The organism is Salegentibacter echinorum (assembly GCF_900129445.1).
GTDB classification, from domain to species: Bacteria; Bacteroidota; Bacteroidia; order Flavobacteriales; family Flavobacteriaceae; genus Salegentibacter; species Salegentibacter echinorum.
On the sequence record NZ_FQVT01000006.1, the window covers coordinates 1 to 57671 of the forward strand.

Here is a 57671-nt window from a genome sequence, read left to right on the forward strand (position 1 = left end):
TTTGAATTTTAGACACTTAAATATACTAATTTTCCGCTTTTCTATTGCCTAAAAATTCAAGAAAAATCCCACTTTCTTACATCGAACTCAGGTTACTCAGTTTTTATGGTCATTACCCATTAATTTTATCAACTTTAGGTGTTTAATTAATTAACCAAAAAAAGATGAATTATGAAAGATGAAGCAATGAAATGGATAAAGCGGGCAGTAATTTTAAAAGTGGGAAATGCTATACTTAAAAAACCCGCGAGTGCTTTAGGCATTGGTGTATTAGCTGCCGGCGCCGGTTATGTAACCTATAACTTAATAACGAAGCAGTGCAAAAAGTCACCAAATAAAATTGAGGATATTGAAAACAATAATCCAGAGATTGCAGGTGAGAAAAAGATTGTTGTATAAATTAATGCTTATAACTTTTACTGCTTATTATCTTATTGTAAAAGTTAGATGATTTTTTTAACTAAATACTAAATACTAAATGCCACGTATTCCCGACTTTAAATTATCGGTGAAAATACGTGGCATTATTTGATTATTGCATCAACGCTATTTGATATTAGTTAAGAAAATAAAGCCTTCGATAGATTTATACTGAGGTTACCAAAGTGCTCTGGCTAACGAAAATATCACCACACTTCAAATTTTCAAATTATCTCATTTTCAAATTACCACATCAACACATCAACACATCATCAAATCATCCATTTTAAGGAAACGGAAATATTTCTTCCAATATTGGAAATACCATCGGGCTTTAAACGAGATAGATGGGAAATATAGTTTTTATCCAGGATATTATTAGCGCTCACAGCCAGCTTAAATTTTAAAGCGCCCAGGGATAAATTTCCTCCCAGGCCAGCGCCTAATAAGCCATAGCCTCCGGTTCGGGTTTCAAAATCACTGGTGTGGTTTTGGTCAAAAACATTCTTCAGTCTTAGAAACATATATTTTCCTGTAACTGCCTGTTTCTGGTCATTTAATTCTATACGTAAAGTATTGGTCATGGAATTTGCGGGGATTAAAGGTAGATAAGCGCCGCCATCACGTTTGCCGGTAACCGTTTCAAAACTACTTTCTATATGTAACCAATCTAAAGGATGCGGATGAATATGCACCCCAACTTCTCCACCATAAAGCCTGGCATCGTCTTGAGTGTAGGCATACACGGGACTTCCTTCCTTAACTCCTCCGGTAGGCTGTAAATAAATATAATTGTTTATGGTATTATGAAAACCATTAATAAAAGCTTCAAAATGTTTATTACGCCACTCTAAAGAAAGATCGAGCTGAAAGTTTTGTTCGTGTTCTATATCTTCATTTCCAATTTCATATCTGTTGGTGCCGTGATGAGCTCCATTAGAAGTTAGTTCAGATAAATTTGGCGCTCTAAATCCGGTTGCGAGATTTAATCTTGCACTCAGTTTTTCGGTAACATTGTATTTTGCTCCCAGGGCACCGTTTATACTTTCAAAAGATTGGTCTATGGCAGGAATGGCTGAACTCTCGTGCCCATGATTATCGTGTGTATCATCTTCACCCTTTTCGTGATCGTGTGCTTTTACTTCTTCACTATCAATACTACGGGTGTCAAATCTTAAACCGCCCTGAAAATCCCATGCTTCTAAATGTAAATGGGTGGTTGCATAAACACCAAAATCTATGGTAGTCGCATCTGGAATTAAAATTTCCTCTCCAAAATTAGTATTGGTTTGATGCATACCCTGCACCCCAAAAATTGTTTCAAATTTACCGGTTTTTGGGAGGTTATATTTTAAATTGTAATTAAGGGTTTCCAGGTGCATTTCTAAAGCAGGATGTGTTGTGGCATCTTCTTCGTGCATCTCTTCCTCTTCGTCTTCAGCTTCACCATGCTGGTGATTTTCAAATTCCTTTCGGTTATTGAATTGATATCCTATTTTAAGATCTAAACTGGAGTTTTTGAAATAGAGTTTGTTTTCTAAACTAAGAATATGATTATCAATTTCCTGATAGGGAAGTAGTGGGTCCTTATCTGTAGATTGCTTGCCAATTTCTTCTGGGATTCCAATTTTAGACCTATTAAAATTATATCTTAAATCGGCTTTATATTTAGAGTCCTGATAGCCTATACCAGCCTTAAAATCGGTTTCATTAAAGCGGGTGTTGGTGACCCTTTTTCCATCACCGGTTTTATAATCACTATGGGTGGCATAACTTCCACGTCCCAAAATTTTAAAATGCTCTCCTGAAGTTTTAACCATTGCACTTCCCTGGTAGGCCCGGGTGTTGCTAAAATAATCGGTATCAACTGCAGCGTTGGTTTCATTTTGCCTGGCATACTTCTCAGGATTTAAATAGAGTACTCCGCCAATGGCATCGCTACCGTAAAGTAGGGAAGCAGGGCCTTTTATCACCTCAACACTTCCTATGCCTTTAGAACTAATTCCTAAACCATGTTCATCGCCGTACTGCTGATTTTCCATTCTTACTCCCTGGGTGTAAACCAAAACCCGGTTAGAACTTAATCCCCTAATTACTGGCTTACCAATTCCCACACCGGTAGTTAAACTTTCTACTCCGGCCATTTGAGAAATACCATCGCTTAATGTTACTGCGCCTTTTCGGTTTAATTCTGCAACATTTTCACGTTCTACCCGCATCACATTTTCACTTTGTAATTGATGGAATGGGGTTGATATAATAACTTCTTCCATTTCTATAGCCGAAGGGGAAATGGCAAAGTTCATATTAATATTTTCCTGAAAATCAATTTCGGTGGAATATGTTGTAAACCCTATGGATGAGATTAACATTTTATAATTTCCATTGGGAATATTTTTTATAATAAATTTTCCGTTCTCGTCACTCATTGAACCTTTACCGAGTTCCGGTATATAAATATTGGCACTAAAAACCGTCTCTCCGGTTTCTGCATTTGTAATTTGACCAGAGAAATCGTTTTGGGCATAGATAATTGAACTAACCGCGATTAGCAGCAGCGTTAGAAATAAATTTTTCATAAAAATTCTTTAGATAATTATTAGACTAATGGGCGTTTCTCTAACATTCAACAGTATTTTATAGGCTTAAAGCCAACAATTGATGTTGAAAGAGTTACGGGATTAGCTTAGTGTTTTTTTAACAAGCGTAGATCCTATACCAAAAAGTATCATTAAGCTGAAGAAATCTTCAGCATTTCCCATATCCTATGTGCTTCCGAATTCCGGAATAATAGTTTGAGAAAAATTCAAATTATAAGTTTTGGTATTAGGCCGAAAGTGGTGGGCCGCGAAGCTCGTAAGGTAGTTTTTGATAATCGCTTAAAAACTGATAAAAATCGAAAAATATTAAAGTAGGCGTCTGGGCTAAAACAGGTTCAAACTTAATAAAGTTTACAACTACTGCGGGATTTTTATGAAAAGAGTGTAGCTCACAATCCAGATTTTTGGCGTGAAAATGATTTTCTGCGTAATTAATACAAAGTTCGTGGGTATGACCACTAAAGATATGAGCAAAATTAACAGCGCTAGGAAATAAAAGCATCCCAGCCATCATTAAAATTAATACGTTTCTTAGAAAATTCAATTTTTAATTCTGAAATAATTTAGATAAACCCAATCGTCCCAAAGTCTTTTTTTGGAAAGCCCAGAAAAATTTAAATTGTCCAAATACCCATCCAAAGCTTACTAGTAATACCTGATAAAGTGGAAATATCAATAGAATTCTAACGCTCCAATACAGTGCCCAATGGGAGGTTTCTTGATGAATTCCGAGAAAATTACACACTGGCGCCGCAAGTTTAGCAGCCGTAGAACCTGTAATGGCAAAGACCAAAATGATGATGAAAATCTGAAAATTAGATTTAATTCCCCAGCGTTTTTTCAATTTCTCCATAAAGCAAAAGTACTAAAAGCTAACTATAATTAAAATTTTAGTTGTTAAATGCGGGTAGGAACAGAAAATCGCTGTTCATAATGCCGACTGAAATACACAAAATAATTATATAAAAGATAATTTACTTCATAGCCGTAATCTATCCTCGGTTCATAATTAATTTCCTGCAAATATAAGTTGGGATCGTAAGCCTGCGGTTGCCGTACACGAGAATTATACTCTGAAACCAAAACCCTGTTTTTACTTTCAAGATACTGCTGGGAATAATAACCTTCTGGTTTTGCCACCGAATTAATGAAGAGGTTAAAGCCCGGTTCAATAATTATGATTTCATATTCCAGACTATCATTAGCGATGCGCACGGTATCATTTCCCAGTTTGGAATCTTTAAGATTTCGATCCCGGCTGGAGCCACAGCTGTAAATAAACAAGCCTAATAATAGTACGTAAATAAAATTTTTCATTGTTTTTAAAAAAATAGTGCAATTACCGTGCAGTTAATTTTATTTGATGTGTAAAGAGTAGAAAAGCAATTGAGTTTTCATTCTTAATCATTAATGTTTGATAGAAAAAGTACCTCCCAGGTCAGTCTTTCTTTGTATCAAAGCCAAAGAGCGATTTCAGAAATCCCCATTTTTATTGACTTAGATTAATTGAAAAACCTTATTAGTGAAAAAGCGGGATTCTATTTTAGTTAGACTGTAATATTTTCTCTTTATTCTAACAGTAAAGCGTCACAATGGCTATAGGGGTTGTTTCCTTTATTGGAAAAATTGATTTTTATTTTCCACCCAGCATACCTCCCAGTAAGCTGCCACCTTTTTTACCCTTTTTACCCATAAGCATTCCGCCAATATCATCCATTACGTTCCCATCGCCATTGGAGTCTAACATGCTCTCAATTAAAGATTGATCGTGTGAGGAGTTAGCGCCCATAACCGAACTTAATAAACCTGAAAGTCCCGAGGTTCCCACATTGTCTTTTCTTTTTTGCTTCCCCAAAAGACCCATAACTACGGGTGCTGCCATTTGCAAAATATTACCTACCGAATTTTCATCTAAATTCAGCGCAGTGGCAATAGTTTTTATAATGCCGCCTTGTTTGTTCCCTAATACATGATTAAGTATTTTACTGCCCTCGCCGCTAAGATCTTCTGCGTCTTTGTTATCCAGGTTATTCAGTAATTCACCATCGTGTTTGTCGCTTTGTAAAGCCTTATTTAAATTTTCTGCGCCCTGTGGTTCTTTGGTGTTCTTTTTCATAGCGCCGAGAATTAAAGGCAGCGCCATTCCTAAAACAGAACTCACTTTGTCCTTGTCTGCTGAAGTTTTAGCACTAGCCTTATTTATAAGTTGCTCCCCGGTTTGAGTATTTAAAAGATCTAATATTGATGCCATAGTTATCTGTGATTTATCGCCTAAATATGAGGCGTATATTTAATAAGTGTAAATTGTTTTAATGATTTAGTCTGAAATTTTATTATTCATTGTCAAAACGACTTATATGATTTAAAAATAACAATTTTAATTATTTCTATTTCAGTATAGTTTCTTAAAAATTAGTATGGGTTAGTAAATGTCTGCAAGTAGTAATAGCTTATACAATACCATTTCATTTTGAAAAAATATGCCATAAGTCCCTGATGCGAGAGACCTCACAGGTTTTAGAAACTTGTGAGGTCTCAATACGGCCTAATTGCATTAATCCCAATTTTACTTCTTAAAATAAGAGATAATCCCATCAGCAAGTTCTAAACCTATGCGTTCCTGGGCTTCTAAGGTAGAGGCTCCAATATGCGGACTCAAAGATAGTTGCTCGTTCATTAATAGTTTTATGGCCGGTCTTGGTTCGGCTTCATAAGTATCTAAACCTGCAAAAGCTACCTTGCCATTATCAATTGCTTCCAAAAGAGCAACTTCATCTATTACGCCACCACGGGCAGTATTTATAATGCCTACTCCGGTTTTCATTGCTTGAAATTCCTTCTTGCTTAGTATAGGTGTTTCCTGGGCCGGAACGTGGATACTAATAAAATCAGCATGTTTTATAAGTTCTTCTACCGGCTCGGTTTCAATAGGGATTTCTATACTTTGGTGGTTGTAAAATTCTAGAGTAATAAGTTCTTTTCCAACTGTTTTATCGCTGGCAATCACTTTCATACCTAAGCCCAAAGCAATTTTTGCTACTTTTTTTCCAATTCTTCCAAATCCAATAATTCCTAAAGTTTTTCTTCTTAACTCAGTTCCCGCCGAATAGGCTTTTTTTAATTCCCTGAACCGGGATTCTCCTTCCAGAGGCATATTTCTATTGGAATCAAAGAGTTTTCTAACGCCGCTAAAAAGATGGGCAAAAACCAGTTCGGCTACAGAATCTGAAGCCGCATTTGGTGTATTGATCACTTTTATATTCTTACTTTCGGCGTAATCTAAAGCGATATTGTCTAATCCCACTCCGGCGCGACCAATTAGTTTTAATCCTGGACAGGAGTCTATTATTTCTTTATCTACTGCTGTCGCACTGCGCACCAACAAAACCTGTATGTCCTTATCATTTATATAATTAGACAATTGTGGCTGTGCAACTTTGGTAGTGATAACCTCAAAACCTGCTTTTTCCAAAGCTTGCAAACCAGATAGCGCAAGACCATCATTAGCTAATATTTTAATTTTATTAGTTTCTACTGGACTTTTGGGTTTGTTAAAGAAATCTTCTGGCTTCATATTTTATCGTTTAATGACGTCTCCCATAATTAAATTAATGATTTCTAAATATAAGTATAGAGACTAAAATCCTATTCAGTTTTTTAATTTTGCTCTTCTAGTTTTTGCATACAGGAAACAAGGACTTCAACGCTTTCAAGTCTTAGCGCATTATACATAGATGCGCGATAGCCTCCTACACTTCTGTGGCCGTTTAAACCATTAATTCCTGCATTTTTCCAAAGCTCGTCAAAAGCTTCTTTCCTACTTTCGTCTGTGAGATTAAAAGTAACATTCATAGGTGAACGATCTTCAGGAGCAGCAAAACCTTTAAATAGAGGATTTCTGTCTATCTCCTTATATAATAAATCGGCTTTAGCGTTGTTGTTTTGCTCCATCGCTTTTATTCCGCCGTTATTTTTAATCCATCGCAATGTTAATAGTGAGACATAAACCGCATAAACTGCAGGGGTGTTAAACATGCTGTCTTTTTCCAGGTGCACTTTATAATTTAGCATAGAAGGCACTTCGCGTTCAACTTTTTTAATGAGATCATTTTTAATCACAACCAAAGTAGTGCCTGCGGGACCCATATTTTTTTGCGCTCCTGCATAGATAAGGTCAAATTTCGAAAAATCCATCTCCCTGGAAAAAATATCACTACTCATATCACAGAACAATGGCGCGTCTATATTTGGGAAATCTTTTATTTGAGTACCGTAAATAGTATTATTACTGGTACAGTGTAAGTAATCCAGCCCGGAAGGAATTTTATAGTCTTTTGGAATATAATTGAAATTTTTGTCTTTTGATGATCCAACTTCTACAACTTCGCCAAAGAGTTTAGCTTCTTTTATCGCTTTAGAAGACCAGGTACCGGTATTGAGATATCCGGCTTTTTTATTTAAAAAATTGTAGGCAGTCATTAAAAATTGTGTGCTTGCTCCACCGTGTAAAAAAAGTGCTGAATATCCTTTATTCTCCAATCCTAAAAGCTGAAGCGCCAAACTCCTGGCTTCCTCAATGACCGACACAAAGGCCTCACTGCGGTGTGAGATTTCTAAAATAGACAAACCTGAATTTTGAAAATCTAAAATTCCCTGTGATGCTTCTTCAAAAACTTCTTGTGGTAATATACAGGGACCAGCGCTAAAATTATGTTTTTTCATTTTAAATATTATTTGTCATTGTAGTTTTGAGCTACAACCTATTTATCAAAATTTCCAGCCTTTATAGTTCCTCCAGGAACTTTAAAGTATCTACTCCGTCGGCATAATCCCAAAGTTTTGGAGTTTGCGTTTCCCCAAAATCCACTTCAAAAGATTGGCCTACCACGCATTGCAATTTATCTTCCTGCCTCTTTAATATTTCCTGAAGTTTCTCCTTATTTTCATATTCTTCATAAAATAAGCTGGCAATAGGAGAACCAAAGCCTTCGTCTTTTTTAAGCACAAGAAAGCCATTGTCTAATAATTTAAAATCACTCATTAAATACACCGCCTTGTTATAGTCATAATTATTAGCATATTTGGCAGAATTCAATAAGTCTTTCCAGGGAAAAATTGCTTCAAAAAAAGCTTTAAAATCATAGTTTTTTGGAACATAAAGTTTGGAAACATTTCTACAGCCCAGGCCAAAATATCTAAAAATATCCTTGCCAAGGGCTTCTAATTCTTTCTTATTCTCGTCACCCGAAAGCACCGCCACCGAATTTCGGTTTTTTCTAATAATACTCGGTTTTTTAGAAAAATAATATTCAAAATACCGGGCTGTATTATCACTTCCGGTAGCGATTACTGCGTCGAAATTTTCCAATTTTTCTTCGGAAAAATGAATGCGATCTTCAAATTCAGGGGCGATATCCATAAGATATGCTGCGATAACCGGTAATAATTGCTTATCGTTAGAAGATTGTTTTACCAAAACATGATGACCTGAAATTAATACGGAGAGAAAATCGTGAAATCCAACTAAGGGGATATTTCCCGCCATAATTACCGCGACCGTTTTTGGGGTTTTGGGAGCTAAACTGTAATCTTTTAACCACTTATCTAAATTGGGCTTGGTTAGAGCTTCACTCCATTGCTGGAGAGAGAAAATCACATTATCTCTGGTAAACCATCCGTTATAGTGAACTGCCTGACTTATTTTATGATTTAATTCATTATAAAAAACATTATTCCGGGTGTCCTTTTTTGCTGAATCTTTATTTATTAGGGTGAATTCTCCAAGAAATTCCCCAAGTTTTATAAAATGTAATTTTCTTTCTTCGATTGTCATTTCCATATTTGGTTATGATAGCCAATGGCTTTAAATTTGTACGCGAAATTAAAACTTAAGCTGGCAAACTCCTAAAAAACATAGGAAAACCCCAATAAGTTTTTGATTTAATTAACCTGAGGCTTGTTTGAAGAAATTTTAGCATAGATTTTCAAGGTTTCTGAATGTGTTCCTGGCATTACCGGAGACATTAAAAATAGGATAACAGAAGTTTCAATTAATATTGGAAAATATCTAAGAAATGAAAAACTATTTTTTCAGAATAAATGATAAAAAATCTACAAGTAAGTAATTTAAACCAGCTCGTATAAAGATAAAAATATGGCTATAGTTATAACCGATGAATGTATAAATTGCGGGGCTTGTGAACCCGAATGTCCAAATACAGCAATCTATGAAGGTGCCGATGATTGGCGTTATGCCGATGGAACAGACCTGGAAGGTAATGTAGTACTGCCTAACGGAAAAGAAGCTGATGCCGATGAGTCGCAGGAGCCGGTTAGCGATGAAATTTATTATATCGTTCCAGATAAATGCACCGAGTGTAAAGGCTTTCACGATGAACCACAATGTGCAGCGGTATGTCCTGTGGATTGTTGCGTGCCAGATGATGAACACGTGGAAAGTGAAGAGGTACTATTGGAAAAACAACGCTTTATGCATAAAGACGCGTAAGTCTTGTTGACTAATTATTTCTGAACAGTTTAGAAGGAATGCTGTTTCTAAAACCCAGCGTTTTATTTAAAAGTTTAAAAATCCTGTTTCTTCTGAAGCGGGATTTTGTATATCATTTAGATTCATTGACGTTTGGTAAAAGCAGATTAACCCAAATTTCAATTGGATCAAAGCTAACATAATATTCAGAAGAGGTCCTGGTTTGGCTTCTTCTCTTAATTCTTTTTTCTTGCAGCGCAGCGATCTTGAATCATTATTCCGGCAATAATCATAATTAACATTTCTCGTGAAGTCTTTGTTAATTAAAATTCGCTAAAGCGGTTTAAACTGTTTAGTAGATACCTTATATTAGCAGCACAACTCCATAAACCACATATGAGCCAGGAAACAAAGTACACCGAAGATAATATACGGTCTTTAGATTGGAAAGAACACATTAGGATGCGTCCCGGGATGTATATTGGAAAGCTGGGTGATGGTTCCAGCGCCGATGACGGGATTTATATTTTACTTAAAGAAGTACTGGATAACAGTATTGACGAGTTTGTCATGGGCTCGGGTAGAACTATTGAAATTTCCGTACAGAATCAACGGGTGATTGTGCGCGATTACGGGCGCGGTATTCCATTGGGAAAAGTGGTAGATGTAGTTTCAAAAATGAATACGGGTGGAAAATATGATACCCGTGCTTTCAAAAAATCTGTAGGTCTAAACGGGGTTGGTACTAAAGCAGTAAATGCCCTTTCTTCTTATTTTAGGGTGGAATCATCGCGGGATAGTAAATCTCATGCAGCCGAGTTTGAACAAGGTGTGCTAAAAGATGAGGAACACCTGGAAGAAACTTCCCGTCGTCGTGGTACTAAGATTACTTTTATTCCAGATGAAGAGATTTTTAAAAATTTTAAATTCAGAAATGAATACATTGAGAAAATGCTTAAAAACTATGTCTATCTAAATCCCGGATTGACCATAGTTTTTAATGGAGAAAAATTTTATTCAGAAAATGGGCTTAAAGATCTCTTAAAAGATAGTATTAACGAAGAGGAGCGTCTATATCCCATCATTCATATGCGTGGTGATGATATTGAGGTTGCGCTAACCCACAGTAAAACGCAATACAGTGAGGAATACCATTCTTTTGTAAATGGCCAGAACACTTCGCAGGGCGGTACGCATCTTTCTGCCTTTCGGGAAGCAATTGTCAAAACAGTGCGGGAGTTCTACGGAAAAAATTATGACGCCAGCGATATACGAAAATCTATAGTTTCGGCCATTAGTATTAAAGTGATGGAACCCGTTTTTGAAAGTCAAACGAAAACCAAACTCGGTTCTACAGATATGGGCGGGGAAATGCCCACGGTGCGAACTTATATTAATGATTTTGTAAAAACGCAATTAGATAATTACTTGCATAGAAACCCGGAAACTGCCGAGAGTTTACATCGCAAGATATTACAGGCCGAGCGAGAGCGAAAAGACCTTTCTGGCATAAGAAAATTAGCGAAAGACCGGGCTAAAAAAGCCAGTTTACACAATAAAAAACTTCGGGATTGTAGAATTCATTTAGGCGATAGCAAAAAAGAGCGTTACCTGGAATCTACCCTGTTTATTACCGAGGGGGATTCGGCGAGTGGTTCCATTACCAAATCCCGTGATGTAAACACCCAGGCCGTTTTTAGTTTAAAAGGAAAACCATTAAATAGTTATGGCTTAAGTAAGAAAATTGTTTACGAAAATGAAGAATTTAATCTACTGCAGGCCGCTTTAAATATTGAAGAATCCCTGGAAGATCTAAGGTATAATAATATTGTAATCGCTACCGATGCCGATGTAGATGGAATGCATATTAGGTTATTGCTCATTACTTTTTTCCTTCAGTTTTTTCCTGAAGTGATTAAAGAAAATCATTTATACATTTTACAAACACCGCTATTTAGGGTGCGTAATAAAAAAGAAACTATTTATTGTTATAGTGAGAAAGAACGCAGGGATGCCGTAGATAAGCTCACCGGAAAAGCAGAAATAACCCGATTTAAAGGACTTGGTGAAATTTCGCCCGATGAGTTTAAGCACTTTATTGGAGATAATATTAGATTAGACCCGGTAATGCTAGATAAAGAGAAGTCTATAGATGAAATGCTTAGTTTCTATATGGGAAAAAACACCCCAGATAGACAGGAATTTATTATTGATAATTTAAAAGTGGAGCTGGACCTTATCGAAGAATTAGGAATATGAAATGCTCCAATAAAAAAGAGGTTAAAATAGTGCCCTCTATTTACATTGTATTATTGGCTATTTTTGTAACCAATATTTTTGTGAATATAGAATTAATAGGCAGTGAAGAACCTATTCATTTTAGTCATTTCCTGCCCAATATTGTGGTACTTTTACTTGCTTTTTATGTACATAAAATAGGAGTGTCTTTTGAATTTGATAACGATGGGGAAACCTTAAATTTAAAAAATAATGGTGTATTCTTTTCTAAATTCATGGAATACAGAGTGAAGAAAGCAGAATTTCCGAAGCGAAAATTGGCGAAATTTAAGTTTCAGGACTACTTTTTTTATTCTGCAGTAAAAATTTATATCAGTTCACGCCGAAGACGGGGTTTTAAAACATACTCATTTAATACTACCTTTCTCAATAAAAAAAAGAAGCGTAAAATGCTTGCGTCTTTAGAGAAAATAGTGGAAAATAACGAATTACAGAAAGAACAGTTGCCCAAACGAAAGCTCGAAAACGAGTTTCAAGATGTAACTAAGAATAATTTAAAGAATCCAGGCAGGCCTGCATAAATTAAATACTTTGCAGCGGGTCATCCTGAACTCATTTGGGAAGAAAAAATTACAGCTTAATGGAAGAGAACCAGGAGGGAGCTAACCAGGAACAAAATAATCAGCCAAAAGAAGAATTAATAAGGGTAACCGGGATGTACAAAGACTGGTTTCTCGATTATGCTTCTTATGTGATTTTGGAGCGTGCGGTACCGGCCATGGAAGACGGTTTTAAACCTGTGCAACGCCGCATTATGCATTCTATGAAAGATTTGGATGATGGTCGTTACAATAAAGTGGCCAACATTGTGGGACATACAATGCAGTACCACCCACACGGCGATGCCAGTATTGGTGATGCCATGGTGCAAATGGGGCAAAAAGACCTGCTTATCGATACGCAGGGAAACTGGGGTAATATCCTCACGGGAGACCGCTCTGCCGCGCCCCGGTATATTGAAGCACGTATTTCTAAGTTTGGCCTGGAAGTGCTTTACAACCCAAAATTGACCGAATGGCAACTCTCTTATGATGGCAGAAAAAAAGAACCGGTAAACCTGCCGGTTAAATTTCCATTGCTTTTGGCACAAGGAGCCGAGGGTATTGCAGTGGGGTTAAGTACCCGCGTACTTCCGCATAATTTTAATGAACTAATAGATGCTTCTATTAAGCATTTAAGAGGGAAGCGGTTTAAACTTTTCCCCGATTTCCCTACCGGTGGGATTGCAGATATTTCCAATTATAACGATGGGAAACGTGGCGGGAGAGTGCGGGTGCGCGCTAAGATTAGCCAGTATGATAAAAATATCCTGGCAATTACCGAAATTCCTTTTGGAACCACCACAAGTAGTCTTATAGATTCTATTCTAAAAGCGAATGATAAAGGGAAAATAAAAATCAAAAAAATTGAGGATAATACTGCTGCCGAGGTAGAAATCTTAATTCACCTTCCCAATAATATTTCTCCAGATAAGACTATTGATGCCTTATATGCTTTTACGTATTGTGAAAATTCCATTGCACCGTTGGGTTGTGTAATTATAGATAACAAACCTGTGTTCCTGGGAGTTTCAGAGATTTTAAGAAGCTCTACAGACCATACCTTGCATTTGCTGAAGCGGGAATTGGAGATCACACTCGATGAATTAGAAGAACAATGGCATTTTTCTTCCTTAGAAAGAATTTTTATAGAAAAAAGAATTTATAGGGATATTGAGGAAGAGGAAACCTGGGATGGGGTGATAAATGCCATAGACAAAGGGTTAAAACCACATATAAAACATTTAAAAAGAGCGGTAACCCGGGATGATATTACAAGGCTTACAGAAATAAGGATTAAGAGAATTTCAAAATTTGACCTCGATAAAGCACAGCAAAAAATTGATGCTTTAGAAGATGAGATTGCCAAAGTAAAACACCATTTAGACCATTTGGTGGATTATGCTGTAGCTTATTTTGAAAAATTAAAAAAAGACTACGGGAAAGAAAAAGACCGTAAAACCGAACTTCATATTTTTGACGATATCGAGGCCTCTAAAGTGGTGATTAGAAATTCTAAGCTTTACGTAAACCGTAAGGAAGGTTTTATTGGTACAGCGCTTAAAAAGAATGAATACGTAGCCGATTGTAGTGATATAGACGATATAATTTGTTTTACTGCCAGTGGAAAGATGATGGTAACCAAAGTAGATACCAAAACTTTTATAGGTAAGGATATTATACATGTCGCGATTTTTAAGAAAAAAGACAAGCGCACTATTTATAATATGATTTACTGCAATGGTAAAGGAGGTGCATCTTATATAAAACGTTTTGCGGTGACCTCTGTGACCCGAGATAGGGAATATGACCTAACCCAGGGCAAAAAAGGGTCTAAGGTGCATTATTTTTCTGCAAACCCTAATGGGGAGGCCGAAGTTGTAACGGTGTTTTTGAGACAGGTAGGCAGCATTAAAAAATTGAAATTTGATGTCGATTTTGCCGATATGCTTATTAAAGGTAGAAACGTAAAAGGAAATATTGTTACCAAATATGCGGTAAAACGAATAGAGTTAAAAGAAGAAGGAGTATCAACTTTAAAGCCTCGTAGAATTTGGTTTGACGAAACGGTAAAACGTCTTAATGTAGATGAGCGCGGTGAGCTTTTAGGTGAATTTAGGGGTGAAGATCGCATTTTAATCGTTACTCAAGATGCGGTAGCAAAAACCATTGTGCCAGAGTTAACTACACGTTTTGATGAGGAGATGGTTGTGTTGGAAAAATGGATGCCAAAAAAACCAATTTCTGCTATTTATTGGGAAGCAGAAAAAGAACGATTTTACGTAAAACGTTTCCTTATTGAAAATCCAGATAAGGAAGAAAAATTCATTAGCGAACACGAAAATTCTTATTTGGAATTTATTTCTACCGATTTTTATCCGCAAGCGGAAATTGTTTTTTCTAAATTACGTGGAAAAGAACAGCGGGAAAATGAAATAATAAACCTTGAAGAGTTTATTGCAATAAAAGGTGTTAAGGCACTTGGAAATCAGTTAACAACAGATAAGGTGAAACAGATTAATCCGCTGGAGCCGTTACCTTATGAAGCGGAAGAAGAAGTTGCTACCGAAGATATTGAAGTTGTCGATGAAGATGATGTTTCTGATAGAAAAAATAAAATTAACATTGTGAGGAAAAAGGAAGATTCGGGATCTTCAGAAAGTCAAACTAAATTATTTGATGAATAGATAGATGAGTATAATAAAGGAATTTAAAGAATTTGCGATTAAAGGCAACATGGTCGATATGGCCGTGGGTATTATCATTGGTACTGCTTTTAACGCAGTGGTGAACACCCTGGTTAAAGAAGTGGTGAGTCCGCCGCTAAGTTTAATGACCGAGGGCATTAAATTCGCCGATAAAAAATGGGTTTTACGAGAAGGAGTGGCCGAAGCCGAAGGCGTTAATGAAATCCACGAAGTGGCCATTGGATATGGAGCTTTGCTTGAGTCGTTTATTGACTTTTTAATTGTAGGCTTTACTATTTTTATAGTGATTAAGTTAATGAACCGTTTTAGGAAGAAAGCCCAGGATCCTGAAGATAAACGCGAAGTTACCCCAAAAGATATTGAGCTTTTAGCAAAGATGAACAAACTTATGGAAGAGCAAAATCAATTGCTGAAAGATAATATTCCGAAGAAATAAGTGATAAGATTTATAGGATTTAATTTACACTGCGTTGATAATATCCTTTATAAGAACCGTTTGTATTGAGCTGTTAAACTACCACTAAAAACGCGCGTTACGAGTCTTTATCTAAAACAAGAGATTCCTCCTTCGTCGGAATGACAGCCCCATTACAACAAAAAAGATTTGTTAGACTACTACAGCCAATCTGCATTATAGGTCAAGTTTTCGACTTTTGAATTAACAATTCCCGAATATTCGAATCACGAACTAACGTATAATCTACTTACTCAATAATCTCAATGTCTATTTGCACATTATCCCTTGGCCATTCCGATTGACCGGTTTCTACTTTGGCGATTTTCTCAGCGACATCCATACCTTTTGTGACCTGGCCAAAAACAGTATGATCGTTATTAAGATGCGGAGTTCCGTTTTTATCCATTACAATAAAGAATTCAAATGGAGAAGAAGCTTTACTCACATTCTGTTCACTATATTTTGCGGCAGAAAAGGCACCATAGGTATGTTTATGCCCGGCGTCAAACTCACTTGGGATTAAGTAACCACCTATTTCGGCTCTCTTTCTGGGTGTTGCTTCATTATCTGAATTCCCACCCTGAATCACAAATCCCGGTGCGACACGATGGAAAAAAGTAGAGTTGAAATAATTGTTTTTTACCAGCATAATAAAATTAGCACGATGCAAAGGAGTGTCTTTAAAAAGTTTAACTTCAATATTTCCAAAGCTGGTTATAATACGCACTCGCGTTTCGGGATTTTCTTTCCCGTATTGTGTTAAAAATGGGATGAGTTCTTCCTGCGGGATGGGGAAGCGATCATCTTTGGCAGCATAGGTTTCATCTACCGTTTCTTTTTTCTCTCCATACTTCGCTTTCAAAGAATCCAATTCTGCTTTACTTGCTTTAAGAGGAGCTTCTTGAGTATCTGGGACTTTCTTTTTAGAAGATTCCTTATCTTCACAACTTGCAAAAAAAAGAATACAGAAAAAGAATATTACAGCAGTTCTCATGGATTTTCAGGATTTTAAAAATAAGGTACCAAAATTAAAAAAAATAGTGCTTCCGGGGGAAAAGGCGCATCATAAATTAATTCCGGGAAGCAGGCGAGAAGAGATGAAGAATCTTAAAATTGAAGATTTAAGTCCGAACAAAGCCGGGGTGATGGCCGTTTTTTATCCAAATACTTTTGGGAATACCTCTATGGTCCTTATTTTAAGAAGAACGTATAAAGGAGTGCATTCCAATCAAATTGGTTTTCCCGGGGGTAGGGAAGAACCTGAAGATGAAAATTTACAGGATACCGCTTTACGCGAAACAGAAGAAGAAGTTGGTATTCCCCGGGATAAAATTCAGGTGATTAGAGAACTTACCAAATTATATATTCCGCCCAGTAATTTTTGGGTACAGCCTTATTTAGGCTTGCTGGATCACACTCCTAATTTAATTAAACAGGAAAGTGAAGTTGCCCAAATATTAGAGGTAGATTTAGATCATTTTTTAGATCATTCTAATTTTGTAAATGAAGAATTGAGTACCAGTTATTCAAAAAAAATGCTTGTTCCTGCTTTTAAACTCAACAACCAGATAGTTTGGGGCGCTACGGGGATGATGCTTAGCGAAATAAGGGAACTTTTTAGGAAAGGTTTATAAAGGCCTAATTAAGAATCATTACGCTATTTATATACTTTAAAACTTCAGACTATCATATTTTGTGCCTGCTCAGGGAGATTTTACTATATTTACCCGGTCTAATTTTTCGGAGTTATTCAGGGAAGTTTCTATGCCGATATTTTTAAGAGGAACTAAATTAAAACTATGGGATTGTTTAAGAGAAATCCATTTGGACATATTTTATTTTTAAAAAAATGGCTTATCAGGATTTTTGGTTTGCTTACACATAGGCGTTATCGCGGCTTTAATGAGTTAAGTATTGAAGGCTCACATATCATTAAGGATTTACCAGATACCAACGTACTATTCGTCTCCAACCATCAAACTTATTTTGCCGATGTTACGGCAATGTTCCACGTGTTTAATGCAAGTTTAAGCGGAAGGATTGATTCTATAAAGAATATTGGCTATATCTGGCAGCCCAAATTAAACATTTATTACGTAGCCGCTAAAGAGACCATGAGATCTGGTTTATTATCCAGAATTATGGCTTATGGTGGTTCAGTGAGTATAGAGCGTACCTGGCGCTCTAAGGGAGAAGAGGTGACTCGCAAAGTTAATCCCAATGACACAAAAAATATAGGAATGGCTTTAAAAGACGGTTGGGTAATTACTTTTCCGCAGGGTACTACCACGCCTTTTAAACCTATTCGAAAAGGCACCGCCCACATTATTAAACAATACAAACCCATAGTAATCCCTATTGTGATTGATGGCTTTAGACGTTCTTTCGATAAAAAAGGCATCAGGATTAAAAAACGAGGGATTTTACAAAGCATGCAGATTAAAGAACCGCTTGAAATAGATTATGAAAATGAATCTATAGAAGAAATAGTAAGTAAGCTGGAGTATGCCATAGAGCAACATTCTTCCTTCTTAAAAGTGATTCCTTCTGAAGAAATTGAAGCGATGGAAGAACTTAATAAAGAACGTAAGTTTTAATCGCTGGGCACGAGCCAGGGATTTAATATTCCAAGGCTTGTTTCGAAATTAAAGGACTTTTTTCAGAAGCATACCTCTCAACCCTGGGTAGAGGTTTAATCAATTTCCCAGAATAGACCAATAACATTTAGAAAAATATATAGACTTGCAACGCAAAAGATATTTTTACCTTATAAAAATTCAATATTTAGGTTATCGCCTGCACGGTTGGCAAAGACAACCAGATGTGAAAACGGTAGAAGGCCTTATTGTGAAAACGCTGGGTTACGCGCTGCCCGATGCAAAATTTAAAATTTTGGGTACCAGCCGAACAGATGCCATGGTATCTGCACAGGAATCTGCCTTCGAGCTTTTTTTAGATCACGAACCTTTGGAGGATTTAGATGAATTTCTCGATCTATTTAACCTCAATTTACCGCAGGATATTCGGGCTGTTGCGATTACCGAAGTAGATGCTAAATTTAATATTATCCAGCATCCAAAGTTAAAGGAGTATGCTTATTTGTTTAGCTATGGCACAAAGAACCACCCTTTTTGCGCTTCCTTAATGGCCAATTTTCAATTTGACCTGGATATTGAAATGATGAAAAAGGGAGCGAAGCTCTTTGAAGGGAAACATCACTTTAGAAATTACTGCGTGAGGGTTTCTGAAAACAGCATTTTTGATCGGGAGATTTTAAAATCTGAGTTAGTAGAAAACACCGAAATCACGGCAAGTTTTTTTCCGGAGAAATCTTATATCTTTCATATTCACAGTGCCGGATTTCTAAGACACCAGGTGCGTTTAATGATGGGAACCTTGCTTTTATTAGGAAAAGGAGAGCTAAGTTTAACAGATATCGAAAATAGCTTAAAACCGGGCGTAGCGATGCAAATGGATTATATTGTACCGGCTTCAGGCTTAATGCTCAATAAAATTGGTTTGGAGGATTTTTAAAACTCAAGTTCGGGAATATTCAGCGCCACTAAGGCACAAAAACACTAAGGTGCACCAAGATGCTCTTAGTGTTTTTCTTGGAGTTTTGGAGTCTTTGTGGCCTTTTTATTGTTTTTGAACAAAAAGTTGCATTAATTACCCTGGGTAAACCTTAGAATTCACGAATATTTATAGTTTCAAAGAATTTAGACTTAGAAAACCTTATTTTTTTGATCTGATAAACTTAATATAAAAGGCTTGCCTGCAAAATTTGGGTAGGACTGGATGCGTAAAAAACATCGTTTACGTTTTTGCTTCTTCTTTTTCCAAAACCGCCAGGGCTAATCGAATAACCCCATAGTCAATAGCTTCTTCAAAATGATCGAAATAAGGTTTTAAGGCTTCGGTTTGCTCTAATTCCTGTTTAGCCTTTGCTACAGCTTTTAGATCTGCTTTAGAAATATACTTTTTTGGTTCAACGGCTTCATTATCATTGTAAAGTTTTGCCAGGTGGGAATAAATTGTGGTGAGGGCCAGGCCGCGCTCTTTTGCAATTTCCTCTAAACTTAAATCTTGCTGTAATAATGCTAAGGTGGTTTTGTAGGTATCGCCCTTTTTATTTTTTTTGCCGGTTCTTTTTTCTTTACTGAAAGCGATGATTTCCTTGATAAAATCATAACCGTAATCCTGCATTTTCTGTCTTCCCACCCCGTTAATTTGAAGAAATTCATCGTCGGTCATCGGTCTGGCTTTCTCCATTTCTTTAAGCGTAGCGTCATTAAAAATAAGATAAGCCGGGATTTCCTCTTCGCGGGCAATCTTTAAGCGCAATTGCCTCAATTTTTCAAAAAGGGAATTGTCGACAGTTTTTTCTGAAGCTTCGCTCACTTCAGGACGCTTTATTTTTTTACGATCCGGTACCTCGGCGAGTTGAACTTTTTCGCTTTCAAAAAGCACCTTTCTTGCCAGGGACGTGAGCTGCAAATTATTTTTTCGATGGAAAGCAATTTCCAGCAACCCTAAATTTATAAGCTGAATAATATATTGCTGCCAATGATGCCAGGAAATATCTTTTCCAATCCCAAAGGTTTTTATTTGCTGATAATTCTTACTAAAAACCGCTTCATTTTGTGAGCCGCGCAGCACATCTATCACTACGGTAATAGGTTCACTTTCTTTTAACCTGAATATACACGAAAGTGCTTTTTGAGCGATAATGGTACCGTCAAAAAATTGCGGCGGATTCTTACAAATATCACAATTTCCGCAGTCTTCCTGTTTTAATTCTCCAAAGTAACTTAGCAATATCTTTCTGCGACAGCTTAAAGCTTCAGCATATTGCTTCATACGGTCTAATTTTGCCAATTGTACCTCTTCATTTTTTGCATTTGAAGCAAACTTTTGAAGCTGTACAACATCGGCATAACTGTGAAATAGCATGGTGTCCGATGGTAATCCATCCCTCCCCGCACGCCCAATTTCCTGGTAATAGCCTTCCAGGTTTTTAGGCATGTTATAGTGAATTACCCAACGAATATTAGATTTATCGATCCCCATCCCGAAAGCGATGGTGGCACAAATAATTTTAGAACGATCGTTAATAAAATCTTCTTGAATTTGAATGCGTTTATCGGCAGCAAGGCCGGCGTGATAAGCTTCAGCTTCAAAACCTTTGCGTTGTAATTTTTCTGCGAGTTCTTCGGTGTTTTTTCGGCTTAAACAATAAATAATCCCGCTTTCTTTTTTTCGGTTTTTAACGAAATTACTAATCTGTTCAAAACGTTTTATACCGGGTCGCACCTCCAGGCTAAGGTTTTTACGATCAAAAGAAGCGATATGTTTTTCGGCGTTGGGAATATTGAGCTGTCGGCAAATATCATGGCGTGTAGCTTTATCTGCAGTAGCGGTAAGTGCCATCATTGGGGTAGTGGGGAAGCGGTTTTTTAAATAGCCCAATTGGGTGTAGGCAGGACGAAAATCGTGCCCCCAGCTGGAGATGCAGTGAGCTTCATCTACCGCAATTAAACTCACTTTGCCATCACTCATAAACTTATCTACAAATTGCAGACTTTCCGGTGCTACATATAATAGTTTAAGCTCTTTCGCATCTATCTTTTTAAAAATTTCCTGCTGTTCATTCTCTGTTTGGCTACTATTTAGAAAAGCAGCCGGTACGCCGTTGGCGGTGAGGCCGTCAACCTGGTCTTTCATCAAGGCGATAAGCGGGGAAATTACCAGGGTGATTTCCGGTAATAAAATAGCGGGCAGCTGATAGCAAATAGACTTTCCGCCACCGGTAGGCATAATCACCAGGTTATCTTTACCTTCAAAAGCTGCATTTATAATTTTCTCTTGCAGTGGTCTAAAACTGTCATATCCAAAATATTCTTTAAGCGTTTGTAGCACCCGGTTTTTTTCCATAATTGCAAAGTTAGTACAAACTGCCAATTCGCAAACCCGCTTAGATTGAAAATACTAAGAAGATGAAATTTTGTGTTTTAATTTATTGATGTCCGATAAAAATATAACAAATTATCATGTTCTTTTTTATAGTAAAACTTAAAAGCGATTTCTTATTTATCCTCATTCGTATTTGAAACCTTCAGGAAAAAGAATTAGATGAAAAATATTACTTATATAAAATCAGGATTATCAGTTAGTTAGAGTTTAGTTTATTCTCTTTTTTCTTGCAGCGAAGCGATCTTGTTTCTCTACCGGACAATAGTTAAAACACTTAATGATTGTACCTAAAAGAAATTAGTCGCTACCGCATAAAATATGTACATTTGCACCCGCAAAAAATAATAGAATATGAAAGCCGGAATCGTAGGATTACCAAACGTAGGAAAATCGACACTTTTTAATTGTCTTTCCAATGCCAAGGCGCAGAGCGCAAACTTTCCTTTTTGTACCATAGAACCTAATATTGGGGTAGTGAATGTTCCAGACCCACGCCTGGAAAGATTGGAAAGTTTGGTAGTTCCTGAAAGAGTACAACCGGCAACCGTAGAGATTGTAGATATTGCAGGTTTGGTTAAAGGAGCGAGTAAAGGAGAGGGCCTTGGAAACCAATTTTTGGGAAATGTTAGGGAAACCGATGCCATTCTTCACGTTTTACGCTGCTTTGATAATGATAATATTGTGCACGTAGATGGTTCCATAGATCCAATTAGAGATAAAGAAACCATAGATATGGAACTTCAGCTTAAAGATCTTGAAACAGCAGAAAAGAAGCTGGAAAAGGTGAAAAGAGCGGCAAGAACCGGTAATAAAGAAGCCCAAAAGGAAGAAGCCGCTTTGCTAAAAGTAAAAGAGGGTTTGGAAGCAGGGAAATCGGTAAGAGCATTAGATTTAACCGAAGATGAACGCAAAGATTTTATAAGACCGTTACAATTTATAACCGATAAACCGGTGATGTATGTGTGCAATGTGAATGAAGATGCTGCGGTATCTGGTAACGAGCACGTAGAACGCGTAAGGGAAGCGGTAAAAGAAGAGAATGCAGAAGTTTTGGTACTTGCGGTGGGAACAGAAGCAGATATTACCGAATTAGACGATTATGAGGAACGCCAAATGTTTTTGCAGGATATTGGCCTGGAAGAACCGGGTGCTGCGAAATTAATTAGAGGAGCTTATAAATTACTGGATCTGCAAACTTATTTTACCGCCGGGGTTAAAGAAGTGCGCGCCTGGACAGTGCCGGTGGGTGCGACAGCCCCACAAGCTGCGGGAGTAATTCACACCGATTTTGAGAAAGGTTTTATTCGTGCTGAAGTTATCTCTTACAAGGATTTTGATTATTACGAAAGCGAAGCCAAAGTTAAAGATGCCGGTAAAATGCGGGTTGAAGGAAAAGAGTATGTTGTACAGGACGGAGATGTGATGCATTTTAGGTTCAACGTTTAATCAAAAGCATTTAAAATCTCATTAATTGATTTGCTTTAAATCCTTGAGATTCTGGTGATCTAAAAGTTTTTTTACATTAGAGATTTTAATCCTGATCGAAGTAAAATCTGTCTTTTTAATATATTTTAAAGCTGGATCTCGGGCTGTTAATGGATGAATATTAACGAGGTAGTTGATAGTCTATTAACTACTTTTCGATGCTATAATTTAATAGTTCGCACCGCTCTAAATACAGGCAATATTAATCTGTATAATTCCCTGATTTTAATAAAATTTCACTTTTTCCTCATAATTAAGTGAGCTTTTAACGTGCTATTAGTTAATTAGCTTAAGTTTTTATAATAGTTTATCATTTATTGTGAATCCTGACTTTGTTTTTTGCCTAATTTTATCCTAACCAAAAAACAAAGCGTAATGAATTTGATAAAGAACAGTTTTTCGAATATTACAACTCCAGGTTTTATAAAAAATGCCGGGCTTATTTTATTGGCAACAGGAGTATTGTCTTCCTGTAATAATGCTAATAAAAAAGAAGAGGAAAATCTCGATATAGAAGAAACTCTGGAAGTTGAAAAAGACAGTCTTGGTGACAATGAATACAACAAGACGAATGCAGTGGCCGATTATCTTATCTACATGGATAAAGAAGGTAAGTATGAGGATATGGAGACTAAGCCAGAAAAAGCCATTCAGAAATTTGCAGCAGCAGTTTCAGAACGTTCCAGGGAATTTGGAATGCAAGTAAATGAGGAAGTGGAAACCCTGGGGGATTCTTTAAAAGAACCTGCGGGTAACATGAAAGCTCAACTGGAAAATGCAGTTATGGCTTTAGAGAAACTTCAGAAAAACTCGTATAACGAATTATCTGCTGAAGTAGAAGATCTAAAAGCAGATTTAAAAGATATTGATGTAAAAGCTGAAGATTCTAAAGAGCAATTACGTGCTTTTTTTGCTAAAGCTGCCGATGTTATTGACGATATGGACGCGCCAAATACAGAGTCTAATACGATGAGCAGGAATCCGGGAGCTGCTATAGATCAAGATACAGATACGATAGAAGTTCAGAAATAAGGAATAAAAATTTAGTTTATATTTAAACCGTTCGCTAAAAAATTAGTGAACGGTTTTTTTATACCCTAGAATTATGAAAGATAATTTTTCTACAAAGTCGGCAGATTATGCTAAATTCAGGCCTACTTACCCAAAAGAGTTATATGAATTTATAAAAAGGAATTTAGAGGTCACTAATTCAGCCTGGGATTGTGGTACAGGAAACGGACAGGTTGCGCGGGAATTGGCCGAATTCTTTAGCAGGGTGGAAGCAACAGATATAAGTGTGCAGCAATTGAAAAATGCAATTAAAAAACCAAATATTACCTACTCAAGGCAACCGGCCGAAAAGACAAATTTCCCCGATAATTCTTTTAATTTAGTTACTGTGGCACAGGCTATTCATTGGTTTGATTTTGATTCGTTTTATACCGAAGTAAATAGGGTGTTAAAACCCGGCGGATTTATCACGATAATTGGTTATTCGCTTTTTAAAAGTACCGCTCAAACCGATGCGGTAATCGCTTCTTTTTACAAAGATATTATTGGTCCCTGGTGGGATGAAGAACGGCGCTATCTGGATGAACATTATAAAAATTTGACTTTCCCGTTTAATGAATTGGAAGCGCCAGGTTTTCAAAAGGAATATGAATGGTCTTTCGAGCAGCTTATTGGATATTTAAAAACCTGGAGCGCAGTAAAACATTATGAGAATGCCAAAGGAATTAACCCTGTAGAACTTATTAAAACTGAACTTAAAACCGCTTTTGGAGAAAAAAATAAGGTGGTATTTCCTATTTTATTTAGAATGGGGAGGAAAAAGCACTAATAGCTCTGGTATAATCGTGAAGCTTGAACTTTGAATCTTAAACCATAAATTGATCGAAATCCAATTTTCAGCTAAGAAAATTAGATGTATTTTTTCAAATTTTAAGATCCTGTTTAAAGTGGCATAAAATATGTTTATCTTCAGCCCGTTATTTAACTAATTAATAACTGATTAAAATCATTGAATATGAATAAATTAGGTCTTGTTTTTCTTGTAATTTCAGGCTTCTTGTTTCAGGATATTTCTGCTCAGAGTTTTGTTGGGGATCAATCTGTAACGCAACAGGTACTTCAGGAATTAAATAAAGAGCGCAGTTTGTTGAGTCAGAATTTAGAGTATCGCATTAAAGAGATAGACTCTAAAATTAGCAATCTTGATGAAAGCATTAAAAACACCAATTCTTCCGCAGAAAAAGTAGATAAATTGCTCGAGCGCGTGCGTTATTTGGAAGAACGCCAGGAGGAGTTGGACAAAAATACCATTAGCGTTTATAAATATAATTACAGCTCGGCGGTTTTGAATTTAGCATCTATGGAGCGTGAGATTAAACCGCTAAACCTTTTTAACGCTTCCCGGGAATTTTATGCAACTCTAGACCAGGTGAGCAATCCTATGCATTATAATGGTTATAAAGAATGGTTTGGAGAGTTTAAGAAATTTGTGGAAGAGGAGAAAAAAGGTGACGCCCGGTTATCTGCGGTGAGCCATATTTTAAATGTAACCGGCGATCTTGCCAAGGGCACGCCTTTTACCGGGATGTTTGCCGGCACTTTGTTCGATGGGATTGGTAGTTTTATTAATTCCCTGGGTTGGGGCGATAAAAAGTTAAAAAAGCAAAGTACCGAAATGCTGAAACTTACCACAACTGTGGCTCAATTTACCCACGATAAGGACTTGATTGAGACTGAATGGGAATCTATCAATAAAAATTTAGACGAATTAAAAGAGTTGCAGGTAAAAGCGATGGAAGAGAATTTTGTGCGTTTGCTCGATTTAGATCTTAAAGAATTTAAACGCAATTTCACTAATGAGACCGATGCCAAAAAACGCACCCAGTATATCCTGGATATTTCTAAAATTGCCGAAAACAAAATCGTAAAGGAAAAAGCCAAAAACCCGGAAAACTGGAAACAAGATTATCATGACCAGATGGTAGCTGTGCAAAACCTAAAAATTAGGTTTGGGACTATTACCTTTAGAATCCTGGAAAATCTGAAGAAATATGAAGGTTTAATTGAAAAATATAAGGACGACGAATACTTAAAGCCTAAGATTGCCAAACTAAAATCGAAGTTAGATTTAGTGCGTAATAGTTTTGAATCTACATTTAATCCGCAAGAATATATCAAAGCCTCCAACGAGATGTATGTAGTAGAGTAGTGGGAGAGCAAAAAGTTTATATTCTATCGTAGAATGCAATATGGTGATGCACTCCACACAAGCCTATTGAACCTCGTTGAAGTAACAGTTTTCACAAATCTTTCCCGAAAAAAACGGGAAAGATTTATTAGCTATAGCAAGTCAGTTATTTACACTTATATAAAATTTTGGTAAAAGGATAATTTGGAAGTAAAGTTTCCAATGACGGGTAAGAATTATGGGATATTGGTATATTTATCTTGATATAATACGTTGTGCCTAATTAAAAACTGAAATTAAGAGTTTGAATTGTACTGAAATAGATTGGAAATTGATTTTTGATATTTTAAAAAGTATATCAATTATAACTGCATCCTGTGTTGCTATATATGGAATAAATTCTTGGAGAAGAGAAGCTAGATGGAAAAGAAAATATGAATTAGCAGAAGAAGTTTTATCAAGTATGTATGAAGCTCATCAAGCTATAAAGATTATTAGAAGTCCCATTGGATTTGGGAACGAAGGTTCTAGTAGAGAAAAAAGTAAAAATGAAACCAAAGAACAAACTGAAATATACAATCAGGCATACGTAACTCGCGAAAGGTTTCAGCGAAATAAAAAATCTTTAGAGAAGCTCCGACGTTTAAAATATAGATTCATTACACTTTATGGAAAGGATTATGAAAAATATTTTGATAAATTTTCGCAAACAATAAATAGGATATTTTCTGCCTCTGACCTAATAGCGAGGGTAAAACTTGGACAGTTTGATCACGATAAAGAATTCAAACTTCAAATAATGAAAGAAAATAGTAAAATATTATACAATGTTTTTAAAGGCGAAGATGAAATTGAAGAAGAATTGAAAACTGCAATTACAGCAATCGAAGAAAAATGCAGAGCAATTATAGGAAAAAATAACTAGGCACAATAACTAAGCATTCGTGGGGCCGGTACGGCCTAACATGAATGCAGTGTTGACTAAACCGGCTGTTCGTCGATTGGCCACTATGGGGATTGGTTTGTTTGTGTTGAGTGTTTTTAGGGAGTGATAACTTTTTTTCGTTCTATTTGGCATCTAAACCTAAAATTAGAAAATAGCAAGTTTCACTATTTTGGGTATTGAAGGGTTTTTTTATCACTACTTTTTATCGTTTCACTGATTATAGGATAAAATTTATTTTTAAGAGAATTAATTGGTAGTTTTGAGTCAGACTGCCGTTGGGTATAATTTGAGCAAAATCCTGCAAATTTAAATATTTTACCAAAATTTGGTATATTTGAATTCAAATTAAAACGAAATGAAAAACACATCAATATCGCTCGGAAATTATTTTGACCAATTCGTACAAACCCAGGTTTCTGCTGGACGTTACAAAAACGTTAGCGAAGTAATTAGAGCTGGACTTCGACTTTTGGAAAATGAGGAAAGTAAAACAATTGCCTTAAGAAATGCAATTCAAGAAGGAATTGATAGCGGAATTGCTCACGATTTCGATCCCCAAAAAAACCTTGAGGAATTAAAAGCCAAACGCAGAAAGAATGGCTAAATACGAATTGACCAATAGGGCTGTAGCTGATTTAAACGGAATCTGGGAATATACAATCGAGAACTGGTCTGAAAACCAAGCCGACAGATATTATGATATGCTTTTGTGTATTTGCCAAGACATTGCTGACAATCCGGAACTTGGAAAAAATTATGACGGAATCAAATCTGATCTTTTCGGACTAAAGGCAAATCAACACGTAATATTTTATCGAAAATCACAAGTAAATCCAATAGAAATAACGAGAATTTTACACGAACGAATGGATTTGAAAAATAGAATAACCGAATAATAAAAACTACACCCAATAACTAAGCATTCCCCGAGAAAAAATCGGGACAGGCTGTGTGGCCGGTACAGCTCGTCCCGATTTTTCGGGAGCCTAACATAAATGTCCCACGTGCGGGATTGATTAAACCGGCTGTTCGTCGATTAGCCACTATGGGGATTGGTCTATTTGCCTTGAGTGATTGCCTTCTTTCTTTTTAATTGATGGCTATCCCTAAACTTAGAAAATAGCAAGTTTCACTATTTTGTATTGAAGTTTTTTTTATCACTACTTTTTATTGTTTTCACTGGTTTTAAGATAGAATATTCCAAAAGAAAAAAACATTATTTTAAGAGAATTAATTGGTAATTATAAGACAGACTGCCGTTATTCTTTCTTTTAGAGCAACTTCAGGATTGAACAAAAATCAGTTTCATATATCCATATAAAACGCCTAATTTGGTATCCACACGGATAATAAATAGTTGTCAGGGAAAAAATGATCTGAATTTGATAAGTGGATTAGAAAGCTGAAATAAATCTACTCAACAAAAAACATAGAGAAAGCGAAAAAAATCTGGAACAGAAAAAAGGATAATTGATATGGTAACTTCTAAATTTGCTATAGCAGAATACCTGGACAGCGAGGAAATGATTGCTGAATATTTAAATACTGTTCTGGAAGATGGAGAAAGTTCTAATTTAGTTGTAGCAATTGGGCATATTGCAAAAGCAATTGGAATGACAAAAATTGCAGAAAAAACTGGAATGAGTAGACCTAGTCTTTACAAGGCGCTATCTGACGGAGCGAAACCGCAATTCGAAACAATAATGAAAATGCTAAAAGCTATTGGAGGACAAATTAATGTAAAACCCATGTCAGCTTAAAAATTTCGCTAAGCCTCTATAGATTAAAAACAGCAAAGAAATCGACTTTAAGGGAAAATAAAAAAGCTTACTTTTGCAGTAGAACTTCTTTCTTTGCTATTTAATTATGGGTCAAAAAATATTATTAAATGCCGTTGAAATAGATGTAATTCTACACCGCCTGGCCTGTCAGTTAATCGAAAAACATACCGACTTTAAAAATACCGTACTCATTGGGATTCAACCCCGGGGAGTGTTCTTTGCCGATCGAATTATTAAAGTTCTCAAAGAAGAATATCACGTAAAAGACCTGGATTATGGTCGTTTGGATATTACCTTTTATCGCGACGATTTTAGAAGAGGTGAAAAACCCCTGGCCGCCAATAAAACCAAAATAGATTTTATAGTTGAGGATAAAAAAGTAGTTTTTATTGATGATGTATTGTACACCGGCCGCAGTATTAGGGCCGCGCTAACTGCCGTGCAATCTTTTGGCAGGCCGGCAGAAATCGAATTGTTAAGTTTTATTGATAGGCGTTTTAGCAGGCATTTGCCCATTCAGCCAGATTATAATGGCCGGCAGGTAGATGCGATAAATGAAGAAAAAGTGATTGTAAACTGGAAGGAAAACGATGGAGAAGATGTGGTTTATCTGGTTTCTAAATAGGTTATAGCAAACATTAAATTATTAAATGTATGAGCGAATTAAGTGTGAACCACTTACTGGGGATTAAATATCTTCAAAAAGAAGATGTGGAGCTTATTTTTAAAACCGCCGATCATTTTAAGGAGGTAATTAATCGTCCTATTAAGAAAGTTCCTTCGCTTCAGGATATTACTATTGCCAATTTATTCTTTGAAAACTCTACCCGTACCAGGCTTTCTTTTGAATTGGCAGAAAAACGCTTAAGTGCCGATGTTGTTAACTTTTCCGCAGCCTCTTCTTCAGTAAAAAAAGGAGAAACACTTATTGACACCGTAAACAACATCCTTTCTATGAAAGTAGATATGGTGGTGATGCGGCATCCCAATCCCGGTGCCGGGATATTTCTCTCCCGTCATGTAAACTCCAGTATAATTAATGCAGGAGATGGCGCTCACGAACATCCTACGCAAGCTTTGTTAGACAGTTATTCCATTAGGGAGCGACTGGGGGAAGTTGCGGGAAAAAAGGTGGTGATTGTGGGAGATATTTTGCATAGCAGGGTAGCTTTGTCTAACATCTTTGCTTTAAAACTGCAAGGCGCCGAAGTAAAAGTTTGTGGTCCTAAAACTCTTTTACCCAAACATATAGAATCCCTGGGGGTGACCGTAGAAACAGATTTAACCAAAGCTTTACAATGGTGTGACGTTGCAAATATGCTTAGGGTACAAAATGAACGTATGGACATAAGTTATTTTCCCAGTACCCGGGAATATGCCCAACAGTTTCAGCTAAATAAAAAGAAACTGGAACAATTGGACAGGGAAATTGTAATTATGCATCCCGGGCCAATAAATAGGGGAGTAGAGCTTACCAGTGATGTGGCAGATGCCGAAAATGCCATAATATTAGATCAGGTGCAAAATGGTGTAGCGGTGAGAATGGCAGTTATTTATTTATTAGCTTCCGGGATATCCCGCTAAAAGATTTTTGTTGCTTAACTTTGAAGAAAAATTACGCTATGAAGATTTCTAAAAAAGAGAATTACACCTTGATCGAGCCGGAAGATAAGCCGGTTGTAGATTTTGTATCTTCCCTTACTAAAAATCATAAAGAATTTGCAGAAGAAAATGTAGTGGTAAACCTTTTAGCTTACCAAAATCTAAAAAAAGAGGAAATACTGGGCTTTTTGGAAATCTCTAATGTTCAACACGAAAATGAGAAATCTTTTGTGTTGGTTAGTGAGGCAATTGCCATAGATGAACTTCCCGAAGAAATCATTCTCGTTCCCTCTATAAAGGAAGCCGAAGATCTTATTCAAATGGACGAAATTCAAAGGGATTTGCTGTAAAATTATTTTCATGACACTTAATATTCTTGGTTGCTATGCTGCAACTCCCAGAAGTTTTACCAATCCCAGTTCCCAGGTTTTGGAAATCAATAACCATTTATTTTTAATTGATTGTGGCGAAGGTACCCAGGTGCAATTAAGAAGAAATAAAATAAAGTTTTCCAGGATAAAACACGTTTTTATCTCTCATCTTCACGGCGATCATTGCTACGGATTGGTAGGTCTTATTTCCACATTTAGATTATTAAATCGCGAATCTGAACTGCACGTTTATGGCCCAAAAGGAATTAAGGAAATTATTACTTTACAGCTTAAACTTTCTAATTCCTGGACCAATTATCCGCTATATTTTCACGAGTTAACCAGCAAGGAGCCGCAAATGTTGTTTGAAGATGAAAGAGTTAGTGTAGAAACTATCCCTTTAGACCACCGCATTTACACCAATGGGTTTTTATTTAAAGAGAAGCCGGGAGACAGGAAATTACTGGTACATAAAGCCCGGGAATACAATATAGATGTATCTCTTTTTAATAGTTTAAAGAAAGGAAAAGATGTAACTTCTGAAACAGGTGAATTAATCCCTAATAAATTGGTTACAGCAAATCCTGTTCCTCCCAAAAGTTATGCATATTGTAGCGACACTGCTTTTTATCCACAAATTTTACCACAAATTAAGGGCACGACGATTTTATATCACGAATCTACTTTTTTAGAAGATCGCGCTAACCTGGCTGCTCCAACTAAACACAGTACAGCAAAACAGGCCGCAACAATTGCTAAAGAAGCACATGTGGAAAAACTTATTTTGGGACACTATTCTACCCGATATAATGACTTGAATTTATTTAAAGAAGAAGCCACCGAAATATTTCCAGATATAGAATTAGCCGATGATGGCAAGGTTTTTCAATTTGACTAAACTAAAGTTTTACCAGCTATTACTTTTTGTTTTTTCTGAAATTTTAATGCTGAAGTTTTCCTCCATAGCATAGGTCTCCTGCATCACCAAGCCCGGGAACGATATAACCGCGTTCGTCTAATTCTTCATCTATAGTTCCTACCCATAAGGTACTGTCTTCTGGAAATTCTTTAGCTACTTTTTCTATTCCTTCCCGGGCTGCAATAACCGAAACCAAATGGACTTTTTTAGGTTTGCCCATTTTTTCAAGAGCTTTCATCACATTAACAAAAGAACCCCCGGTAGCCATCATTGGATCGGCCAGAATTAGCGTTTTTCCTTCTAAGCTGGGAGAAGCCAGATACTCCACCACAATTTCAAAGTGTTCATCTTGATTGGGGTGATGACGATAGGCCGAAATAAAGGAATTCTCGGCGTCGTCAAAATAGTTTAGTAAGCCGTTGTGCAATGGTAAGCCTGCGCGAAGAATAGAACAAATTACCACTTCGTCCTGGGGAATTTGAAGCTCGGAATGTCCCAGGGGAGTTTTAATTTTTTCAGCAGAAAAATTCAAGGTTTTACTAAGTTCGTAGCCAAGGATTTCCCCAACCCGCTCTATATTTCTTCGAAAACGCATTCTATCGGTTTGCACACCGGTATCTCTTAACTCTCCTATGAATTTTCCCGCAATAGAATTTTCATCCAAAAGATGGTTTAGCTTCATATTATGTTTAATTTTTATCAAAGGTAAGTAATACCAATTTAATCATATAATGACGCAATCAAACTCGTTCATTTTTCCATGCTATTTTTCTTGCATGAGGCCAGGCAGGTTGCTCGTAATTTCCATAGTTATGCTTTATTTTAAAGACTAAATATGTTTATAATTTCTGAAAAAGCAAGTAGTATATTGATAATTTTAACTTTAGAAATAATGGCTATTATTTAACGAATCTCCCTTATTATTAGAGGCTTAGTGGTTTTATTTCAATTGAAGGTTTAAAGAGCATTAAATCAATCTCTTAAAAATTTCAAACTTGAGAACATTTCAACAAACGTAGTAGCATTAACCTATTTAGGAATTGAATAAATAATCTGGGCCAAATCTAATAAACATTTTTGTTTCAGCTAATTTGGCTGTATTTTTGATTATAGATTAGTGAAAATCGGCCTTTATGAAACTTATACTCAGCATGCTATTCTTTTGTTTCTCGCTTTCGGGAATTGCGCAGATTGAAATTCCCAGAACGAACAATACCGGCGGCATTTTAAAACTTGAACCGGAAGAAAAAGGCTCCGGGTTCCCAATACTTCGCAGGGAAGAATCTTCAGAAGAAAATAAATATTTACGAGAAAAACCTAAAAAGTTGGATTTTAGGGAAACACCTCATAATATGAAAACTGCCGGCGATGCTATAAAAGAAAAATGGACTGCTGATAAAGAGGCGAAGAATATTTCTAAAGAGGATCAATATTTAGGGGATTTTAAAACCAAAGGAAAGTTTGTAGAGCTTTATGCCCGGGACCATCAATTTGTTGATGGGGACCAGGTAAATGTTTATGTGAACGGAAAATTTATTGAACGGGTAGTACTGGGAGGGAGCTTCCACCCGATTTTAGTCACCCTTGAAAGCGGATTCAACAATATTGAATTTGAAGCTATAAACCAAGGATCTTCCGGGCCTAATACTGCCCAATTAAAAGTTATTGAGGAAAACGGAAACCTTGTCGTTGCTAAAGAATGGAACCTATTAACCGGCGCAAGAGCAAGTCTTATTGTGGTTAAAGAGTAAAACTTTAGGTTTTGTATTCGTTACAAAAAAAGCGAATTGCTATAACGCAAATCTCTTTAAAATTCGAGATAAAATTTCCGGTTAGGCTCATATATAATATGCTTAATGTTTAATTTTATAATTACTGAATAACGCTAAACCTTAGCTTATTAGACATATTCTAAAAACTTTTATAACTTGTAAGAGCAAGCATTTTTTATTAAAAGTATCTTTAGATTCTAACTAATTTCAAATAATTAATATTATGAAACGTATATTAATTGCTATAGATTACCATCCAGTATCAGAAAAAGTGGTTAAAGCCGGGTATAAACTGGCGCAGCAAATGGGCGCAGAAGTTTGTTTGCTGCACGTGTTGGCCAATGTAAATTATTACAATGTAGATTATCCTACTTTTATGGGGTATTCCGGTTATAATGAAATGGCAGTAAATTTAGAAATTGCTTCAGAAATGCGGGAAGTGGTAGAAAGTTTTCTTAAAACTGCCGCCGCACATTTAGATGATGACTCGGTAGAAACCCATCTTTCAGAAGGTGATGCGGCACCGGCTATCCTTGAGTATTCTAAAACCTGGAATGCAGATCTCCTGGTTATGGGTACGCATAGCCACTCGGTTTGGGAAAAACTGCTTATGGGAACCGTAGCGTCTTCAGTGCTTGAAAAAACTGAGATTCCTATCTATATGGTACCGGTGAAGAAATAGGCTTTATACGTAAAAGAAAATAGAGAATAGACGAGAGAACAAAGAGAAGAGAAACAAGACTTAGGAATTTTCGAGTTCTATAATTGTTTCCAGGACTTTCGCATTAAATTTTGAACCTAAGTTTAATATGCCTACCTAATTAACAAAACATTATCCTGTAATTTTAAGCTTATAAATTTCTTCGTTTTAATTTTGAGTTCCTAAAGCCTGAGATTTTATTCATCTGGCGATAGGAAAATTAATCAAAAAATCTGAAGTAAATAGTTGGTTTAATGCATCTACTCGCCTTAGCATTTCTTGCACAAAATGTATCACCAGAAGCTTATTCGGTAGGTCCCTGGATTTGGGGAGGTTTTATTTTATTCATCTTAATTTTGCTTGTGGTAGATCTAAAATTAGTGATGCGAAAACCTCATAAAGTGTCCACAAAGGAGGCGGCTATTTATAGTGCTGGCTGGATAAGTTTAGGTCTGCTTTTTACCTTTGTTATTTGGATTTGGCAGGATGGCACCGCTGCTACAGAATATATTACCGGCTATCTCATAGAAAAATCCCTTTCTATGGATAATGTTTTTCTTTGGGCGGTCTTATTTAGTTATTTTAAGGTACCGGCAAAATATCAACATAAAGTTTTATTTTGGGGGATTTTTGGCGCTTTGGTATTGCGCGCTGCGTTTATCTTTGGAGGCATTGCCTTGTTAAACTCTATCCACTGGATTATCTATATCTTTGGGGTTTTACTATTATTTACTGCTTATAAAATTTTTAAAAGCGATAATGCAGGGATAGAGCCAGCAAATAATAGGATTATTCAATTGGTGGATAAAATACTGCCACAAACTAAAGATTTTGAAGCCGATAATTTTTTCGTTCGCAAAAATGGTAAAAAGATGGTTACCCCCCTTTTTACCGTTCTTATTATTATTGAACTCACCGATATTATTTTTGCTATAGATTCAATTCCGGCGATCCTATCCATTACGCGCGAGCAGTTTTTGGTTTTTAGTTCTAATGCATTTGCTTTGTTAGGATTAAGGGCTCTATACTTTTTGCTGGCAGATATGAAAGACCGTTTTATTTATCTAAATGAAGGTCTGGCTGTAATTTTAGCTTTTGTTGGCATAAAATTTTTAATAAGTGAATGGGTAGATATTCCAATATGGATTTCGCTTGTGTTTATAGTAGTGGTGCTCACCTTAGCCATTGTACTATCGCTCAAAAAAACAGGAGAATAGAAAAAACATGAATTTAAGTGTTTTTTAAAATCTTGATAATAAATAAATCAAGACGTTTTTATTTTTTTGCATTATCTTTATAAAGTATCTGCTGAATCAATAAGATTAGGGATATACTTTTTAATCGCAGGGCGATAGCCAGATGTTTAATTGCTTCTAATTTAAAGAGTTTTTTTGAAAAGCATACCTCGTACCTTTAGGCCGAGGTTGTTGATTTAACCCGAATAATTCTTGATAGTGATGAAAAGTATTTTTAATTGTAGTAGAGTATTAAGCTTAATCTTGTGAATATTCTGGCTTATATTTTATTTCCCAAACCTACCTAAAACATCGCCAATCAATTTGGAAAGCTACCTTATGGGTTTTAGCTAAAATCCCCTCCAGCATTAAATTGATATGAGAATGCGAAGTTTACTTTATCTTTAGTATTTGTCAAAACGAGAAGTAAAAAGTTTGGCAACTTTAATCACAGAGCGATGTCCAGGGGTTTAATGCCCCGGGGCTTGTCTTGAACTAAAAGAGTTTTTTTCGGAAGCATACCTCGCACCTTGGTTCGAGATTGTTAATTCTTTAATTAAAAAACTATTTGATCATAGCATGGATTATCCTGTAAAAATATTGATTGTAGAAGATGAAATGATTATCGCTGCCAATATTTCATTGCAACTATCCAAGCTTGGTTATAAAGTGACGGGAATAGTTTCATGGGGTGAGGAAGTATTGCCTCACGTTAAGCAAAATAAACCAGATATTGTATTATTGGATGTGCAACTTAAAGGTAAACTAGATGGGATTGAAACCGCCCGGGTCATGCAAAACGAGTTTGATATTCCTATTATTTACCTCACCGCTAATGCTGATGAGTCTAACTTTAACAGAGCAAAAACTACAAACCCGTTTGCATTTATTTCTAAACCCTTTAAGAAACTAGACCTTCAACGTGCTATTGAGCTGACGGTAAATAGGTTGGAATGCAGTTTAGATTCTGGTAGTTCTGCCACACTTGCCAATAATTCCCCGTTTATACTAAGTGATTGTATCTTTGTGCGTCATCGTGAAAAAATGGTAAAAGTAGCCATTCAGGATATTTTATATATAGAAGCTGAACGTAATTATTGCAGGATTTACTCTAAAACCAAAGAATATTTACTGGTTATAACGCTAAAAGGCCTGGATGAAAAACTCCCGGATAAGTACTTCTTGCGTATTCATCGTTCCTTTGTGGTTAATATATCCCATATAGATGAAATTGCTACGAGCTACGTGGTCATTGCAAGAAAAGCCATTCCACTAAGTAAGAGTCTTAAAGAAGAATTGCTAAAAAGATTACAGACTATTTAATTTGCAGGGTAGGGGGTGAATTCAATAGTAATGCGCGTACCTTTCACACGGGAATAGGTGCTTATTTTTCCATTAAGCTGTTTAGAGAGCAGGCCAATAAGTTGTGTGCCAAAGCCTTTATTTATTTCTGATTCTCTTTCCAGGCCAACTCCATTATCTTCCACACTAAGTTTCAAAACATTTTTTGAAATTCGCTTTAAAGCTATATTTATTCTTCCCTTATTATAATGAGGGAAAGCATATTTTAATGCATTGGTAAGAAGTTCATTTACTATTAAGCCCAGCGGGGTAGCAATATCTACCTCCAATTTTAGCGGTTTCATGGTATAAAAGATTTCAATGCGGTCTTCCATGCCAAAAGCGTTTATTATATATTGACCCAAATTGATAAAATAAGCTCTCATTTCTATAGTTCCCAGGTTTTCCTCCTTGTACAGGCGTTGATGTATCATTCCCATAGAATGAACCCTGTTTTGACTCTCCTGCATGGCTTCTATAGCCAATGGATCCTGAAGTCGCGAGGAGTGCAAAGCCAAAAGACTGGAGATGATTTCCAGGTTGTTTTTTACACGATGGTGAATTTCTTTAAGCAAAAAGACTTTTTCCTGATTTTGTTTATACAGTAATTTATTCTTCTTCTTATTACTGCTGAAAGATGTATAAAGCACGCCAAGAAACAAAAGTAACAACCCGGTTAATATCAATATTAAGGTTTGCCGGGTTTGTTGTTGGCTAATTTTTTCCTGTTGAAGGTTAATGGTTTCCTCTTTTAAGGCTACATCAAATTCTGTTTGCAAAAGAGAGATACGTTGGTCTGCTTGCTTGGTGAAGATGATATCCTTCAATCTTTCATGTTTCTTTAATGCAGCAAGAGCATTTTTAAAGTCCCCCAGGTTCTCATAAGCCAGGGCCAGTTCCCCGTAAGTTTGATTTAAGTAATATTCGTCTCCAAAATCTTTAGTTGCTACTTCAATACTATTATTTAAGCTTATTACCGCGGCATTATAATCGGCTCTTAAATTCTGCAGTTTACCCAGGGACAACCAGGAACGCATCATCATAAAATTATTATCCAGTAATTCGGCGTATTTCAAAGCATTTTCTCCCGCTATCTGTGCTTTTTCATACTTTCCTAAGTAGGCAAAAAGATCGGTTTGGGAAATATAAATATCGCTTAGGTTATTGTAAAATCCATAATGTTTTCCAATTTTTTCTGCTTGCTTAAAATAATTTAATGCTTTTTTGAAATTCTTTAATTCCAAATAATTATTAGCAACTACGTAAAGTGTAAAGTCATAATCCAGGTCTTTTAATCCCCATTCTTCGAATAATTTCAATGATTTTAATCCGAATTCCACGCCTTTTGCAAATTTGGACTGTTTCCAGAAAAGGTTGCTCAAATCACTGTAAGCCATGACCTGCGCTTTTTTATCGTCCAATCTTCTACCCAGTTCGAGCGATTTTATAGCATAGTCGGCCGCCTTGTCCAATTGTCCTTTACGCTCAAAAACATACCCTAACTGCGTGTTTAAATTAGCCAAATCTTTTGAATTCACTTTGTGTGCGGCTTCTTTTAAAATTGTAAATGCAGAATCCAACTTTTCCTGTCGTAATAAAATAGCCGCCTGGGTTATTTGAAACCTACCATACCATAAAGCATCATTCTTTTTTTGAGTTAATACGAGTCCCTCTCTCGTATAACTCATAGCCGTGGTCAAATTTCGGGTATGCCAATAATAAGCCAGATCATTAAGCATAGAGAATTTAATGGAATCTGGCTGTGCTTCAGGATAATATTGTTGTAAAGTCTTTAAATAAGAAGCATCAAATTGATCAGTTTCCACAAAAACTTTTTTGTAAGCGCCTGTTGCCTTATCGAAAATATCCTTTTGGGCGCTTAGGCTTGTTGTTCCTCCCAATAAGAGCATCAAGCTCAAAATAAATATTCTGCCTGCTATTTTCATGGAATTGCGAATTCTGGGAGGTATTACCTAAAGTACGAAATTGTTACAAAAATGCTGCGATAATTAAAAGCATTCCTTCGGACAGGAAAAAGTAGCGCTCATCCTATATTGTTTTCTAATTATTTTGATTGTCAGTTACTTAGTTGTTGTTGAAATAAAAATATTATTTCAGAAACCTTTAAAACAATGTATAATGAAAACACTACAACAAAAATTAATGTTTATGCTACTGGTAATAGCGCCAATTTTTATGAACGCCCAAAATCAGGCTTATTGGGTACACGAAGACCAGGTTAAACCAGCTAAAGTGATGGAATACGAACAGGTGACAAAAGATTTTATTGATGCCTGTAAAGAACACAACTTACAAAATGGCGATTGGGCTGCGGCCCAGGTAAATGATGGTAAGTATTTGACCATTTCGCCTATTCAAAAGATGGCAGATTTCGATAAAAACCCGCTGGCACCATTAGCAGAAAAGATGGGAGAAGAAGAATTTAGAAGAATCTTTGATCGTTTTAACCAGTGTTATGACAAACACCGGGATTATATAGTTATTCTAAATAGCGACCTATCTTATATGCCAGAAGGGCTGGATGTGAATACCCCTGGACAGGATTACAGAAAATGGCATTTCTTACATGTAGTTCCCAGTAATATTTCAAAACTCCGGGCTAAAATGAAAGAAATTAAGGCGCTGTATAGTGAGAAAGACTCTAAAGAATATTATCGCGTTTATCGCAGCGCGTTTGGAACTAATGGAGATTATTATCTTGTTACGATTTCAGCAAAAGATGCCCTGTCTTACGCGCAGGTAAGTGCCGAAAATGATAAATTTTTGGGAGAGGAAGGTGAGAAAATGATGAGAGAGTTATATGGACTTCTAGAAAGTTATGAAGTGAAAACCGGTAGAATGAGACCAGATTTGGGATATGCCGCTGTAATAGAATAACCACGAATTAAGCAAGTTTGTGGGCAAAACCTGTATCGTTCTAAATCTCAATGTATTTGAATAATTCAGGTTAACACTTTTGGATAATTTACGAGAGTTGTCTCCATTCTTGAATATAGAAAATCTGGTAAAGCTTATGTGTAGAAGATTATTGCTGTGAATCACGTGAATATTCCGGTTAAATCCCTCCAAAGGTTTGCTTCGCTCAGGTTGTGAGTTTTAATCGCTGGTCGATAGCCAGGAATTTAATTCCCTGTAGGTTTGCCCCGAGATAAAAGTATTATTTAGGAAACATAAGTTGCACCCTTGGGGCGAGGTAGTTTACTGAAAGAATAAACTAATCAAATTCCTGCAAGGCTCTAAAACCTTGCAGGTTTAAATAAAACATTATGAAAAAGATAGGTATCATAGGTGGTTGTGGTTTTATTGGGAGCTATATCACCCGGGAATTTCTCGACAATAATTTTGAGGTAAAGGTTTCGACAACCAATATTTCGAATAAGAAAAAGTACCAACATTTAATGAATTTGGCGCATTTTGATAATTTACATATTTGTGAATTAAATGTATTAAATAAAAAAGCCTTACAGGAGTTTGTTACAGATTGCGATATAATTATTCACGGGGGCACCCCATTTCAATTAGAATTAGAAAATACGCAAAGCGAACTTATTGAACCCACCATCACAGGAACAGAAAACTTATTGCAGGTTATTGATAAAACCCCGGGTATAGAAAAGGTTGTTTTTATCGCTTCGGTTGCGGCCTGGAACACCAATTTCCCCTATCCGGCTGGATCCAGGAATGCAAATGAAAGTTTTGATGAAAAATCGCATAGGTTTACCAGTTTAGAAAGTCACCCCTATTGTAAAGCTAAATTTATCGCCAACCAAACAGTAGAGAAGTATATAAAAGATCATCCTAACCTGGAGTTTGAAATTACCACCGTCTCACCGGTTATGGTAATGGGCAAATCCCTTTCCAATCGTGAGGATTCCACCTCTTGTGGATTTCAGTTTTTAATAAAGAACAAAATTATTCCAGACGAGTTTCTTAAAGACTTGTTTGAAAATGATGTAGATTTAGCGCTCGTTGATGTAGAAGATGTGTCTCACGCCATCTTTAAAGCTGCAACCACAAAAGGGTTACACGCAAAAGATTTCCTGCTTAGCAGTGAAAGTTATAAAGTCTCAGACGTGCATGCGATGCTTAATCATAAAAAGCCCAAAGAAGAAGCAAATATTGTATATCAAAATAATCTGGCTCAAAAGGATCTTGGTGTTCAATTTAGACCTGTTGAGTTGACCTTAAATAATTATAGAGCTTAAGCCTTAAGTATAGAATGTACAAATTTCACTCTTTTGTGAATGGGTTGAACTTGCCAAAACCTAAAAAAGCTGAGGATTCTAGACATACTCCAACACAACTTTGCTCATCTTTAATGTATTGTATTATAAAAAAAAATCCCCCTGTTTTCTTTTATCCCTACAATAAAACTTTCTAAAAGAGCTTCCCCCAAAGCCGAAAACAGAAGGAATATTTTAATCTTAATTTCTTAAAAATCGATCATTTCATATTTTAAATTTCATCATTCACTTTAATATTAAACTTACCATCATTAACGATTATTTTTTTACCTTTTTTAGAGTAAAGTACACCAGAGAATGTTCCTTTAATCTTATGGTTTTCCATATTGGTAATTATTAATTCGCTATATCCCTGATTACTAAATTCATCTTTCTGATAGTTTTGAGAATTATAAGTTTCAGATATTAAACTCGGGTTGTCAATTGGTTTTATCACGATATACCCTTTGTGAATGCCGGGTGCTAAGGTTTCATTTGAACTTAGCATTAAATAAATCATAATTCCGTCTAAAGAATTAGAAAGCCCAACTTCTAGTTTTTTATCACTCGCTGAAATATTAGTAGTAAACGTAGTTTTAAAATCTATTTTCTCATCATTACTTAATGTAATTGTGGCCGTTCCGTTTAACTCATTAATTTCTTCTTTTACCTCCTTCTTGCACGAAAGCAGTAAGGACAAACAAATTGTGCCTAAAATCAGTATGTTTGTTCTTAGCTTCATCATTCTGTTGAAGATGCAGGGTTTTTTAAATAATGGCGAATCCCAATTGTTGCTGCTTTCAGTTTAAAGATGGCACTTTTATACCTATTAAAAAGCAACTAATGAAGTAACAGTGCGTATAAATTAGTTAAACTAACATTTGCTTTAGGTTATTGAGTTATTCAGAATTTATAATTTACATACACTATCTTAATTCAGAAGCTGGGTTCACTCAGTGAGAATAACTTTTAAATAACCTTTAATTGTTCAGTTTGTTAAAAAAAAGCTATTTTTAGAAGTAATCTTTTATCCAGGTTTTAAGAATTTAATTATGAGAGTAGCTATTGTAGATGATGAAGTGCATTGTATAGAAGGTCTTGTATTGCATTTAAAAAGTTTATTTCCCGACACCGAAATTGTTTACAAAGCAACCAATCCAGAGGAAGCATTGGAAGCTTTACCAGCAGCAAAACCAGATTTATTGTTTTTGGATGTTGAGATGCCCAATATGAATGGATTTGAATTACTGGATCAACTTTCCAGTTATTCTTTTGATGTGATTTTTATCACCGCTTATAGCCAATATGCAATTAAAGCTTTTAAAGCCAAAGCAATAAATTACCTGCTAAAGCCAATAGATGATGAGGAATTGCAAAACGCAATTGAGGAGTGGAAAGCAGCACGAGAGACTAAAAATGAAATTTCTGCAGAAAAATTAGATGCGCTCTTAAACTATTTAAAAAGAGAAGGGATTTTAAAAAATAAAATTGCAGTAGCGGTGACCGATGGATCTGAATTTATTGAAACCAATGATATTCTATATTGCCAGGGACAAAATAATTACACTTTCCTTTATTTAAACGATAATAGGAAGCTGGTGATTAGTAAAACCCTAAAAGATTTTGAAAAATTGCTGGATAAATATTTCTTTTTACGTATTCACAAATCATTTCTTATTAACCCTAACCATATAAAAAAATACATAAAAAGAGACGGAGGATATTTAGTCATGCAAAATGAAAAATCTATCCCGGTAAGTAAAAATAAAAAAGACCTTATTACGGGACTATTCGATGCTATAAACAAGTCTAATTAATAAACCCTATCCATCCTTCTGTCCCTATGTTCATCTTAAAAAGACACCTCAAAAAGATATTTTTATTATGCCTGCCCGGTGTGATGTGTCTTTTCCCGTTATTAATGCACTCTCAATCTAAAATCGACAGCCTTAAAACATTGTTGCAAAAAGAGCAGGTCGATTCATTAAAAGTTTTTACGGCTATAGATCTTTCCCGGCAAATTCATCGCGAAGCTCATCAAATAGATGAAGAATATAAGTACGCTAATGAGGCGATAGATATAGCTTTAGGAATTAATGATACGCTACTTTATGCGCGTGCCCTGGATAATTTAGGATTGCTAAGACGGTTTCACCAGGAATATGCTGAGGCCCTGGTTATGCATGCCAAAGCTTTTAATCTTATAAAAGACAAACCGGTAAAACCTATATACAAAATGATAATTGGTAATAACGCCGGTGTCGCAGGCAGGTATAACCAACAATATGACAGGGCCATTGCTTTTTATATGGAGACGCTAAAAATAGCAGAAGCCGAAGAAGACATCAAGAATATTGCCATTTCCAGCAATGGTATTGGTAATGCGCTGGGACATATTGCGGGTAGGGAAGAAGAGTCTTTAAAGTACTATAAGCGTTCATTGAAAGCTGAAAAAGAACGAGGAAACAGCTTAGGAATTGCAATGAACCTCCTATCTATTGGTGATCATTACACCGATAAAGGTAATTTTGATGAAGCCAGAAAACACCTGGATCAATTGATGAAAATTAATAGGGAAAGAAACGATAAATATGGTCTGGCGATTACTCATCAATTCTACGGAAAAAATTATTTTAAAGAAGGAAAAGATTTAAAAAAAGCCAGCTTCTATTTTCAAAATGCCCTGGAGAGATTTACAGAGATGGGCGATAAACATAAGGAAGCAGAGTTGCTTTACAGTTTGGGGGAGATACAAACGGAACAAAATCAACCAAAAAAAGCTAAAGTCTCCTTTTTAAACTCCTTAGCCCTGGCAGAAGCGCTTAGACACCACGGTTTAATCATGAATAATTCCTATAAATTATCTCAAATTTATGAGGAAGAAAATAATGCATCCCAGGCTTTAGATTATGTTAAACAAGCTAAAATATATGAAGACAGCATAAAGTTTACCGATCAACAAGTTGAGATTGCCGCCCTGGTGCGAAAATATGATCTTGAAAAAAAGGAGAATTTTATACAATTGTTGGAAAAAGATAAAGCGCTGCAACAAACATTATTGAAGAACCAGGAACAAAAATTAGAGCGCCGTAGAATTTTTATTTTTCTCCTGGCGTTAATTATTGTGGCTATCGTAGTTATTGGGATTATGCAATACCGAATTATGCAAACCAGAAGAAAAACAACGATGTTGGTACAGGAGGAGGAGAAAAAGAAAATGAATGCTATTTACGAACGTAACCTGGCGCAGGCCGAAATTTTATCGACGCGTTTACAGATAAATCCGCATTTCTTGTTTAACAGCCTTAATGCTATTAAATATCTTATACAGAGTGAACAAAACCAAAAAGCTTCAAAATATTTAATTGTTTTTAGCCGCTATACGAGAATGGTATTAGAAACTTCTAAAAAACATACGGTACCTTTACCCGAGGAACTTCAATTGGCTCGTTATTACCTCACCCTGGAGTCTAACCGGTTCGAGAAAGACTTTACTTACCAGATTAACGACTATGATGAGCATAAGTTAGAAAAAGCAAAAGTACCTCCATTGTTACTTCAACCCTTTATAGAAAATGCAATATGGCACGGGTTACTCCCAAGCAAAAAAGAAGAGAAAATTTTACGAATTGACATTTCTTCCGAAGAAAAATTAATAAGAATTGTGATAGATGATAATGGAGTGGGAAGAAAGAAAGTAGTGTCAAATCCCAGGGAGCAAAAGCACAGCAGTATGGGGATGAAAATTACACAAGATCGTATCGCTTTATATAATGATAGCCATTCTTCTAAACTTTTTTATAAGGTAATTGATAAAAAGGACGAAAATGACCAACCAACCGGTACGAGGGTTATCTTAGAAATTACCAATTTTAATAAAAAAAGTTATAAAAAAGAAGACTTTCTAAATTTAAAATAACATTAAAAGTATGTTAATGCGAAAAAGCTAAAACGCTATTCTACTGTAAATAAAACTAAGGGCGCTATATTAAAATAACTTTAAAATTTTATCTTTGGCATTATGTATTACATAAACCTTAGTTATTCATGAGACGATTATTTTTCACCCCTATTATCTTACTTTGTTTTAGTATAATTTATCCCTCTTTTGAGGTTTCTGGACAGGAAGAAAAGCCTTATTATCAGGATCAACTAATAAACCAGGAAAACAGGATGCCCATGCGCGCCTTTTACCAGGTTTATGAAAGCGATCAATTGGCCAAAGACAACAATTGGAGGGCGTCTAACAAATATATTGATATTAATGGCACCTGGGATTTCGGTTTTGTTGAAAAACCAGCCGATGTTCCTACCGGTTTCTTTAAAGAAGACTTTAATACTTCCAATTGGAAAACGTTAGAAGTTCCTTCTAATTGGGAAATGCACGGTTATGGTTATCCTATTTATACCAACGAGAAATACGATTGGCATAATTTAATGGATATAGACCCGCCCAATGTTCCAGAAAGTTATAACCCGGTGGGGATGTATCGTAGAACTGTAGATGTTCCCAAAGACTGGAAAGATAAAAAAATTGTATTGCATATTGGGGCCGCAAAATCTAACCTAAAAGTTTGGGTAAATGGTGAATATGTAGGCTATGGAGAAGATGGGAAATTGTTCCAGGAATTTGATCTTAGTGAATATGTAAAACCGGGAAAAAATCTTATAGCTTTAAAAGTAATGCGATGGAGCGATGGCTCTTTTCTTGAAGACCAGGATTTTTGGCGAATGAGCGGAATTACCAGAGAAAGCTTTTTAATAGCGAGAGAGCCGGTATATCTAGAAGATTTTTATGTTGTACCAGAGTTGGATGAAAATTATAAAAATGCTAATTTAAAGGTACACACCCAGTTTTCAGCCTTACCAAAACGCGATAAGCACAGCTTAAAAGTTGAACTTATAGACGGTGATAAAATTTTAGCTTCCGAAGAACGTAAAGCCAGCGAATGGAAACAGGATAGTATAGTAAATTTTGCAGTAAATAATCCTGAAAAATGGTCAGCTGAAACCCCTAATTTATACGATCTAAAATTTACACTTAAGGATAGGAGAAGTAATACAAAAGAAGTAATTATCCAGAAAGTTGGTTTTAGAAGTGTAGAAATTAAAGACGGACAGTTATTGGTGAATGGCAAGCCTATTCTTATAAAAGGAGTAAATAGACACGATACCGATCCTTCTACCGGTCAAACCATGACACGGGAACGTATGGAACAGGATATTAAGGTGTTAAAAGAGTTTAATTTTAATGCGGTACGAACTGCACATTATCCTAATGATAATTACATATATGAACTAGCAGATAAATATGGACTTTATGTAGTAGATGAAGCTAATATTGAATCTCATGGTATGGGTTATTCCTTAACACGTACCCTGGCTAACGATCCAACCTGGGAAAAGGCGCATTTAGAGCGTTTATCTAGAATGGTAGAGCGTGATAAGAACCATCCTTCTATTATTATATGGAGTATGGGCAACGAAGCGGGAAATGGTTATAACTTTTACAGAGGGTACAAGTTGATAAAAGAAATGGACCCCACCCGGCCTATTCAACACGAAAGAGCTATTCTGCCCTGGCAACCAAAAGGACAAATGAACGTAGAGTGGAATACTGATATAATTCCGCCAATGTACCCATCTATTGCAGATATGAAAGAATATGCCAAGGATCATCCAAATATGGATCGTCCTTATATTATGTGTGAGTATGCGCATGCTATGGGAAATAGTATAGGGAACTTCGTAGAATACTGGGATTTTATAAGAAGTCACAGAAATTTTCAGGGTGGTTTTATATGGGATATGGTAGATCAAAGTATTTATAAAACCTTGGAAGATGGAACCGAAATCCTTGCTTACGGAGGGGATTTTGGACCAGATGATGTACCCAGTGCTAATAATTTTTTAAATAACGGGGTGTTTAGCCCAGAGCGGAATCCAAATCCCCATGCCTGGCAGGTTAAAAAGGTACAACAGGATATTCATACAAAACTGAAGGATAAATCAGGGGAAATTAGCGTTTACAATGAGCGATTTTTTAAAGACCTCTCAGATGTTAAGCTAAGCTGGGAAGTAGCTTTAGATGGGGAAGTAGTAGCCTCGGGAGAATTAGATGAACTTAATATTGCTCCCCAGGAAACTAAGGAGTTTGAGCTTCCATTAAATTTAAGCGGAAAAGAATATAATGAAGCCTTTATAAATATTACCTATACCCTTAAAGAAGACACCCACTTTTTAAAGCAGGGTTATGCGATTGCTGAAGAGCAATTAACATTGAAAGAAATGGAAGCTTCAGATTTGGAAATAACTTCAGCAGGAAAACTAAATGTTGAAAATGGAAATACTGAACTAAGACTTACTTCAGAAAAAACCAGTTTTATTTTTGATAAAAAAACAGGCTTTTTAAAAGAATATAAAATTGACGGACAGGATGTGATCAAAAATGGCTTCGAGCTTCGACCTAACTTTTGGAGAGCACCCATAGATAATGATTATGGAGCAGGGCTTCAGGCAAAATTAAAGCCGTGGAAGGAAGCTATGGAAAATCTAAAGCTAAAAAGCTTTAAACAGAATGTAGAAAATAGCTTGAATACTGTTATGGCTACTTATAGGTTGGAAAAAGTAAATGCCGATCTATCTCTTAATTACAAATTAAATGCTGAGGGAGAGATTTTAGTAGATTTCGATTTAAAGATAGATGACGATAAAGATGTTCCTATGATCTTTAGAGTGGGAATGAAAATGGCTATGCCCGCAGGTTTTGACAATTTGGAATACTATGGTCGTGGTCCACACGAAAACTATGCCGATCGAAAGGAGACCGCGCTAATTAAAATTTACGAGCAAACTGTAGATGAGCAATACTATCCCTACATACGCCCACAAGAAACGGGAAATAAAAGTGACGTACGCTGGTTAACTCTAAAAGGAAACGGAGTTAATTTAAAAGTTACCGGGGATAAGCCTTTCAATTTTACAGCTTTGCACTATCTGGCAGAAGATCTTGATGATGGTGAAAAACGCGAGCAAAGACACGCTGCCGAGGTTGAAAAGAGGGATTTAACCAATCTATTTATCGACACAGCGCAAATGGGACTTGGAAGTATTAACAGTTGGGGTAGATTACCGCTAAAGAAATACTGGTTAACGGACAAGGAGTATAAATACAGCTTTAAAATAAGTCCTGAATAGAATGTTCTGGGGACCTCCCAGGTTTTAAAACCCTGGGAGCCCTTATAATTTGACATAAAAATTAATAGCAATGCTTAAATCAATAATTAAAAAATCTATTTTCCTGGTATTCTGGCTAATAGTTACTCCCGTCCTGGCTCAGGAATCAAAAACCATTAGCGTTTTTGATGAAGTACCGATGAATTTTAACGGGGAAAAGAAAGAAATCTCTAATGGAGAATATCTTCAAGACGGACGAATAATTATAAAAAAGATCACTGTTCCAGAATATCCTAAAGGCACCGATGTTAAGGTAAGAGTAACGGTAAAATCTGCCGGAGATCGTTGGGATAAGTCGGGATCTTTATTTGTGATACCAAATCCGCAAAAGCTCAATATGCTGGATATCGCCAAAGGAAATGGAGAATATCCTAAACAAGCAGGGCCGGATGGTTATCCAGGGATTAAACTGGGCGGAAACTATGAACCTGCGTTGGAAGTTTTAAGGTTTATGACTCCTTTTGGAGTGGGTTATTATAGCGATGAGGAAAAGAACCCAAATATTAAATATAACAGGCCGGTATATGTTCCCAAATGGGAAGATGAGGTTACCTGGGAAATGGATGTTTCACAGCTGGAAAGCGAACTTACAGGAGAAGTATTAATAGGTGCCTGGATAGACACCTGGACTCCTGAAGGTTATAAAATAAGTGTAGAATTAGAATATTCTGGTCGTGATCTAAGCAAGAAGGTGGTAAAACCTTTGGTAAACACTGTTTACTATGCAGGCCAAAAACACCCCGATCTTTTTGCGTTTAATCCTTTAAAAGCTGAATTTGAGTTGCCACAAAATGCTAAAAATGCTAAACTCTATTATATTACCACGGGACATGGAGGTCATAGTGGCGGAGATGAGTTTATAAAACTAAAAAATACTGTAAAATTCGATACGAAAACCGTTTTAGATACTATTCCATGGCGAGATGACTGTGCCAGTTTTAGAAGATTTAATCCCTCATCTGGGGTGTGGACACGTAAAGACTCAGCCCAGGCTTATAATAGAGAAGGAAAGAAGATTTTTCGAGAAGTAGAGGAGCGATTGGCTTCTTCAGACTTATCGCGTTCCAATTGGTGCCCCGGCTCTAAGGTAGCTCCCTATGTGTTAGAACTGGGAGATTTACAAGTCGGCAAACACGAGCTTGTAATTGATATTGATGCGACACCTATAGATGGCGATAAATTGAATCACTGGTTGGTCACAGCATATTTAGTTTATGAAGAATAATTTTTAAAATTAACTTAAGCATAGTTAAACAAAAGCCCGACAATATTACACTGCCGGGCTTTTGTTTTAAAATGTTTAGAAAATACGATATGGCAACCATTAAGTCTTGAAAATTTCGAGCCGTAGTTTTAGAAAACAATTATCGTTGAAATGAGCTGTCATTGCGACGTAGGAGGAATCTTTCTCGTAGAATAAAGATTCTTCAATCCGCCAGCTGCGTTCTAAATAACAAACTAAAATATTATCAACGCAAAGCTCAACTAAAGTCAAAGTTTTTTGTTCTTATTTTTTCATTAATAACCACCTTAAAACCTCAATTTAAGAATATTTTTTACTTCCTTTTATCTTACTAAGAACTACATCGTTTTCGATAAAGTGTTACTTAGCTTTTCGCAGTCGTCATTAGTCGATATTCTTTTGGCATCAGAGAGATTTGGTTGAACTTTATTCACAGATAATTAACTGAATTAATCCCCATTTTTAACAAAATGCTAAACCAATGAAACAAAAATTTTATCTATTTCTGGCATTTGTTTGTTTTCTAAACATGCCAAAAATGCTAGCACAGGAAAAAACTGTGAGTGGAACTGTAGTAGATGCCGATGGAGCTATGCCATTACCAGGCGTTACGGTTCTCGAAAAAGGAACCAGTAATGGTGTTTCGACAGATTTTGACGGAAATTTTTCAATTGAAGTAAACGAAGAAGCTACTCTGGTTTTTTCTATGGTTGGTTACAAAAAACAAGAAATAGTTGTAACCGGCAAAAGTAATGTAGATGTAAGACTGGGCTTAGATACAGAATCCCTGGACGAGGTGGTGGTTACCGCCCTGGGGATTAAACGAGAGGAAAAGACTCTTACTTATGCGCAACAGGAAATAGGTGAGGATGAAATTTCCAAAACCAGGGAAAGTAACTTTGTAAATAGCCTGGCAGGTAAAACATCTGGTCTCCAGTTAAAACAAAGTGCAACTGGTGCAGGAGGGTCTTCTAAAATTGTACTGCGCGGTAACAAAAGTATTTTTGGTGTGAGTTCACCATTATTTGTTATTGATGGTGTTCCTATGGTAAATAATGCTGGGACTTCGGACAACAGTGTTTTTAACAGTACCGATAGTGGAGATGGACTTTCCCAAATTAATCCCGACGATATTAAAAGTATCTCCGTATTAAAAGGTGCTAATGCTGCTGCACTTTATGGAAGCCAGGGAGCTAACGGAGTTGTGATTATTAATACAAAAAGCGGTGAACCAGGTAAATTGAGTGGTAGTGTGAGCTCTGGGGTTCTTTTTGATAAAGCGATAGATTTGCCCGATATGCAATACCGCTATGGTTCTGTAGAAGGTAGTGATGAAAGTTGGGCTACTGAAAAAAGTGATTACAATGATGATTTTGTTGAAGATTTTTTTGATACCGGTCTTCAGTTAACCAACTCTTTAATGTTGAGTGGCGGTTCAGAAAAAAGCTTGTCTTATATCTCTTATGCCAATACCATTTCTAAAGGAATTGTGCCAGAAAACGATTATATGCGGCATAACTTAACCTTTAAACAGACTAACAAGTATTTTGAGGACAAACTTAAAATTACTTCCAGGATAATGTTGACCGATGAAAAAATTGGCAATAAACCAAATACAGGATATTATTTTAATCCGCTTACCGGTTTGTATTTATTCCCCAGGGATAAAAACTTCAATGATTACAAAGAAAACTATGAGGTTTTTGACGAAGGAAGAAATATGATGCTACAAAATTGGTTTGTAGATAGCGATAAACAACAAAACCCTTATTGGGTTATCAATAATAACTCCAGCGAAAATAGGGTTAAAAGAATGATTGCTAACCTGGCAGTAGAGTATGATATCAACGAAAAGTTAAAACTGCAGGTACGAGGAAATTACGACTATTCAACAAATGAATTCGATAAACGAATAAAAGCGGGAACTGCGAGTACTATTTCCCATAGAAATGGACGTTGGATATATAGAGACTTAACCAGTAATCAAATGTATGCCGATGCTATTCTTACTTATTCAGATCGTTTTGGAGACTTTGATTTAAGTGCTGTTTTAGGGGGAAGTTATGAAAAGAGTGTGATAGGGGATGGCGTAGATGTTGACTCGGATTTTTATGGACTACAGTACGCTAATATCTTTAACTTTCAGAACCTGAATAAAGAAGTGCTTGTTAAACAGGTAATGGAGAGTAGAAAAGAAAAACAAGGACTTTTTGCCAATGCACAAATAGGTTATAAAGATATGTTATATCTAGATTTATCTGGTAGAAATGACTGGTCTTCAACGTTGGCTTTTACAGGGAACTCTTCCTATTTCTATCCTGCTATTGGAGCAACTGCATTATTAAGTGAGATTGTAGAGATGCCAAGTTTTATAGACTTTGCGAAATTTAGAGCCTCTTATTCTGTGGTTTCAAATGAGGTTCCTTCTTTCTTCACCCGGCCCTTAAATGAAATAGATTCAGATGGTATTATTATTAATACTGAAAAGCCTTTCTCAGAATTAGAACCGGAAGATCAAAAGAGTTTTGAAGTCGGTACAGATTGGCGTTTCTTCGGAAACCGTTTAGGATTAGATTTTACGTATTATAGAATTGATAATGAAAATCAATTTATTCCCCTTAGTGCACCTGCCGGGTCAGGATATAGCGTGTATTATGTAAATGCCGGTCATATTCAAAACACAGGTTTTGAAGCTGCTATTCATGCCAAACCAATTCGTACTGAAGATTTTGAATGGGAATCTAATGTAAACTTTTCTTCAAACAAAAATGAAATTATTGAATTGCATCCAGAGTTACAGGGAAGATATGAGCTTTCTAAAAGTGAAGGTTACGCACTTTATATAAACGAAGGCGGGTCTTTTGGGGATATTTATGTATATCAATTTGAGCGTGACGATCAGGGACGTATTTTGGTAAATGATGAAGGTGTACCGCAAAGATCTAGCGAATATGAATTTATTGGAAATGCTGAACCAGATTTTATGCTTGGTTGGAACAATAGTTTTACCTATAAAGACTTTACTTTAAGTTTTTTAATTGATGGAAAATTTGGTGGAAAAGCGGTAAGTGCGACAGAAGCATTATTAGATGGCTATGGCGTTTCAGAAAGAAGTGCAGCCGCCCGGGATAGAGGTTTTGTACAGGTGAATGCCGTAGATATGGATGGCAATGCGGTAAGCGAAATTGATGCCGAAACTTATTACAAAGCTGTAGGAGGTAGAGATGGGATTATGGAAAATTATACCTATAGTGCCACTAATATTAGATTGAGACAGGCAGCCCTGGCGTATAATTTCAAATTTGATGAACACGTTTTCTTCGATCAAATGAATTTGTCGCTTATTGCCAATAACTTATTCTTCTTCTATAAAGACGCTCCGTTTGATCCAGATCGAACTTTTAGCGGAGGAAATAATTTTCAATCATTTGATTTGTTTACAGTACCAATAAAAAGGTCGTTTGGATTTAATGTAAACCTAAAATTTTAAAAATTTATTATGAAAATAAATAGTATAAAAAACTGTATTCTCCTATCTATAGGTCTTGCATTGACAAGTTGTACAGGAGATTTTGAAGAATTAAATACTGATCCTTACGGAGTATCCAATGAAAGTTTAGAGCAGGATTTTAATGATATAGGCTCTTTCTTCCCGGGTATGATTAGAATGTTGGTGAATACCACAGATTTTAAATATCAGATATCCCAAAACCTAACTAGTGATTCCTGGGCCGGTTATTTAGCACCACCAACTCCTTTTGCCGGTGGTTCTAATAATACCACCTACAATATGGTTTGGAAAGATAATACCTGGACGACCACTTACGAAGAGATTATGGCACCATCTCGCCAAATTATTGAATTAGCACAAGAAAAAGAGCAACCTCAATTTGAAGCCTGGGCAAAATTAATTCGTATTTATGGCTTGCAAAAGGTGGCCTCATTTCACGGTCCTGTGATTTACACCAGTTATGGAGAGAGTAATACCACTTCATATTATGATAGTGAAGAAACGCTCTACAATGCTTTTTTTGAAGATCTTGATGCGATAAACGCAACCTTAAGCGAATTTGAAGATTTTGAGGGTTTTAAAAACTTCGACATTGCTTATAATGGAAATGTTAGACAATGGCTCAAGCTTTCAAATAGTTTAAGATTGATGCTAGCCACTCGTTTAAGTAATGTAGCACCTCAATTAGCAAAAGAACAGGCTGAAAAAGCAGCTAATAATTCTTATGGTTTAATTGCTAGCAATGCCGATAATTTTACAGTAGAGTTAGGTTCTGCAAACCATCCACTTAATACCATTGGATTTAGTTGGAACGATACTCGTATGTCTGCAACAATGGAATCCTTTTTAGTAGGCTTTGAAGATCCACGAATTGAGAAAATGTTTACTCCGGTAACCGGTGAAAATCCCCAAAACTTAATAAATGATCACCCTAAATTTCCATACAAAGGAATTAAAAATGGAGCGGTACTCATAGCTAAAGAAAAAAGGGTACCATATTCCAAACCCGGAGAATATTTTACGACAAACCCAGATTACACAATACTTAATTATGCCAGCGTTAATTTTATGTTAGCAGAAGCAAAATTAAGAGGTTGGAATGTTAGCGCAATGGATGTTAAAGATCTTTATAAAGAAGGTGTGATTGCTTCTTTTGATCAATGGGGTGCAGGTGATGTTGATAATTACCTGGTAAATGATACCAATACGCCAATTGATTACAATGATCCTGAAGCACGTTCAGCTGAAGAAAATGCTTTTGACGCACAAACCGATATAACTGTAAAATGGAATGAAACTGCATCCAACGAAAGAAAATTGGAGCGCATAATTACTCAAAAATGGATAGCTGGTTTCCCTAATTCTTTTGAAGCCTGGGTTGACTTTAGAAGGACTGGATATCCTGCTATTGAGCCGGTATATAAAAATGATAGCAACGCAGGTGACGGCCTTGTAGAAGAAGGAGAGTATATAAAACGTATGCGTTTTGTTCCCGATGAATATGCTGAAAATCCTGAGGGGGTAAGTGATGCTGAAACGAAGTTAGGAGGCCCCGATAAAATTAATATACCACTTTGGTGGGATGTTGAAGGAAGTAACTTTTAAATTTAAAAAGCCGTAGATGATTTTAATCGTCATCTTTAATGATTTAGACCAGTTATAGTTTCTTCGCGGTTAATCCCGCGCAAGAATTTAACTCCTTATTCATTAAAACTCTGCGCTAATCTTTATCTGCGGCTTTTATTCTTTATTACTTACTTAAATAAAAACTCATCATGACTCATAAAGTTAATAAGGTATTTTTTGTGGTTTTAAGTCTTTTTTTGAGCTTGGGTTCTATTGATGCTCAAGAATTAAGAGTGGCAAGCTACAACTTGAGATATGACAATCCAGCTGATTCATTGAATAATTGGCAGTATAGAAAAGACATTGTTGCTAAATTAATCCAATTTCATGATTTTGATATTTTTGGGAGTCAGGAGGGATTGCAACATATGTTAGCTCAATTGTCAAATAAACTTCCCGAGTATTCCTATATTGGTGTTGGCAGGGACGATGGGGAGCAAAAAGGAGAACACTCGGCTATATTCTATAAAACCAAAATGTTTCAACTATTAGATAAGGGGGATTTTTGGCTTTCTGAAAATACTTCCAGACCAAATGTTGGTTGGGATGCCGCTTTACCAAGAATTGTTTCCTGGGGTAAGTTTAAGGTGAAACAAACCGGAATGGAGTTTTATTTCTTTAATACACATTTTGATCACGTTGGAGTACAGGCAAGAAAAGAAAGCGCTAAACTAATTTTAAGAAAAATAAATGATATTGCTAAAGATAAACCAACCTTATTGACCGGAGATTTTAATGTAGATCAAAATAGTGCCAGTTTTAAAGTTTTAAATGGTTCAGATTTACTGAGCGATGCTTACGCTCTTGCCGAACTTCAATATGGAGCTGAAGGTACTTTTAACGGATTTAAGATCAACACACGAAGTGAAAGTCGTATAGATCACGTTTTCGTGTCCCGTGATTTTAAGGTGTTGAAGCACGGAATACTTACCGATACGTACCATACAAATTTAAAAACTTTTAAAGAGGAAGAAAACTCTGGCGCTCATCCCAGGGAAATCTCGATTTATAAAAATGAAGCGCGTCTTACTTCAGATCATTATCCTGTTCTGAGTATTCTGAAATACGACGTGGATTAATCAGGGTTTTTGAAAATGACAAATAAATTTTCATGATATGTTACAATTATTAAATACAGCAGATTTTTAGAAAATCTATCACTCAGCATTATCCAATTTGGTATGCAGTATCTAATGCTTATAATTTAGAATGATATTCCTTAAATCCTTTTTCAGCTCTCATTTTTCAGCTGCAAAATCTATCGAAATTTAAAGTAAAAAACAATATCGTAAGTAGTTTCCTTATGGATGAAAAAGGTTAGGAAAATATACTTTTTTGGCTTTTAACTTCTATTTTTGATAAACTATTCTAAAGATACAACGGCTAGATCTAATATTTGAAAACTACATCGTTTTCGATAAAACGTTGTTGAGCTTTACATAACAGTCATTAGTCGATAAACTTTTGAAATATGGTATAATTAACGGAACTTTATTCACAGTTAATTAACTAAAATTAGATCTTCATTTTAACAAAATGCAAAACTTATGAATCAAAAAATTTACTTTTTTCTGGCGTTTGTTTGCTTTCTAAACATGCCGAAAATGTTAGCACAGGAAAAAACTGTGAGCGGAACGGTAATTGATACCGAAGGTGCCATGCCCCTGCCGGGAGTCACAATCCTGGAGAAAGGAACCAGCAATGGCGTTTCTACAGATTTTGATGGAAATTACTCTATTACTGTGGCCGAAGACGCTACCCTGGTTTTTACTATGATTGGCTACAAAAAACAGGAGATTTCTGTCGCCGGAAAGACTACTATAGATGTTAGTCTTGGAGTTGATACCGAAGCTCTGGATGAAGTAGTAGTTACCGCATTGGGGATAAAAAGGGAACAGAAATCCCTGGGATATGCATTACAGGAAGTAGGTGGTGAGGAATTAATAGAAAGTCGTGAAAGCAACCTTGCTAATGCCTTTACCGGTAAGGTAGCGGGATTGAACGTTGTGCGCGGTAGCGGCGGACCGGCTAGTTCTTCAAAAATTGTCTTGAGGGGAAATAACTCCTTAACAGGGGACAACCAGCCACTAATCGTGGTAGATGGCGTGCCAATGGACAACTTTACGGGTGCTGAAAATAATGACTACTTTAACCCAAGTCGTGATACAGGAAACGGTCTGGGAGATATTGATCCAGAAAATATTGAAAGTATGTCTGTGCTTAAAGGAGCTTCAGCTGCTGCACTTTATGGATCGCGTGCCGGTAACGGGGTTATTTTAATTACAACCAAATCTGGTACTGCTCAGGAAGGATTGGGTATCACCTATAATGTAAACTTAGGTTTTGAAGATTTGTTCTTAAAACCAGATATGCAAAGTTCTTTTGCACAGGGTAGTAATAATATTTATAATGCAGAATCAACTTTAAGTTGGGGACCAAAAATTGAAGGACAAACTGTAACAGATTATACCGGGGAAGAAGTACCATTGAGAGCTTATAATAACGTGGAAAACTTTTTTGATACTGGAGTAAGCCTAAACCAAAGTCTTTCTTTTTCACAAAAAATAAACAATACTTCTGTTTACTCATCGGTTAGTTACTTAGATGATGAAAGCATGATTCCCGGTGCTGAATTAAACCGAACAAACCTTTTAACAAGAGCAACAACCACCTTTGGTCCTAATGAAAGATGGACTACAGATGTAAAGGTGCAGTATATGAATAACAAAGCTATAAACCGTCCGCTTGGTGGGGCAAACGTTTCTAATGCTTTTTTAACCATGTATTTGTTACCACGATCTGTGGACATTACAGACTTTAGCACTCCAAAAGACGAATTTGGTAATATGACCTGGTATAATTCTTCAAATCAGGTAAACCCATATTGGAATGCAAAATATAACACCAACAAAGACTCCAGGGATCGTTTCCTATTAAATGGATCTGTAAAGTATGAGTTTGCAGATTGGTTGACGGGT

At 36.1% G+C, this 57671-nt stretch carries 48 protein-coding genes (1 of these 48 running past the window's edge); 35 read left to right on the plus strand and 13 right to left on the minus strand.

Annotation, left to right across the window (positions count from 1 at the left end):
- Positions 1-171: 171 nt before the first annotated feature.
- Positions 172-399 (plus strand): hypothetical protein, encoded by a 228-nt coding sequence (locus BUA71_RS10710; RefSeq protein WP_072879599.1) that lies wholly within the window; start codon positions 172-174, stop codon positions 397-399.
- Between the two features lie 293 nt (positions 400-692).
- Here the strand turns inward: BUA71_RS10710 and BUA71_RS10715 are convergent, their stop codons facing one another.
- From BUA71_RS10715 to BUA71_RS10750, 8 genes are all read right to left on the minus strand, one after another.
- Positions 693-2999 (minus strand): TonB-dependent receptor, encoded by a 2307-nt coding sequence (locus BUA71_RS10715; protein ID WP_072879601.1) that lies wholly within the window; start codon positions 2997-2999, stop codon positions 693-695.
- 247 nt (positions 3000-3246) lie between these two features.
- Positions 3247-3564 (minus strand): hypothetical protein, encoded by a 318-nt coding sequence (locus BUA71_RS10720; RefSeq protein ID WP_139277088.1) that lies wholly within the window; start codon positions 3562-3564, stop codon positions 3247-3249.
- A 3-nt stretch (positions 3565-3567) separates the two neighbouring features.
- Positions 3568-3873: a DUF6787 family protein gene (locus BUA71_RS10725; RefSeq protein WP_072879605.1), complete on the minus strand. Its 306-nt coding sequence runs from the start codon at positions 3871-3873 to the stop codon at positions 3568-3570.
- 44 nt (positions 3874-3917) lie between these two features.
- Entirely contained in the window at positions 3918-4337 is a 420-nt protein-coding gene (locus BUA71_RS10730) for a DUF6146 family protein (protein ID WP_072879606.1), read from the minus strand.
- Between the two features lie 316 nt (positions 4338-4653).
- Entirely contained in the window at positions 4654-5271 is a 618-nt protein-coding gene (locus BUA71_RS10735) for a DUF937 domain-containing protein (protein WP_072879608.1), read from the minus strand.
- Positions 5272-5586: 315 nt separating this feature from the next.
- Positions 5587-6540: a D-2-hydroxyacid dehydrogenase gene (locus tag BUA71_RS10740; RefSeq protein WP_072879816.1), complete on the minus strand. Its 954-nt coding sequence runs from the start codon at positions 6538-6540 to the stop codon at positions 5587-5589.
- 137 nt (positions 6541-6677) lie between these two features.
- Positions 6678-7742 carry a 3-phosphoserine/phosphohydroxythreonine transaminase gene (gene serC, locus BUA71_RS10745; RefSeq protein ID WP_072879610.1) on the minus strand — a complete coding sequence of 355 codons (1065 nt, stop codon included), beginning with the start codon at positions 7740-7742 and terminating at the stop codon, positions 6678-6680.
- Between the two features lie 61 nt (positions 7743-7803).
- A complete protein-coding gene (locus BUA71_RS10750) occupies positions 7804-8853 on the minus strand; it encodes an acyl-CoA reductase (protein WP_175545955.1) in 1050 nt (349 codons plus the stop codon).
- Between the two features lie 321 nt (positions 8854-9174).
- On the opposite strand from BUA71_RS10750, the gene BUA71_RS10755 reads away from it, so the two are divergent.
- From BUA71_RS10755 to mscL, 5 genes are all read left to right on the plus strand, one after another.
- Complete coding sequence (locus BUA71_RS10755) at positions 9175-9528, plus strand: 4Fe-4S dicluster domain-containing protein (protein ID WP_072879614.1); 354 nt, start codon at positions 9175-9177, stop codon at positions 9526-9528.
- Positions 9529-9903: 375 nt separating this feature from the next.
- A complete protein-coding gene (locus BUA71_RS10760) occupies positions 9904-11766 on the plus strand; it encodes a DNA topoisomerase IV subunit B (protein WP_072879616.1) in 1863 nt (620 codons plus the stop codon).
- Entirely contained in the window at positions 11763-12326 is a 564-nt protein-coding gene (locus tag BUA71_RS10765; RefSeq protein WP_245812571.1) for a hypothetical protein, read from the plus strand. The genes BUA71_RS10760 and BUA71_RS10765 overlap by 4 nt, the downstream gene beginning before the upstream one ends.
- A gap of 59 nt (positions 12327-12385) precedes the next feature.
- On the plus strand, positions 12386-15031 hold the full coding sequence (locus tag BUA71_RS10770; protein WP_072879618.1) for a DNA gyrase/topoisomerase IV subunit A: 2646 nt from the start codon (positions 12386-12388) through the stop codon (positions 15029-15031).
- 4 nt (positions 15032-15035) lie between these two features.
- Positions 15036-15488: a large conductance mechanosensitive channel protein MscL gene (mscL, locus tag BUA71_RS10775; RefSeq protein WP_072879620.1), complete on the plus strand. Its 453-nt coding sequence runs from the start codon at positions 15036-15038 to the stop codon at positions 15486-15488.
- A gap of 268 nt (positions 15489-15756) precedes the next feature.
- Here mscL and BUA71_RS10780 read toward each other — a convergent pair whose 3' ends face one another.
- The gene (locus BUA71_RS10780; RefSeq protein ID WP_072879622.1) at positions 15757-16503 is read right to left on the minus strand and encodes a peptidylprolyl isomerase; all 747 of its coding nucleotides are present in this window, start codon (positions 16501-16503) and stop codon (positions 15757-15759) included.
- Here BUA71_RS10780 and BUA71_RS10785 point away from each other — a divergent pair.
- The 3 genes from BUA71_RS10785 (at position 16502) to BUA71_RS10795 (ending at position 19043) form a co-directional block, all read left to right on the plus strand.
- Positions 16502-17143 carry an NUDIX hydrolase gene (locus BUA71_RS10785; protein WP_072879624.1) on the plus strand — a complete coding sequence of 214 codons (642 nt, stop codon included), beginning with the start codon at positions 16502-16504 and terminating at the stop codon, positions 17141-17143. The genes BUA71_RS10780 and BUA71_RS10785 overlap by 2 nt on opposite strands.
- A gap of 165 nt (positions 17144-17308) precedes the next feature.
- Entirely contained in the window at positions 17309-18106 is a 798-nt protein-coding gene (locus BUA71_RS10790) for a lysophospholipid acyltransferase family protein (RefSeq protein WP_072879625.1), read from the plus strand.
- A 145-nt stretch (positions 18107-18251) separates the two neighbouring features.
- Complete coding sequence (locus tag BUA71_RS10795; protein WP_072879627.1) at positions 18252-19043, plus strand: tRNA pseudouridine synthase A; 792 nt, start codon at positions 18252-18254, stop codon at positions 19041-19043.
- 282 nt (positions 19044-19325) lie between these two features.
- Here BUA71_RS10795 and recQ read toward each other — a convergent pair whose 3' ends face one another.
- A complete protein-coding gene (recQ, locus tag BUA71_RS10800) occupies positions 19326-21443 on the minus strand; it encodes a DNA helicase RecQ (RefSeq protein WP_072879629.1) in 2118 nt (705 codons plus the stop codon).
- 390 nt (positions 21444-21833) lie between these two features.
- On the opposite strand from recQ, the gene ychF reads away from it, so the two are divergent.
- The 12 genes from ychF (at position 21834) to BUA71_RS10865 (ending at position 31764) form a co-directional block, all read left to right on the plus strand.
- Complete coding sequence (gene ychF / locus BUA71_RS10805) at positions 21834-22928, plus strand: redox-regulated ATPase YchF (protein ID WP_072879631.1); 1095 nt, start codon at positions 21834-21836, stop codon at positions 22926-22928.
- A gap of 414 nt (positions 22929-23342) precedes the next feature.
- The gene (locus BUA71_RS10810) at positions 23343-23999 is read left to right on the plus strand and encodes a hypothetical protein (protein ID WP_072879633.1); all 657 of its coding nucleotides are present in this window, start codon (positions 23343-23345) and stop codon (positions 23997-23999) included.
- Between the two features lie 73 nt (positions 24000-24072).
- A complete protein-coding gene (locus BUA71_RS10815; protein ID WP_072879635.1) occupies positions 24073-24807 on the plus strand; it encodes a class I SAM-dependent methyltransferase in 735 nt (244 codons plus the stop codon).
- A 186-nt stretch (positions 24808-24993) separates the two neighbouring features.
- Positions 24994-26187, plus strand: coding sequence for a hypothetical protein (locus BUA71_RS10820; RefSeq protein ID WP_072879637.1), 1194 nt, complete (start codon positions 24994-24996; stop codon positions 26185-26187).
- A gap of 283 nt (positions 26188-26470) precedes the next feature.
- Entirely contained in the window at positions 26471-27091 is a 621-nt protein-coding gene (locus tag BUA71_RS10825; protein ID WP_072879639.1) for a hypothetical protein, read from the plus strand.
- Between the two features lie 376 nt (positions 27092-27467).
- The gene (locus BUA71_RS10835; protein ID WP_072879643.1) at positions 27468-27716 is read left to right on the plus strand and encodes a type II toxin-antitoxin system ParD family antitoxin; all 249 of its coding nucleotides are present in this window, start codon (positions 27468-27470) and stop codon (positions 27714-27716) included.
- Positions 27709-28008, plus strand: a complete 300-nt coding sequence (locus BUA71_RS10840; protein ID WP_072879645.1) for a type II toxin-antitoxin system RelE/ParE family toxin — start codon at positions 27709-27711, stop codon at positions 28006-28008. Before BUA71_RS10835 ends, BUA71_RS10840 begins: the two co-directional genes overlap by 8 nt.
- A gap of 579 nt (positions 28009-28587) precedes the next feature.
- Entirely contained in the window at positions 28588-28872 is a 285-nt protein-coding gene (locus tag BUA71_RS10845) for an addiction module antidote protein (protein WP_072879647.1), read from the plus strand.
- 106 nt (positions 28873-28978) lie between these two features.
- Positions 28979-29518 carry a bifunctional pyr operon transcriptional regulator/uracil phosphoribosyltransferase PyrR gene (gene pyrR, locus BUA71_RS10850; RefSeq protein ID WP_072879649.1) on the plus strand — a complete coding sequence of 180 codons (540 nt, stop codon included), beginning with the start codon at positions 28979-28981 and terminating at the stop codon, positions 29516-29518.
- Positions 29519-29547: 29 nt separating this feature from the next.
- Positions 29548-30477: an aspartate carbamoyltransferase catalytic subunit gene (locus BUA71_RS10855; RefSeq protein WP_072879651.1), complete on the plus strand. Its 930-nt coding sequence runs from the start codon at positions 29548-29550 to the stop codon at positions 30475-30477.
- Between the two features lie 38 nt (positions 30478-30515).
- Positions 30516-30845 (plus strand): ribonuclease Z, encoded by a 330-nt coding sequence (locus tag BUA71_RS10860; protein WP_072879653.1) that lies wholly within the window; start codon positions 30516-30518, stop codon positions 30843-30845.
- A gap of 10 nt (positions 30846-30855) precedes the next feature.
- Complete coding sequence (locus tag BUA71_RS10865) at positions 30856-31764, plus strand: ribonuclease Z (RefSeq protein ID WP_072879655.1); 909 nt, start codon at positions 30856-30858, stop codon at positions 31762-31764.
- Positions 31765-31807: 43 nt separating this feature from the next.
- Here the strand turns inward: BUA71_RS10865 and upp are convergent, their stop codons facing one another.
- Complete coding sequence (gene upp, locus BUA71_RS10870) at positions 31808-32467, minus strand: uracil phosphoribosyltransferase (RefSeq protein ID WP_072879657.1); 660 nt, start codon at positions 32465-32467, stop codon at positions 31808-31810.
- A gap of 451 nt (positions 32468-32918) precedes the next feature.
- Here upp and BUA71_RS10875 point away from each other — a divergent pair, with 451 nt between their 5' ends.
- From BUA71_RS10875 to BUA71_RS10890, 4 genes are all read left to right on the plus strand, one after another.
- A complete protein-coding gene (locus BUA71_RS10875) occupies positions 32919-33536 on the plus strand; it encodes a hypothetical protein (RefSeq protein ID WP_072879659.1) in 618 nt (205 codons plus the stop codon).
- Between the two features lie 244 nt (positions 33537-33780).
- On the plus strand, positions 33781-34239 hold the full coding sequence (locus tag BUA71_RS10880) for a universal stress protein (RefSeq protein WP_072879661.1): 459 nt from the start codon (positions 33781-33783) through the stop codon (positions 34237-34239).
- A 272-nt stretch (positions 34240-34511) separates the two neighbouring features.
- Positions 34512-35474 (plus strand): TerC family protein, encoded by a 963-nt coding sequence (locus BUA71_RS10885; RefSeq protein ID WP_072879663.1) that lies wholly within the window; start codon positions 34512-34514, stop codon positions 35472-35474.
- A 597-nt stretch (positions 35475-36071) separates the two neighbouring features.
- The gene (locus tag BUA71_RS10890) at positions 36072-36815 is read left to right on the plus strand and encodes a LytR/AlgR family response regulator transcription factor (protein ID WP_072879665.1); all 744 of its coding nucleotides are present in this window, start codon (positions 36072-36074) and stop codon (positions 36813-36815) included.
- Here the strand turns inward: BUA71_RS10890 and BUA71_RS10895 are convergent.
- On the minus strand, positions 36812-38779 hold the full coding sequence (locus BUA71_RS10895; protein WP_245812572.1) for a tetratricopeptide repeat-containing sensor histidine kinase: 1968 nt from the start codon (positions 38777-38779) through the stop codon (positions 36812-36814). The two genes, BUA71_RS10890 and BUA71_RS10895, sit on opposite strands and share 4 nt — an antisense overlap.
- Positions 38780-38972: 193 nt before the next feature.
- Here BUA71_RS10895 and BUA71_RS10900 point away from each other — a divergent pair, with 193 nt between their 5' ends.
- Together BUA71_RS10900 and BUA71_RS10905 are read left to right on the plus strand one after the other, a co-directional pair.
- Entirely contained in the window at positions 38973-39731 is a 759-nt protein-coding gene (locus BUA71_RS10900; protein WP_072879669.1) for a hypothetical protein, read from the plus strand.
- A 389-nt stretch (positions 39732-40120) separates the two neighbouring features.
- On the plus strand, positions 40121-41059 hold the full coding sequence (locus BUA71_RS10905) for an NAD-dependent epimerase/dehydratase family protein (RefSeq protein ID WP_072879671.1): 939 nt from the start codon (positions 40121-40123) through the stop codon (positions 41057-41059).
- A 250-nt stretch (positions 41060-41309) separates the two neighbouring features.
- Here the strand turns inward: BUA71_RS10905 and BUA71_RS10910 are convergent, their stop codons facing one another.
- Positions 41310-41777 carry a hypothetical protein gene (locus BUA71_RS10910; protein WP_139277089.1) on the minus strand — a complete coding sequence of 156 codons (468 nt, stop codon included), beginning with the start codon at positions 41775-41777 and terminating at the stop codon, positions 41310-41312.
- Positions 41778-42129: 352 nt separating this feature from the next.
- Between BUA71_RS10910 and BUA71_RS10915 the strand changes: the two genes are divergently transcribed.
- The 8 genes from BUA71_RS10915 to BUA71_RS10950 all read left to right on the plus strand — a co-directional run.
- Positions 42130-42894: a LytR/AlgR family response regulator transcription factor gene (locus BUA71_RS10915; RefSeq protein WP_083572080.1), complete on the plus strand. Its 765-nt coding sequence runs from the start codon at positions 42130-42132 to the stop codon at positions 42892-42894.
- A 140-nt stretch (positions 42895-43034) separates the two neighbouring features.
- Positions 43035-44996: a tetratricopeptide repeat protein gene (locus tag BUA71_RS10920; protein ID WP_072879677.1), complete on the plus strand. Its 1962-nt coding sequence runs from the start codon at positions 43035-43037 to the stop codon at positions 44994-44996.
- A gap of 128 nt (positions 44997-45124) precedes the next feature.
- Positions 45125-48274, plus strand: a complete 3150-nt coding sequence (locus tag BUA71_RS10925) for a beta-galactosidase, LacZ type (protein WP_083572082.1) — start codon at positions 45125-45127, stop codon at positions 48272-48274.
- 70 nt (positions 48275-48344) lie between these two features.
- Positions 48345-49538, plus strand: a complete 1194-nt coding sequence (locus BUA71_RS10930) for a PNGase F N-terminal domain-containing protein (RefSeq protein WP_072879679.1) — start codon at positions 48345-48347, stop codon at positions 49536-49538.
- A 499-nt stretch (positions 49539-50037) separates the two neighbouring features.
- On the plus strand, positions 50038-53046 hold the full coding sequence (locus BUA71_RS10935) for a SusC/RagA family TonB-linked outer membrane protein (protein ID WP_083572083.1): 3009 nt from the start codon (positions 50038-50040) through the stop codon (positions 53044-53046).
- A gap of 9 nt (positions 53047-53055) precedes the next feature.
- Entirely contained in the window at positions 53056-54672 is a 1617-nt protein-coding gene (locus BUA71_RS10940) for a SusD/RagB family nutrient-binding outer membrane lipoprotein (protein ID WP_072879681.1), read from the plus strand.
- 170 nt (positions 54673-54842) lie between these two features.
- Positions 54843-55772, plus strand: coding sequence for an endonuclease/exonuclease/phosphatase family protein (locus tag BUA71_RS10945; protein WP_072879683.1), 930 nt, complete (start codon positions 54843-54845; stop codon positions 55770-55772).
- Between the two features lie 525 nt (positions 55773-56297).
- Positions 56298-57671 carry the 5' end (the start) of a SusC/RagA family TonB-linked outer membrane protein gene (locus BUA71_RS10950; RefSeq protein ID WP_245812573.1) on the plus strand. Its footprint extends 1701 nt past the window's final position, so the window shows 1374 of its 3075 coding nt (coding positions 1-1374); the start codon lies at positions 56298-56300; the stop codon falls past the right edge of the window.

Excerpts from the sequence above, each read along its gene's own strand:
- mscL (WP_072879620.1), top strand. The coding sequence starts at position 15,036 with ATGAGTATAATAAAGGAATTTAAAGAATTTGCGATTAAAGGCAACATG.
- BUA71_RS10785 (WP_072879624.1), top strand. The coding sequence starts at position 16,502 with ATGGATTTTCAGGATTTTAAAAATAAGGTACCAAAATTAAAAAAAATA.
- recQ (WP_072879629.1), bottom strand. The coding sequence starts at position 21,443 with ATGGAAAAAAACCGGGTGCTACAAACGCTTAAAGAATATTTTGGATAT.
- BUA71_RS10845 (WP_072879647.1), top strand. The coding sequence starts at position 28,588 with ATGGTAACTTCTAAATTTGCTATAGCAGAATACCTGGACAGCGAGGAA.
- BUA71_RS10770 (WP_072879618.1), top strand. The coding sequence starts at position 12,386 with ATGGAAGAGAACCAGGAGGGAGCTAACCAGGAACAAAATAATCAGCCA.
- BUA71_RS10750 (WP_175545955.1), bottom strand. The coding sequence starts at position 8,853 with ATGACAATCGAAGAAAGAAAATTACATTTTATAAAACTTGGGGAATTT.
- BUA71_RS10840 (WP_072879645.1), top strand. The coding sequence starts at position 27,709 with ATGGCTAAATACGAATTGACCAATAGGGCTGTAGCTGATTTAAACGGA.
- BUA71_RS10890 (WP_072879665.1), top strand. The coding sequence starts at position 36,072 with ATGGATTATCCTGTAAAAATATTGATTGTAGAAGATGAAATGATTATC.
- serC (WP_072879610.1), bottom strand. The coding sequence starts at position 7,742 with ATGAAAAAACATAATTTTAGCGCTGGTCCCTGTATATTACCACAAGAA.
- BUA71_RS10895 (WP_245812572.1), bottom strand. The coding sequence starts at position 38,779 with ATGAAAATAGCAGGCAGAATATTTATTTTGAGCTTGATGCTCTTATTG.
- BUA71_RS10730 (WP_072879606.1), bottom strand. The coding sequence starts at position 4,337 with ATGAAAAATTTTATTTACGTACTATTATTAGGCTTGTTTATTTACAGC.
- ychF (WP_072879631.1), top strand. The coding sequence starts at position 21,834 with ATGAAAGCCGGAATCGTAGGATTACCAAACGTAGGAAAATCGACACTT.
- pyrR (WP_072879649.1), top strand. The coding sequence starts at position 28,979 with ATGGGTCAAAAAATATTATTAAATGCCGTTGAAATAGATGTAATTCTA.
- BUA71_RS10940 (WP_072879681.1), top strand. The coding sequence starts at position 53,056 with ATGAAAATAAATAGTATAAAAAACTGTATTCTCCTATCTATAGGTCTT.
- BUA71_RS10880 (WP_072879661.1), top strand. The coding sequence starts at position 33,781 with ATGAAACGTATATTAATTGCTATAGATTACCATCCAGTATCAGAAAAA.
- BUA71_RS10945 (WP_072879683.1), top strand. The coding sequence starts at position 54,843 with ATGACTCATAAAGTTAATAAGGTATTTTTTGTGGTTTTAAGTCTTTTT.
- BUA71_RS10765 (WP_245812571.1), top strand. The coding sequence starts at position 11,763 with ATGAAATGCTCCAATAAAAAAGAGGTTAAAATAGTGCCCTCTATTTAC.
- BUA71_RS10905 (WP_072879671.1), top strand. The coding sequence starts at position 40,121 with ATGAAAAAGATAGGTATCATAGGTGGTTGTGGTTTTATTGGGAGCTAT.
- BUA71_RS10810 (WP_072879633.1), top strand. The coding sequence starts at position 23,343 with ATGAATTTGATAAAGAACAGTTTTTCGAATATTACAACTCCAGGTTTT.
- BUA71_RS10915 (WP_083572080.1), top strand. The coding sequence starts at position 42,130 with ATGAGAGTAGCTATTGTAGATGATGAAGTGCATTGTATAGAAGGTCTT.
- BUA71_RS10790 (WP_072879625.1), top strand. The coding sequence starts at position 17,309 with ATGGGATTGTTTAAGAGAAATCCATTTGGACATATTTTATTTTTAAAA.
- BUA71_RS10885 (WP_072879663.1), top strand. The coding sequence starts at position 34,512 with ATGCATCTACTCGCCTTAGCATTTCTTGCACAAAATGTATCACCAGAA.
- BUA71_RS10835 (WP_072879643.1), top strand. The coding sequence starts at position 27,468 with ATGAAAAACACATCAATATCGCTCGGAAATTATTTTGACCAATTCGTA.
- BUA71_RS10815 (WP_072879635.1), top strand. The coding sequence starts at position 24,073 with ATGAAAGATAATTTTTCTACAAAGTCGGCAGATTATGCTAAATTCAGG.
- BUA71_RS10715 (WP_072879601.1), bottom strand. The coding sequence starts at position 2,999 with ATGAAAAATTTATTTCTAACGCTGCTGCTAATCGCGGTTAGTTCAATT.
- BUA71_RS10710 (WP_072879599.1), top strand. The coding sequence starts at position 172 with ATGAAAGATGAAGCAATGAAATGGATAAAGCGGGCAGTAATTTTAAAA.
- BUA71_RS10900 (WP_072879669.1), top strand. The coding sequence starts at position 38,973 with ATGAAAACACTACAACAAAAATTAATGTTTATGCTACTGGTAATAGCG.
- BUA71_RS10735 (WP_072879608.1), bottom strand. The coding sequence starts at position 5,271 with ATGGCATCAATATTAGATCTTTTAAATACTCAAACCGGGGAGCAACTT.
- BUA71_RS10780 (WP_072879622.1), bottom strand. The coding sequence starts at position 16,503 with ATGAGAACTGCTGTAATATTCTTTTTCTGTATTCTTTTTTTTGCAAGT.
- BUA71_RS10855 (WP_072879651.1), top strand. The coding sequence starts at position 29,548 with ATGAGCGAATTAAGTGTGAACCACTTACTGGGGATTAAATATCTTCAA.
- BUA71_RS10935 (WP_083572083.1), top strand. The coding sequence starts at position 50,038 with ATGAAACAAAAATTTTATCTATTTCTGGCATTTGTTTGTTTTCTAAAC.
- BUA71_RS10725 (WP_072879605.1), bottom strand. The coding sequence starts at position 3,873 with ATGGAGAAATTGAAAAAACGCTGGGGAATTAAATCTAATTTTCAGATT.
- upp (WP_072879657.1), bottom strand. The coding sequence starts at position 32,467 with ATGAAGCTAAACCATCTTTTGGATGAAAATTCTATTGCGGGAAAATTC.
- BUA71_RS10930 (WP_072879679.1), top strand. The coding sequence starts at position 48,345 with ATGCTTAAATCAATAATTAAAAAATCTATTTTCCTGGTATTCTGGCTA.
- BUA71_RS10875 (WP_072879659.1), top strand. The coding sequence starts at position 32,919 with ATGAAACTTATACTCAGCATGCTATTCTTTTGTTTCTCGCTTTCGGGA.
- BUA71_RS10755 (WP_072879614.1), top strand. The coding sequence starts at position 9,175 with ATGGCTATAGTTATAACCGATGAATGTATAAATTGCGGGGCTTGTGAA.
- BUA71_RS10925 (WP_083572082.1), top strand. The coding sequence starts at position 45,125 with ATGAGACGATTATTTTTCACCCCTATTATCTTACTTTGTTTTAGTATA.
- BUA71_RS10860 (WP_072879653.1), top strand. The coding sequence starts at position 30,516 with ATGAAGATTTCTAAAAAAGAGAATTACACCTTGATCGAGCCGGAAGAT.
- BUA71_RS10760 (WP_072879616.1), top strand. The coding sequence starts at position 9,904 with ATGAGCCAGGAAACAAAGTACACCGAAGATAATATACGGTCTTTAGAT.
- BUA71_RS10820 (WP_072879637.1), top strand. The coding sequence starts at position 24,994 with ATGAATAAATTAGGTCTTGTTTTTCTTGTAATTTCAGGCTTCTTGTTT.
- BUA71_RS10865 (WP_072879655.1), top strand. The coding sequence starts at position 30,856 with ATGACACTTAATATTCTTGGTTGCTATGCTGCAACTCCCAGAAGTTTT.